A 41,639-nucleotide genomic window follows, 5' to 3' on the forward strand; every position below is an offset into this window, starting at 1 on the left:
TGGTCAACGCGGCCAACATCCAGGCCCAGGGCAACAGCAGCGGGGTGCCGGTGACGGCGGCGGTCAACACCTCGGCGCTCAGCTCGGCCAGCGCGGCCTCGGGCGCGGCGGCGGCCTCGGCCGAGAGTGAGGCGAACCGCTCGCGCAATGCCGCGCGCCAGTCGCAGCCGTCGATCATCTCGGTGCAGATCCTGGGCTTCGGCAATGAGGGCGCCGAGGGCGCGACGCAGGCGCCCGCCGGCGGATCGGCTGGCGCGTCAGCCGCCTACGATCCGGCCAGCGCGGTCCGCGTCCTGGGGCTGGGCGAATTGCCCGCCCAGGCGCAGCGCCAGCTGACCGAACGCGAGCGCGGCAACCTGGGCGCGCTGTAGCGCGGACGGGCGCGGCGGTTTCGGCGCCGCGCCCATCCGTTCCTCTCTTCATCGCGGCGCGCGCGCATGGCGGCGCGCCGGTCAGGAAAGTACCTGGACATGATGCACTCCTTGTCTATCGCGGGCCGGCGGGCGGCCCCCGGCTTGCCGCCCGCCTGGCAGGGCTCGCGCGACTGGAATACCGGCTGGTCCGAGGCGGAGCAGGGCTGTCTGCGGGAACGCGCGGCCGGCGGCTACGCAGGGCTGTTGGGCGCGCAGCTCGCCCCGCCCGAAGCCGGCGCGCGCCTTGATGCGCCCGCCGGCACGGACACCGCCGCGCGCCTGCGCGCGCACCTGGCGAACCGCTACAGCGTCCTGCACGGCCGCCTAGCGCGGCGGCTGGGCTGTGCCGACCTGGCCAGCGACAGCCTGCACAACGCCTGGCTGCGCCTGGAACGGCCGGTGGCCGGAGACGTGATCAACGACGACGCCTATGTGTTCCGCATGGCCTGTCACCTGGCGGTGGACCAGCTGCGCGAGCAGGCGCCATGGCAATCATTGGATGATCCGCAAAGCGTGGGCGTGGAGTTGGCCGACGAGGCGCCGGGTCCGCAGCAAGTGGCCGAATCGCGTTCGGCGCTGGCCGCGCTGGCGCGCGCCATGGACGGCCTGTCGCGGCGCCAGTGCGCGGTGCTGGTGGCGTTGCGCGTGGAGGGCCGCAGCCGCGACGACGTGGCCGCGTGGCTCGGCCTGTCCACGCGCACGATCGACACGGCGTTGCGGCAGGCGCTCAGGCATTGCGAGCAGGGACTGGAACGGCGGGCCGGCGCCGCCCGCTAGGGGCGTGGGGGCGTGGACTTGCTACGATGAGCCCAGGGCCGGCCTGTTGCTGGCTATGGACTGGCAGGGGCAAGCGCATGGACGGCAAGGGCAGGCGAAAGGATTGGGTGACGCGCGCCCCGCAGACCGCCGGGCTGGAACGGATCGAGGCCTATTTCGGCGGCCGCGGCTACGAGATGCATCGGCACGACACCTATGCCATCGGCCGCACCTTGTCCGGCGTGCAGAGCTTTCACTACCGGCGCGGACTGCGCCACAGCCTGCCCGGCGGCACGCTGGTGCTGCATCCGGACGAGGCGCACGACGGCCAGGCTGGCACCGACGCGGGTTTTCGCTATCGCATGCTCTATATCGAACCCGCCTTGGTGCAGCGCATGCTGGGCGGGCGGCCCCTGCCTTTCGTGCAGGGCGGCCTGTCTGACGATCCGCGCCTGCGCGCCGCTGTCGAGCCGCTGCTGCGGGCGATGAGCCAGCCCCTGGATCCGCTGGAAGAGGCGGACGCGCTTTACGATCTGGCGCAAGCGCTGGCCGCCGTCGCCGGCCAGCGCGGCGGTCGCCGTGCGTTCGACTATGGCGCGGCCGAGCGGGCGCGCCAGCGCATCCATGATGGATTGGCCGGCCGGCTGACCTTGGCGGACCTGGAAGCGGCCAGCGGGCGCGACCGCTGGAGCCTGTCGCGCGATTTCCGCGCGCTGTACGGCGTCAGTCCCTATCGCTATGCCACGCTGCGTCGGCTGGATGCATGCCGCCGGCTGATGCTGGCGGGGCAGGGCCTGGCCGAGGCCGCGCTGGCCGCGGGATTCACCGACCAGAGCCACATGAGCCGTCATTTCTCGGCAGCCTACGGCATGCCGCCGGGGCGCTGGCTGGCGATGCTGAGGGCGGGCGCCTGAGACATGTAGCGGTCCGGGCAGGCGGCCGCCCAAGCTGCACGATCTTACAAGACCGCTATCCCGCCGACCGGTAGCCTGGAGTTTTCACATTCCAGGAGTTGCAGCATGTCCGCCGCCATCAATTTCGCCCGCAAGTTCGACCTCATCAAGGAGCAATGGACGCCCAAGGTCATCGCCGAGATGAACGACTACCAGTTCAAGCTCGTCAAGATCCAGGGCGAGTTCGTCTGGCACTCGCACGCCGATACCGACGAGACCTTCATCGTCATCGACGGCGAGCTGCGCATCGATCTGCGCGACGGCGCCGTGACGCTGGCGGCGGGGGAAATGGCGGTGGTGCCGCGCGGCGTCGAACACAAGCCCCATGCCGAGCGCGAAGCCTGTGTCCTGCTGATCGAGCCGCGCGGGGTGCGCAATACCGGCGACGAGGAAGGGGAGCGGACCGCGCCGAACGATGTGTGGATCTAGGCGGGAACGTCGTGCCGGCGGCGACGCCCTGGCGCGGCCGGGGCCGGACGGCGCTGGAAGTCCGCAGGCATGGTCCGGTCAGGGCCGGCGCGCTGTCCTGTCGGTGATGAAAGCGAGCTGGGATTAATACCATTGGTAGAACAGTTTGTTCCGGCCGGAACATGCCTTTCCGGTGGTTCATGTCATGTGCCCGACGGTAGAATTCGTCCACATCGAACTCTCTATCTACCAGTCGAAAGGCAATATTCTCATGAGCAACGCTTATATCGACGCGCTGAAGAAGCGCCGCACGCAGTACGCGCTGGGCCGCAACCTGTCCCTGTCCAAGGAAGAGCTGGTCGCCCTGGTCAAGGACGCGGTCAAGCACAGCCCCTCGTCGTTCAACTCGCAAAGCTCGCGCGCGCTGGTGCTGTTCGGCGCCGAAAGCGTGAAGCTCTGGGATCTGGCCATCGAAGCCGTGCGCAAGGTCGCCCCGGCCGAAGGCTTCGACAAGACCGAAGCCAAGCTCAAGAGCTTCGCCGCTGGCGCCGGCACCATCCTGTTCTTCGAAGACCAGGACGTGGTCCGCAGCCTGCAAGAGAAGTTCGCGCTGTACGCCGACAACTTCCCGGTCTGGTCGGAACAGGCCGGCGGCATGGCCCAGCTTTCCGTTTGGGCCGCGCTGGCCAACGCCGGCGTGGGCGCCAGCCTGCAGCACTACAACCCGCTGGTCGACGCCGACGTGGCGCGCGAGTGGAACATTCCCGCCAGCTGGAAGCTGCGCGCGCAGATGCCGTTCGGTTCGAACGAAGCCGGCTTTGGCGAAAAGGCCTTCATGGACGACGCCGAGCGCTTCCGCGTGGCCGGCTAGGCAAGCGGGGGCATGCTCCCCCGCTGGTCTTGCGCGAAACCCGCGTCCGTCTCCACAAAGACGGCGCGGGTTTTGTTTTGGGCGCGGTTCCTGGCGCTGCGGGCCGCGCGGCGCGTATCGGGAGCCGCAAGGCCGGCGCGTTCAGGACGACAGGTTGGCGAGATAGACCAGCCCGAACGCCAGCAGGCCCAGTCCCTGCGCGATCATCAGCCAGCGCGCGCCCGCCGGCCTGCCCGCCGTATGCCAGTACCCCGCCACGAAGGGCAGGCACAGTGCATTGGCCACGGTGGCGGCCAGCGCCGCCAGCCAGGGTGTCAGGCCCGGGAACATGCCGCCGCTCTGGGCCAGCATCCAGACCGTGACGACAACGCCGGCCGCGCCGATCAGGCCGGCCATGATGGCGAAGAAGCGGGACGCGGCGGCTTTCTCTTCGGCAAGCATCGGGCGGCTCAGGTCAGACGCGCGCCGTTCGGCACGTCCGCGTCCGGCGCGGCCAGCACGATGTCGCCAGCCGCGTCGGCGAAGCCCAGCACCAGCACCTCCGAGCGCACCGGGCCGATCTGGCGCGGCGGGAAATTCACCACGGCCATCACGCGCCGGCCCGGCAGTTCTTCCAGCGTGTAGTGCGTGGTGATCTGCGCCGAGCTTTTCTTCACGCCCACGCCCGGCCCGAAATCGATGGCCAGCTTGTAGGCGGGCTTGCGCGCTTCGGGAAAGGCCTCGGCGGTCTGGATCGTGCCGACGCGGATATCCACCTTCATGAAGTCGTCGAAACCGATGGCGTCGGCAGGCGGGGACGCGGGATCTTGCGTGTAATGCATGCGGATCTCTCTGTATGAATCGTGGGGAAACCTGCCCGCATTATCCCCCTTCGCTCCGCCGTGGCCTCAGACCGGCAGCAAGGGTTCGGCCTGGTGGGCGCGATGCAGCAGCGCCAGGAAGCCGGGCGCCGCCGGCACGTCGGTCGCGCCGATGCGCCGCACGGGCACGCCCGCCGTCCACGAGTTCATCACCACGGCGCCTTTCAGCTCGCGCAAGTCTTGGGCCTGCAGTTCCTGCTCGCGCTGCGGCGCGCCCAGCCGCTCCAGCTGCCGGCGCACGATGCCCATCGTGGTGCCGCCCAGCATCGCCGCCCGTGGCCACACCACGGATTCGCCATCCCAGAATGCCAGGTTCCAGATCGTGGCCTCGCTCAGCCGTCCGTGCCGATCGACAAAGGCGGCGTCGTCGTGGCCCTGGCCAGCGGCCTCGCGCAGCAGATAGGTCTTGGCGACTTCGCCCACATGCTTGACCCCGGGCAGCATGCGCTCGTGCTCGACCAGCGCCAGCGACAGCGGACCGGCAGGGCCCTTGGCGGGCGGCGCCGTATGGACCAGCAGGCGCGGGCGCGCGTCGGGGCCGGCAACGGTGAATTCGCCGGCGGGGGAGTACACCGTGGCCGTCAGCGACAGGTCCGGCGGCCCGGCCTGGATCGCGGCTCGCAAGCGGGCCAGGACTTCCTCGTCGGGCAGCGCCTGGCCGTACAGCGCCTGCGAAGCGGCCCGCAGCCGAGCCAGATGCAGGTCCAGGCCGCGCGCGCGGCCGTCGCGGATCTGCAGGGCGGTGAAGTGGGCATAGCCGGCGAAGGCCAGCGGCGCCAGCGCGGCGGCGTCGGCGTCCCGGCCGTCGACCTGGGATACGTAGCGGGTATTCGGGGAAAGCGGATCTGTCGTCATGGGATGTATGGACGGGATGGAATGACGTTCAATATCCCTTATTGATGCAGCCCTGGGAAACGAGTATTTTTCGAAGCATCATCAAGCAAAATTTGAAGATCATGAGCCGCGTCTTTCCCGCCGGTCGGGCCCTGCGCACCTTCGAGGCCGCCGCCCGCCACCTGAACTTCAGCCGCGCCGCCGACGAACTGGGCCTGACGCCCGCCGCCGTCAGCTACCAGATCAAGGACATCGAGGCGCAGCTCGGCCTGGCGCTGTTCGCGCGCACCAGCCGCAGCATCCGGCTGACGCCGGCGGGCGAGGCGCTGGCCGGCGCCGCCGCCGACGCGTTGGACGGCCTGCGCCGCGCCACCGCCCGGGCGCGGCGGCTGGCGCGCGGCCAGCAGACGCTGCGCCTGTCAGTGGGCGCGCGCTTCGCCACGAACTGGCTGCTGCCGCGCCTGCCGCGTTTTCGCGCCGCGCATCCGCAATGGGAGCTGAGCTTCGATATCAGCGATGCGCTGCGCGACTTCGACGCCCATGACCTGGACGCGGCCATCCGATATGGCGCGGGCCGCTATCCCGGCGTCGTGACGCACCGGCTGTTCAGCACGGTGGTGGTGCCGGTCTGCAGTCCGCGCCTGCTCGAAGCCGGCCCGGCGCCGCGCCTGCCGCGCGACCTGGCCGCGCATACGCTGTGCTACGTGGATTGCCGGCCCGGCGGCGTGGTCTGGCCCAACTGGGCGTTGTGGATGGCCGCCGCCGGCGTGCCGGATTTCGACGACAGCGGCTGCGTCGCCTTCACGGAATCCAGCCATGTGGCGCAGGCGGTCATGGACGGCGGCGCGGTTGGCCTGGTGGAGCGGGAGCTGGTCGCACGCGAGCTGGCCGAGGGCCGGCTGGTCCAGCTGTTCGATGTGGGCGTGACGGCGGGCGGCGACCATGCCTATCACCTGGCCTATCCCGAATCCGGCGCCAACGCGCCGGGCGTGGCGGCGCTGCGCGACTGGATGATGGCGGAATTGGGGCGTTCCGATGCCTGAAATCGCCGCGCGGCGCGCGCCGTCATCCGTGCATAATCACGCATGGCCGGCCCGCGCACGCGGCAGATGGCCGTCGCGCCCCAGCTTCTCGCAAAGGAACCGCCGTGGACCGGATACTCTCGGAATTGTCGACGACCCTGCCCAACGCCAAGAGCGTCGAGGAACTGGCGCGGCCGTTGCTGGACATGCTCGGGGCCATCACCGGGCTGGAGTCCACCTACCTCACCTCGATCGACCTGCAGGCCGGCGTCCAGCACGTGCGCTATGCGCGCAATGAAGGCGGCATGCAGATCCCCGAAGGCATGGACGTGCCCTGGGCCGACACGCTGTGCAAGCGCGCGCTGGACGAAGGGCGCACCAGCACCAGCGATGTCGCGAGCTGCTGGCCGGACTCCGAGGCCGCGCGCAAGCTCGGCATCCAGACTTACGTCAGCGCGCCGGTGCGCGCTGGTGACGGCACGCTGCTGGGCACGCTGTGCGGCGCCAGCGCCAGCCAGCAGGCCGTCGCGCCGCAGGCCGAGGCCGTGCTCAAGCTGTTCTCCGCCATGCTCGCCAATTTCATGGAACGCGAGCTGCTGGTCGAGCAGCTACGCTCGGCCAATGTGCGGCTGCTGTCGTATGCGCTGAGCGATCCGCTCACAGGCTTGCCCAATCGCCGCGCCATCTACGAAGAGCTGGAGCGCCTGCAGGGCCGCGCGCTGCGCGAGGGCGGCAGCATCCTGGTCGGCGTGATCGACCTGGACGGATTCAAGTCCATCAACGATGCCCACGGGCATCAGAACGGCGACATCTTCCTGCAGGAAATGGGACGCCGGCTGGCCGCGTCGCTGCGCGCTTCCGACATGCTCGGCCGGCTGGGCGGCGACGAATTCGTGCTGATCGGCCCGGGGCCGGCCGTGGCGCGCGGCGACACGGGGCCGATGGGTCACGAGATCCTGCGCGGCGACGCCGAAGAGGCCGCGCGCGCGCTGGAGGACCGCACGGCGGTGGCCACGCTCGGCAACTTCCAGCTGGGCGAGATCACGCTGCCCTACGACGGCGCCAGCGTCGGCGTGGTGGCGCTGGATCCGCGCGGCCTGACGGCCGAGGAAGCGGTCAGGCTGGCCGATACGCGCATGTATGTGGTCAAGCGGGCGCGCAAGGGCGCGCGCGTGATGCATTGAAAGCACGGCGGGCGGCGTCCGGCGCCGCTCGTGCGCGTTCCGCGCCCTGTGTCCCGAGCCGCGACTATTCGTATCTGCCGGCAGCCGCCGACCACTTCAACGTCTGCTTCCAGACACCCTTCTGCTGGCGCAGCTGGATGTCGAAGTAGCCATCGGTCTTGCCGGGCAGCAGGGACAGCGTGTTGCTCGCGTCCGATTCGATATGCTCGCGCGTGCCGTCGGGGTTCCAGTCGCCGGCCAGCATCTTGTAGAACGCCATCGGCTGGGCGAACACCACGCGCAGCGCGCGGCCCTCGATGCGGAACAGGTACAGCGCCTCGAAATCGGCGCCGCCGCCGGAATAGCCCTCGCTCCAGCCGGCGCGCACGCCGAAGGCGGTTTCGTCCGGGCGGATCTGGTAGCGTGCCAGGTCGAAGCGCTTCCAGCTTTGCGGCGCGGCCAGCATGGGCTTGCCCGCGTCCTGCATCGCCAGGTCGATGGGCGGATCGATGTTGGAGCCATCCCAGTCCGTTTGCGCGGAGACCGGACCCTCGGTGCGCGCGACCAGCGCCGGCGCGCCGTCCGCCCCGGTTTCGAACACGCCGAACCACACGGACTTCTGATCGCCCTCGCTGCCGGACAAGGCCACGCATTCGTTGCGCGAGTACTTGGCCGACTGCGCCGCCGCCTCGGCCGAGGCCGCCAGGCAGACCATGCCGACGTAGGCGCGCGCGCGCTGCGGCCAGGGCTTGGCGCCGGCCAGCACCAGCCGGTCCGCCGGCTGGCCGGGAGCCAGCTGCCGCAGCAGGAAGTCCGCCGTGAAGCCCGCCGGCAGCGCCGTGCCGAAACCGTCCGGCGCGGGCTTGCCCGACATCTGCTGGTCGAACATCTGCCTGGCCGCGTCGGTCTGGATGACGTCGCGCACCTGGTCCAGCGATTTGACCGTGGTCTGGGCCTGGGCGCAGGACAGGGCGAGGACCAGCGACAGGGGCAACAGGGCGGCGGGGCGCAGGCGCATGATGAGAGGATCCGAAGCAAAGGCAGGCCGTGGGGATGGCAGATTGTAGAGGCGGCCGGCGGGCCGCCGCGCGCGGCCCGTTCCTTCACGATATGGCGCTATATTCGGTAGCGCCGATTTTCCGCCGGCGAGTCCGTCGGCGCATCATCCGTCCCGGCGCCTTGATCTGTTTGTCATGCCCCACGCCTCGAACACCGTTTATCGCCGTCCTTCCCCCTGGCTGCGCCTGCTGGCCGGCGTCTGCCTGCTGCCGCTGGCCGCCTGGGGCGCCGGCGCGCTGTGGTTCCAGTTTCCCGGCGGCGCGGCGGCGCGCGGCGTGGCCGTGGCGGCCTGGACCGCGCTGCATCTCTGGCTGCTGTGCCTGCTGATCGCCGGCCGACCCTGGCGCGCCGGCCGCCGCTGGTGGGCCGGCTGGGCGCTGGTCGTGATCGCGCTGCTGGTCTGGTGGCACACGCTGCGGCCGTCCAACGACCGCGACTGGGCCGACGAGGTGAGCCGCATGCCGCGGGGCACGGTGCAGGGCGACCACGTGCGCCTGCAAGACGTGCGCAACTTCGACTGGCGCGGCGACGCCGACTACGACGCCCGCTGGGACACCCGCGACTACGACCTGAGCCGGCTGCGCAGCGTGGACATGATCCTGTCCACCTGGGGCATGCCGGCCATCGCCCACACCCTGGTGTCCTTCGGTTTCGACGATGGCCAGCGCGTGGTGTTCTCGGTCGAGATCCGCAAGGAGCGCGGCGAGCAGTTCTCCGAGCTGGGCGGCTTCTTCAAGCAGTTCGAACTGAGCGTGATCGCCGCCGACGAGCGCGACATCGTGCGGGTGCGCACCGCCGTGCGCGGCGAAACGGTGTCGATCTACCCCATCCGCATGCCGCCCGAGGCCATGCGCGCGCTGTTCCTGTCTTATGTGGACACGGCCAATGCGCTGCGCGCCGAACCGCGCTTCTATCACACGGTCACCGCCAACTGCACCACCATCATCTACCAGATGGTGCGCGCCATCGTGCCCGGCCTGCCGGTCGACTACCGCCTCCTGCTGTCCGGCTACCTGCCCGAATACCTGTATGAACACGGCGGCCTGGACGCCAGCCGCCCGCTGGACGCGATCCGGCGCGATGCCGACATCACTGCGCGCGCGGCCCGGGCCGGCAACACGCCGGCGTTCTCGCAAGCCATACGCGAACCTTTCCTGTCCCCCCGACCATGAAGCATTCCCTCGGGCTCGTCGCGCGCTGCGCCGCGCTGCTGCTGATCCTGGCGACCGCCGGCTGCGCCGGCGTCAAGGTCGCGTCCGTCAGCACGCAGGACTACATCGCCCAGCGGCGCGGCGACGTGCTCACCACCGGCAAGCTCAGCGCTGCCGCCAGCGAGGCGCTGGCCGTGCTGGGCCTGGACGCCGACAAATGCCGCGCGTCCGCGCTCAACTGCACCAGCGCGCTGCGCGGCAGCGACGGCCTGGACACCGAGCGCCAGCTGTCCACGCTGTCCGAGGTCTGGCTGCTGCACGCGGTGGAGCTGGAACGCCAGCGCCCCGTCGCCGCGACCGACCGCGACGAGCTGCTGGACGCCTACCTGCAAAGCGCGCGCTACGCCTACGCCTACCTGTTCCACTCGCCGCGCCCGCCGGCCGAGCGCGCCTTCGAGGACCGCCAGACCCAGGTGCGCGACTACTACAACTACGCGGTGCAGCAGTCCGTCACGCGTCTGTTCTCGCACTACCGCGACGCGCCCAAGGCCGATGCCGCGCGCGGCGGCGAGAGCGGCCGCATCGGCGACTGGGACATCCACTTCCTGCTGGACGAGGTGCGCCTGCCCGGCGGCAAGACCACGCCCTACGAGCTGATCCCGGCGTCCACGCTGACCTTCAGCGGCCTGCGCAGCATGTACCGGCGCGACGGCTTCGGCGCCGAGCTGGTCGCCGTCATGGCGCGCAGCGTCAACGACAAGGACACCTTCGAGAAACCCTATAGCGAAACCCCGTTCCCGGCGCTGTCGGTGATCCTGTCCTTCAAGGGCCGCACGCTGGCCCAGATCCTGGAGACGCACGACGCCGCCTTCACGGTCTCGGATCCGTATCGGCGCTACTACGTATCGCTGGGCGGCATCTCGGTGCCGCTTGCCGCCAACTTCACGTCGGGCTACGGCCTGTGGCTGGCGCGCTCGGGCTTCGCCACGCAGGCGCTGCGCAACACCATCGGCACGTCCGACGGGCTGGCCGAGCCGCATATCTACCTGCTGCAGCCCTACGACCCCGACCGCCGCATCATCGTCATGCTGCACGGCCTGGCCAGCAGCCCCGAGGCCTGGATCAACACGGCCAACGAAGTGCTGGGTGATGAGGTGCTGCGGCGCGGCTACCAGATCTGGCAGGTCTACTACCCGACCAACGCGCCCTTGCCCTACAACAACGCCGAGATCCGCAAGGCGCTGCGGCGCACGCTGGAACACTTCGACCCAATGGGCACGGCGCGCGCCTCGCGCGACATGGTCGTCATCGGTCACAGCATGGGCGGCATCCTGAGCCGTCTGATGGTGTCCTCGTCGGGCGACGTGCTGTGGAAGGCATTGCAGGAATACCGCTCGTTCACGCCCGAGGAAATGGCCGAGGCCGAAGCCGAGTTCGGCGACATGATGCGCTTCGAGCCTTTCCACGGCATCACCCGCGCCGTCTTCATCGCCACGCCGCATCGCGGCACCGACTTCGCCGAGCACCGGCTGGCGCGCTGGGCCTCGAACCTGATCACGCTGCCGGCCACCGTGCTGCGCAAGTTCGCCCGCATGAGCCAGCGCGCCGAAGGCGGTGAAATGCCCGGCGGCGAGCCCTACTACATCCCCAACGGCGTGGACAGCCTGAGTCCCAAGGACCCGTTCATCCAGCTGCTGCCGCAGATGCCGATCTCGCCCGACGTGACGTTCCACAGCATTGTCGCCACCGACAAGCCGGACGCGCCGCTGGAGGAATCCACCGACGGCTTCGTCACGTATCACAGCGCGCACCTGGACGGCGCGGCGTCGGAAGCGGTGATTCCGTACACGCACAGCGTGCAGGAAGCGCCGGAGGCCATCCTGGAGATCCGGCGGGTGCTGCGCGAGCATCTGGGGGCGGCGAAGTAGGGCGACCGGTCAGCGCCGGCGCCGGTCCGGCGTTCAGCTCATATCCATGGGTTCGTCCGGGAAGGGACCGATTTCCATGGGTTCCGCCCTGGTACCCGCCCTCCGAGGGCTGAACGTGGCGCGATCTCCTTCGATGTTCAGGTTCCGGAGCGTGGGCCGGTCGTGCCAGATCCCGGAAGGCAGGGACGCGTCGACCAGCACGTTGTGCATTCTGCTGTCCATCCTGACCGGCCCGTGATAGGCCTCCACGTCCCTGCGCAGCAGGTTCGCCAGTCCTTGCCCAAGCGTGGCGCCGCTCTCGGTCGGCGTGGCGGAGCTGCAGGCGATCACGCGCACACTGTCGTACTCGGCCAGGTCGGGGACGCTGCGCTCTAACAGACTGACCAGCGAGGGGGCGGTCAGGCTCGTCCATGTGCGGTTGGCGGTCTGCACCCGCAGCATGCCCGGGATGCCGTGCGAGACCACGTTCAGGCGCCTGCCCTGGGTCCTGCCTATGGTGGGGGAATCCTCGAACAGGCCGATACCGCCGGTGCCGGCCTCGTTATAGTGCCGGAAATTCCTGGCTTCGCCGCCCAGCGTCACCAGATGGTCGGTTTCGGTCTGCACGCCGTGGACCACGCGGGCGGTTTCCCCGGCGGCCTCGCCCGCGGCCGGCAGCAGGCGGCCCGCCGCCCGGACCAGGCCGGCCGCGCCCGTGATCATGCCGGGCAGGCCGAAGGCCAGCGAGCTCCAGCCCAGGATGGCCGAGGCTGTCGGGCTGGCCGATTCCAGCGCGCCGCCGACGATGGCGGTCACGTCGGCCGCCAGCCCCAGTCCGCCGACCACGCCGACCGCCGATATGCCGGCGGTGGCCGCCGCCACCACGCCTTCGGTCGCCAGCAAGGGCGCCGCCGCCACGCCGAAGGTGGCGACCGTGGCGACGATGCCGACGATGCCCAGGCCGATGCCCAGCCAGGCCTGCCAGCTGAGATGGCCGCTGGGATCGCCGCGGTTGATTGGGTCGCCCACGCAATAGGCATAGGGATTGATGCCGCCGGCGCCGAAGGGGCTGAGGCTGTCCGGCGCGTTGAAGCGCATCAGCACGGGGTTGTAGGCGCGGTAGCCGTTGCCCAGGTGATAGGCGCCGCTGACCGGATCCACGCGCTCGCCGTTGTAGCCCAGCGCGGACAGCGCATCGTCGCTGGCGGGCCGGTGGCCGTAGGGCGAGTAGGCGCAGGCGCGGGTGGCGCCGCCCTGCTGCGCCAGGATCACGCTGCGCTGCGCATCGGTGCCCAGCAGGGTGGTGCCCGCGCCGGCGCCCGTGCCGTCGCGGCGCTGCGCCACGCAGCTGGCGCCCGCGCGGATGTAGCGGGTCTTGTGCCCGCTTTCCCGGCGGATCTCGTTGGCCAGGCTGCCATCGCGGTAATAGAGATCGCGCGTGTCGTCCGGCCCGGCCAGCTGGGCCACCAGCTGGTTCAGCGCGTTGTAGCGGTAGCTGGCGCCGCGGACGCCGCCACCCTCCACGCTGGCCAGCCGCCCCAATGGGTCATAGCCCAGCTTGCGTCCCGCCTCGTCGCGTATCAGGCGGCCGCAATGGTCATAGTCCAGCTTGATGCTGGGGGGATAGGCCGGATGGCTGTGCCGGACCTCGGCAAGCTGATTGGTATCGGTGGAGTCGTACAGGAACAGGGCGGTATCGCTGCCGCCGTCGAATTCGGTCCTGCATTCGACGATGTTGTCCACCGCGTCATAGCGGAATGTCTGCTGCGATATCGGCTTGCCGTAGGGATCGCGCGGCAGATGGCTGGCGTCGCCGATGCACTGGTAGCGTTGCAGGCGGTTGCGCGCGTCGTACTCGTACTGCTCGCGGCGCGCCAGGCTGGACCCGCGCCAGGTTTCGCGCTCGCGCAGCTGGCCGTTGGCATGGTAGCGGCGGTGGATCTTCCAGGTTTCCCCGCCGGATTTCAGCTCGCGTCCTGATTCGCGGTTGAATTCGTCGTAGTCCAGCGTCAGCGCCAGCGCGGCGCCCGTCTGACGGTCCGTGACGTCGCGCTGGTGGACGCGGCCAAGCGCGTCGTAGCGCAGGGCGATGTCGACATGGCTGTTGCGCAGCCGCGCGGGCCGGCCCATGTCGTCGTAGTCCCATGATTCGGCCCCCTCGGATACGTCGACATACGACAGCGGCAGGCCATTGGCCGTGTAGTCGCCGCTGGCGACGCGCACGCTGGCATTGCCGCCGCTGAACGTTTCCTCGCACAGCAGACCCAGGGTGTCGTGGCGCGCGGCGTAGCCGCTTCGATAGCCCGCGCCTGACTCATCGGCGCCGGTCAGCCAGCCCATGGCCGGGTCATAGTCGAAGGTCTGCACGCAGTCGCCGACGCTGACGCGCCCGACCGCGTTGTCCAGGGCGGCGATGTAGTCGTACCGGATCACCGCGCCGTCCGGGCCCGTGACGCGCGATGGCGCGGGGTCGCAGTCCCGGTCATAGTCATAGGCATACTGGCGCTGGCCGTTGCTGCTGCTCCGGCGCCGGCCCAGGCCGTCGAAGCGCTGCGTGCCCTGGCTGGCGCCGTTCACCTCGATCGAGGCAATCGCGTCCGCGCTGGTGGCGTCGGGCGCATAGCGCCTGGCCACCTTGGCGCCGTCCGGCAGGGTGACGAGGATCGGGCGACCCCAGTCGTCGTACTTGTAGCGGGTTTCGCGGCCCAGCTCGTCGCGGTTGCGGATGAGCCAGCCCAGGCCGTTGTAGTCGTTGACGATGACGCCGTCCACCGCGCCGGCAGCGTCCAGGCGCTCGACGCGCACCGGCTTGCCCTGGGCGTTGTAGCGGGTCCGGCGCGAGCCTTGTCCTTCGCCGTCCAGCCGGGTCTCGGCGCTGCGCGCCACCGGGTCGTAGCGGGTCAGCAGGCGGTAGCCATTGCTGTGGGCGATGCTCTCGACCTGGCCCCAGCCGTCGTAGGTCCGGGTCTGCGTGGCCTGTAGCGAGCGCGGCGCGCCGCCATCCCTGGGCACCGCGTCCCAGGCCGTCGTGACGCTCAGGCGGCCCCTGTCGTCATAGCCTTGCGTGGAGACCGGCGTCCATGCCTGCGCGTCGCGGGCCTTCTGCTCTTGCCGGATCTGCCGGCCCAGGCCGTCGAACAGCGTGCGCGTCTGGTTACCGGCCGGGTCGATCGCCAGCGTCACGGGCAGCCCGTCCTCGTCTTCGAGGTAGCGGTAGGCGTTGATGCTCTCGTAGGGCGTGCCGGGATTGCGCAGGCTGCGCGTCAGGCGGCCCAGCCTGTCGTACTTGTATTGCGCGACGTTGCCCTGCGCGTCGGTGGCCGACCAGACCCGTCCGGTCCAGCGTGATTGGACCTGTCCGCTGCGGGTGACCAGGCCGTCGTGCGTGCGGTAGTCCACCGTCTGGATGGACTGGTCGCCGTCGAACACGAAGCTGAATTCATGGGTGTTGACGTAAGGGCCGTCCCGGGCAGGCAGGCTGTCCTGGATCCGCAGGATGCGGCCCAGTTCCTGCGAGGCGGTGTCGGCCTGGTACGCGGTGGTCCGGCTGGCCAGCAGCCGGCCGTCGGCCAGCGTGTCCTCGCGCACCTGGACGGCGGCCGGAAAGGCCACGTCGCCGTGGCTGCGCGGCGTCGTGGCGATGGCGGCATAGCGGTACTGCGTGGCGCGCAGCGGCGTCGGACCCAGGTCCTGCGGCGGCAGCACCGATTGTTGCTTGAGCAGCCGCACCAGGCCGTTCGGTTCGGCCGGCGCCATGCCGGCCTCGCCCGCGTCGGGATAGTATTCCCACTGCGTGAGCGTGCCGTCGGGCGTCAGGCGGCGGGTGGGATTGCCATGCGCGTCGAATTCGGTGAGCGTTTCCTCGGTGCGCGTCTGGTACTCGTCGTTGCGATAGGTGGTCTGCACGCGCTTGGGCAGCTGGAACTGTCTGGGCTGCTGCTCGAACGGCGTGCCTTTTTCGGCGTAGTACTGCGTTTCGGCGAGGGTTTCGCAGCCGTCCTCCTGAGTCTCCACCCGAACCAGCAGATGGAAGCTGTTGTAGTGCTGTGTCACGCGCCTGTCGCCGGTGGTGGCGCGGCACCAGTATTCATAGCCGGTCAGCACGCCGTACAGATAATCCGAGTCCGATTTCCACGCGCCGCCCTGGCCGCCGTAGCCCAGGTAGTTGTAGGAGGAATAGGCGTAGTCGGTGACGAGGTCCGGCTGCCCGGCGCCCGGTTGCTGGATATATCGCTTGACGGCGGGCAGCGCGGTCTTGAGCGTCGAGGCGGACGGAAAGCGCTGTGCGTCGCGCTGATACAGCGCGCGCTGCACCATGCCGGTGGGCGCGGTGATCTTCGTGATCAGGTTGCGGCCGCCCACGCTCTCGTAGTCGAAGGTCCAGTCCAGCGCCGGTTCGGCGCCGCCGTGTCGCAGCTGCTTCAGGTAGCCGTTCTGGAACGACAGCGTGATCTCGTAGGCCTCGACGGTGTCGGGCCAGACCTGCAAGGTGGTCTGGCTGCGGGTGCCGCCGTCGGGATAGGCGATCCGCAGGAACACATGCTGGCGCTCGTCCCGCACCGACAGCAGCCGTGGCGGCGCCTGGGTCAGATCCCATTCCAGCTCCAGCTGGTGGCCCAGCGGGGAATACAGCTTGAGCGGCACCTTGATGTCGTTGGCCAGGTCCGGGCCGCTGAGGATTTCGACTTCGCCGGTCTTGCGCAGCACGCGGTAGCCGTCGCCGCGCTTTTCGAAGCGCAGGCTGTCCAGTTTCTGCTGACGCAGGCTTACCGAGTCCGGCGACTCCTGCACCATGTACTGCTCGCCGCTGGACAGCGACAGCCGCTTCGCCTTGCGGTCATAGCGGCTCAGGCCCAGCGTCCAGCCGATGCCCAGGCCCGCGTCGACCGCGTTCAGCGGCGTATAGCTCAGCGCCAGCGGCAGGGTGGGGCCGAGGTTGTCGTTGCCGTGTATCTGCAAGAGCGGGATGCTGATGTTGAACAGGCCCGTGCGCATATCCACGCCGCCCTGCACCGCGGTCGCGAAGTTGAAGGCCTGGGAATAGAAGTCGTCCATGGAAATGCTCCGGGCAAGATCAGGCGGACCGATCCACGTAGCTGGTGATCGGCGGACGGTCGGTTTCGACGGCGGAGGCGAAGGCCTGGAAGATCAGCCAGCGCACCGTGCCGTAGATGTCCGTCACCTTCACGCTGTGCGCTTCCGTCCGGTTGAAGTTGGACGCGTCGCCGTCGATGTAGGAGTAGTTGCCGGTGATGAAGCGGGTGAGCTTGATGGCGTTGTTGGGCGTGGATACCGTGAAGGGGCGGTCGACCTCGCCGCTATAGAGGTAGCAGGACATCAGGTATCCCATGGTGTTGCCGTTGTAGTCGCCGTACTGGTTGCTGGGCCGGTGGATGCGGCCGCCGGCCATCCACAGATAGCCCTTCTTGGGATTGCCGCACTGGAAATACGTGTTGGCCGACCAGTTTTCGCCGCTGGCCCAGTCCACGCTGTGGATGGGAAAGTCGGGCGGCGTGGTCCACTGGTATTCGAAGAGCCAGTTCTTTGAATTCTTGTGGTTGCTGGGCGCGTCGCCGTCCACGATGATGCGGGTCTGCACGTAGGCCAGCTCCGAGGACGAGAAATTGCGCGGCTCGGCCGCCCTGAGCGTGACCGTGCTGCGGGCGATGCCGCTGGTCTTGCCCGCGCAATCGATGTTCTGGCGCCCTCCATAGCCGTCCGGCACGTTCCTGACCTGCGCGGCGATGCCGATGCTGGTCAGCGATTCGTTGTACGGGCACATGACGTAGAACTGGTAGGAAATGGTGCCGTCATCGCCGATGGTGTAGCGCGAGCGGTGCTGCGTCAGCACATAGGCACCCGACCCGCTGGACGGCGTGGTCAGGAAATCGTTGCGGGCGTCGGTATAGATCCAGTTGTTGCTCTGGCTGCTTTTCCAGTTCAGCGCCGCCAGGCTGCTCCAGTCCACCAGGTACAGCGAATTGAAAATCTGCTGCGTCAGGTCGGCGTCGGGCATGATCCAGTCGCCGCTTCGGTCCACCGCGCGCAGCTCCACGGTCACCCCGACCTGGTTGCGGCCGTTGCGGTACAGGTTGGCGCCGGTGGCGTGGGGGTCGTCGGTGAACTGGACGGACAGCTTGTCCAGGCCTGCCCAGTTGGCCACGGCCGAGGAAATCAGGGTATAGCCTTGGGGAATCGCTTCTTTCGACACGAAATCTTGCATGGTCTTCTCCGTATTCTGGGTAATGCCATTCAGGAACTGCGCCGGGTCGTGCGAAGGGAAATCAGGACCTGCCGGGCTTCACCTTGAAATCGTCCAGCAGGCCGGCCGTCTCCGGCGTGAAGTCGCCGGCATTGCCGTACTGGTCCCAGGCGGTGAAATACACGCCGCTCTTGCCGCCGTTGGCCGGCGTCGCGTCGTTGACCGGCGAACCGGGATAGCCGAAGCCACGGCCTTGTCCCAGCGTGGCGTCGTACTCGGCCACGGTGAAGTACATGGAATCGCTTTCCTGGTTGACGCTGACCGGCCACCAGCGCTGCGCGCCGCTGGCCTGCTCGCGCATGCCGAACACCTGTTCCTGCGCCGGGCTGGCGCTGCTCCAGGCATAGGCGAGGTTGAACTTGCGGTAGCGCTTGAACGATTCCCCGGACTGCTGGTACGCGCTTTTCTCGTCGAAGGCATGCCAATACAAGCCCACGCTGGCGGGGGCGATGTCGAAGCGGATGAATTCGTGGCCCGGCTCGCGGCTGGCGAACACATAATTGCGGGCCACCATCTTCCGGTTCACGCCGTTGTCGGGATCCTGATAGGCCTGGAACGGCGTCAGCGCGGTGTTGGCGTCCGTGTAGCGCATGGGCGGAACGGCCGTGATGGACACGAGCTGCTTGGGAAAATCGTTGGGCTGCGCGCCGCGCGTGGTCACCGGATAGCTGCCGTCGCCATTCGCGTTCGGCACATTCACCAGCGCCGCGATCGCGATGGTCGCCGCGTGCTCGGCCGGCGGGCACATCACATACAGCAGGAATTGCAGCGCGTCGTCGTCCTGCGCCTTGCGGCTGTAGAGCATTACGTTCATCGCGCTGCCGGTGGTGAAGCCATTGGGCTTGTCGGTGTAGCACCAGTGCGAGCCCATGACGCCGGGCGCGACGGCCTGAAGCGGGCTGGCGTCGGCGTAGCTCACCAGGCCGAGGGCGGCGCGCACCTGCGCGGTGATGCCTGGGGAATTCTGCTCGGTGAGCGGATGGTTGGCGGCATCCAGCGGCTTGACCGTCAGCAGCACCACGATCTGTTGGTAGCCGTTTTTGTAGATCCGGCCGCCGCCGGGATTGCCATCGTCAGCGAACTCGATGTCGAGCGTATCGAGTTTGGTCCATGGGCCGAGCTTCGCGGCGCTGCCGCCGTGATCCAACACTGTCTCCTTCATGGGAACTCCTTTGCGTAATAACGCTTTAGCGGATTCCGGAGCACTTAAATTGCCGGGTTTTTATTTTCCGGCAGGGCTTACCGGTGCAGTGCTTATAGCATTCACGCGCGGCGTCGGGCTATGGATTTATTATTGAAGAATCTGGTTTGGATAACTGCGATTTTTAAAGCAATCAAAAAAGGCGGGCGTCGCGGATCGGGCAGCGGCGTGGGCGGGATGGGCAATGCGCATCGTTGCGATCTTCGGGATTTCATTAAAGTTGCTGAAGAGCCGCGCCATTGCTGGGTTGTGCGGAGGACGGATTTGCGGGGAGGATGCCGCGAATCACGCGCGCGGCATGGCCCTGCCATCGATGAATAATGAAATGGCTGATATGCGGCCTTGTTTCGCCGCGCCGGTATTCTGTGGGCGTGGGCGGCTGTCGATGGGTGAAAAATAAATCACGGCATCGCGGTTTGATTTATTTCAATAATAATTCGAGTCTTATGTGAAAGCCGGCTGATTATTGGGCGGTGCATGCAAGGCCGACCTGAATCACGACGAAATCCCGTGGCCGCGCGTGGCATGCCGCGCGAGACCCGCGCCGTCGCCGGCGATGGATGCAAGGAGTTGAGAACATGCGATGCAAACGTTGCATAAGGTGTCTGGCGCATGCGCCGCCCAAGGCCCGCTGCGCCGCCTCGATGGCGTCCGCATGCCCCCGTAGCGGCGTCCTGTGGCAAGCTTCACGCAGGCTCGCGCTGCGTTCGGCGTTTGCAAGATCCTGAAACGACCTGACGGTCCGCCAGCCCGATTCGTCCACCACGCGTACGTAGAATGCCGTCTCCATCAATAACCCCCGGCTGAATAAGAGCGAACCATGAAAAAAACCATTCTTCTCGCTTCCGTCTGCGCCGCCTTGCTCCAGGCCTGCGCCCCGGCGTCCAACTCCACTCGCGAAGGAGCGTCCCCCATGTCCGCCACCGCCCCGTCCGCCGCCTCCCAGGCCACGCTGTCCGCCTACTACTGGCACCTGGCCTCGGCCGTCGACGCCTCGGGCAAGCCCATCGCCGCGCTGCAAAAGGGCATCGACAATCGCCTGCGCCTGTCCTTCACCGAGCAGGGCCTGAGCATCACCGGCGGCTGCAACACGCAGTTCGGCGGCTACCGCTATGACAAGGGCGTGCTGCAGGTGGCGCAGCTGGCCGCCACCATGAAGGCCTGCGAACCCAGCCTGATGGCGCTGGACACCGAAGTCGGCCAGCGCATCAAGGGCGACCTGCGCGCCTCGGTCGCCACCGACGCGCCCGAACCCGTGCTGCAACTGGTCGCCCAGGACGGCGCCGTGCTCAAGTTCACCGGCGAGCCCACGCCCGAGACCCGCTACGGCAGCAAGGGCGAGACCATGTTCCTGGAAGTGGCCGCCAAGCGCGTCAAGTGCAGCCACCCGCTGATCCCCAACTACCAATGCCTGCAAGTGCGCGAGCGCCGCTACAGCGAGTCCGGCGTGCAGCAGCCGACGACCGACAAGTGGCATCCGCTGTACCAGTCGATCGACGGCTACGAGCACCGCGACGGCGTGCGCACCGTGCTGCGCGTGAAGCAATACGACTGGAAGAACCCGCCCGCCGACGCACCGTCCAAGGTCTATGTGCTGGACATGGTGGTGGAGCAGGACATGTCGGGCAAGAAACCGAAGTAAACTCGCCGCCGGCCGCAATGCGGCCCGTCAAAGGCCGGACGGAACCCCACGTCCGGCCTTTGACGTTTCCGGGCGCCTGCCCATCATGGTTTTCGGCAGCCGGCGTCGGGCGGCTTGATCTTCGTCATGTCCACGCATGGCGCGCGGGTGTCAGAATCAAATGACGCCATGAACGCCTATCCCCTGCTCCTCATCCTGCACCTGCTGGCCGCCTTTCTCTTTGTCGGCACGGTGACCTTCGAAGTGCTGTTCCTGGAACCGGTGCATAAGCGCCTGCCCGCCGACGTGCGCAAGGCGCTGGGCGGCCAGCTCGGGCCGCGCGTGCGGGCGGTGCTGCCCTGGTCGGTGGTCGTGCTGTACCTGGCGGGGCTGGGAATGGCCTGGCAGTATCGCGGCGCGCTGGCGGATCCGTTCGGCTCGCCCTTCGGCGTCCTGCTGTCGCTAAAGATCGCGCTGGCGCTGAGCGTGCTGGCGCATGTGATCACGGCGTTGACGCTGGCGCGGCGGCAACGCCTGAGCGGGGCGCTGAGCCGGCGCATGCATGTCAGCGTGTTCTGCCACATGGTGCTGATCGTGGTGCTGGCCAAGGCGATGTTTCATGCGGCGTGGTGAGCGCGCGCCCGCCTAGCGCGTCGGCTCGCCATCGGGCGCCGCCTTGCCGTCCTCTCGGCAAAACGTGATCTGAAAACTTCCCGGCAATTCGAACGCCACATGGTGCCTGACCTGCGGCTCGATCAGCACCTGCTGGCCCGCCGTCAGCACGGCCTCGGTGTGCGGCGCATCGTCCAGCGCATATCGCAGCACGCCCGCGTGGACCTTCAACAGCCCCCAGGCGCCGGCCTTGGTCGTATGCGCGCCGCGCAGCGCGGCTGGCAGGTTGTCGGGCGTGAAGACCGGGCTGTCGCGATAAGGCGTCACGCCGGCGGGCAGGACGGCGGACAGGCCGGGCGGCAGGCCATCCGTCATGCCCGGCGCGCCGGGCGCGGCCTGCCGCTGTTGCCACACATTCCATAGCTTGGCCGCGATGCGTTCGGCCGTGGCGTCGGCCTGGGCCTGCAGCGTCGGATGCGCCATGGCGGCGGTGACGTCGTGGAACAGGGCCAGCCAGCGCTGGAACAGCGGCCAGGACAGATCAGGCAGCCGCGCGTGCGCCGGAATCGGCGCGCCCTTGAAGCGCCGCGTGCCCAGCAGCAGCGCCGACCAGAAATCGCACAGCATGGCCAGATGATGATCCCAGTCCGCCACGCGGGCCTGGAAGATCGGTCCCAGCGTCGGATCCTGGCGGACCCGGTCGTAGAAGCGATGGACCAGCAGGCGGATGTCGTCTTCGGTGATGGGATGGTCGGGCGGCGGGGCGGAAGGGGGAGGGAGCATGAGGCGGCCGGGTTCGGTGTCGGCCCCCATTGTCCGGCGCCTTGTCGCTGCGCTCCGATGATCCAGGTCATTGGAGCGTGGCGGCGCATGCGCCGATGACCGCGGCGGCGCTGACGCCGCCCGCGGACGGCGCAACCGGCCGGCCAGGCTTCAGAACGGCCGCCGCGCCAGCGTCGCCAGCCTGGACAGATGCGCCGGATCGCGCAGCGCCCATTCGCGGCGCTTGCCGCTGATGTGGCCTTGCGCCTGCCAGTCATTGAGCAGCCGGCTCAGGGTTTCGGCGCGGATGCCCAGGTGCGCGGCCAGCTGGCGCTGGCTCAAGGGCAGCGTCACCGTGCCGCCCTGGCGCGCGTGCAGGTCCATCAGGTAGTGGGCGAGTCGCTCGGGCGCGGTGCTGGAGGTCATCCAGTCCACCTTGTTGACCTGGTCGTACAGGCTCTTGCTCAGACTGGCCAGCAAGGTCAGCGCCAGGTCGGGCCAGCGCCGGCAGGCCTCGTGCAGTTCCGCGCGGCCCAGTCGCCAGCCCAGGAAGCCGGCGCGCGCCCGCGCCTGCATGGGATAGCGGCCGTGCGGCATGAACATGGCGGCCTCGGCCATCAGCTGGCCCGGCTCGAAGACGCGGAACACGCGTTCATCGCCGTTGTAGCCGTAGCGCATGACCTCGGCCTGGCCGGCGGCGACCAGCAGGTAGTGGCGCGCCTCGTCGCCTTCGTCGAACAGGATCTGGCCGGACTCGGCGCGCAGCGGAGCCGCGCCGCGCAGCAGCTGCGCGGCCACGTCGCTTGGCGAGGGCAGGTCCCGCAGCAGGGGATGCCGCGCGAGCAGGTCCGTCGGTAGCGGCCCGGACGGATTGATATTTGTCATTCTGGGTCTTTCGGGGGGAATGGGAGAATCTTAAACGATAACAATTCCTATTTGTAATATTTAGATGAAAGACCTGAACACCCGCCGCCGGCTCTGCGCGGCGATGCTGGGCGCGACGCTGCTGCCCGGCCTGGCCACGGCCCGCGCCGCGTCCGGCCGCCGCGCCGTCCTGACCCTGGCCGGCCCGGGCGCCGTGGTCAGCTATCCGCTGATGCACATGGCCGCCACCGGCGCGCTGGCCGCGCATGCGGACCAGCTGCGCTTCCGCCTGTGGCAGACACCCGATCAATTGCGCACGCTGCTGGTCAATGGCGACGTGGATTTCAGCGCCGCGCCCGGCACCTTGCCGGCCTTGCTGCACAACCGGGGCATGCCGGTGCGGCTCTTGAACATCTCGGTCTGGGGCATTCTCTGGCTGGTCAGCCGCGATCCGGCCGTGCGGACGTTTGAAGACCTGGCCGGCCGCGAGCTGGCCGTGCCGTTCCAGCGCGACCTGCCGGCCGTGCTGCTGGACACCCTGCTCGACGCGCAGGCCGCGCGCGGCCTGGCGCCGGTCAAGCTGCGCCGCACCCGCGACGGCCAGGACGCGATCGCGCTGATGCTCAACGGCCAGGCCGAACAGGCGCTGCTGGTCGAACCCATGGCGTCGCTGCTGCTGTGGCGCGCCGGGCAGCAGGGCGGCGCGCCCACGCTGCATCGCGGACAGAGCCTGGAGCAGGCCTGGCGCGGCGCCTTTCCGGCGCAGCCCTCGCTGCCGCAGGCCGGCGTCATGGCCGCTGCCGGCGTGGCGGACGATAGCGCGCTGTGCGTGGCGGTCGATGCCGCCTATGCCGAGTCCGCGCGCTGGTGCGTGGAACATCCCGCCGACTGCGCGGCGCTGGCGCGCGAGCATCTGCCGCACATGCCGCAGGCCGCGCTCGAAGCCGCCGTGCGCGGCACCCGCCTGCAAAGCCGCAGCGCGCGCGAGGCCCGCCCCGAGCTGGAAGCGCTCTACCAGCTGCTGGCCGAGCGCTATCCGCAAGCCATTGGCGGCAAGCTGCCGCCCGCCGGCTTCTACGGTCCATGAGCGCGCCCCGATCCTACGGGCCGCCAGCGCTGCGCACCTCGCGCGTCTGGAGCGCGGCCGGCGTGCTGCTGCTGTTGCTGGCCTGGCACGTGGCCGCGCGCCAGCTCGGGCCGCTGCTGATGGCCACGCCCTGGGAAGCGTTCCGCGCCATCGGTCCGCTGCTGCGCAGCCCGCAGTTCTTTGCCAACGCCGGCGTCAGCCTGATGCGCATCGGCGCGGGCGTGCTGGCCGGCGCGTCGATCGGCTTCGCGCTGGGCGTGCTGGCCGGCCACAGCGCCCGCCTGCGCGGCCTGATCGAGCCGCTGCGCTGGCTGCTGATGGCCATGCCGCCGGTGGTCGTTGTGGTGCTGGCCATGCTGTGGTTCGGCCTGGGTTCGTCGATGGTGATCTTCATCACCACGCTGATGATGGCGCCCGGCATGTACGTCAACACGGTCAAGGGCATGCTGCACGTGGACCGCAAGCTGGTCGAGATGACACAGGCCTACCGCTACGGCCCCTGGCTGCGCCTGCGCCACCTGTACCTGCCCGCGCTCAGCGCGCCGCTGCTGGCCGCCTTGCTGATCGCCGCCTGCGGCGGCGTGCGGCTGGTGGTGATGGCCGAGGTGCTGGGCGCCGAGAACGGCGCGGGCTTCGCGCTGGCCAATGCCCGCAGCACCTTCGACACCGCCGAGCTGTACGCCTGGGTGCTGCTGATCCTGGGCCTGGTGGCCTTGCTGGAATTCGCTTTCCTGCAGCCGCTGCAGCGCCGGCTGGGCCGCTGGATGGAGCCCGGCCATGCTTGAGATGAATGCGGTGTGCCTGCGCCATGGCGCCAAGACCGTGCTGCGGGACGTGGACCTGCGCCTGCGCCCCGGCGAGCGGCTGGGCCTGATCGGCCCCAGCGGCGCGGGCAAGAGCAGCCTGCTGCGCCTGGCCGCCGGCCTGGCGCGCCCCAGCGGCGGCATCCTGGCCAATGGCTTTCGCCATCCGGTGCTGATGTTCCAGGAACCCCGGCTGCTGCCGTGGCGTCATGCGCTGGACAACGTGGCGCTGCCGTTGCGCGCCGCCGGCCACGCCCCGGCAGCGGCCCGCGCGCTGGCCGCGCAGTGGCTGGCCCGCGTCGGCCTGGACGCCGACCGGCATGCCTGGCCCGGCGAGCTGTCGGGCGGAATGGCGCAGCGCGTGGCCCTGGCGCGGGCGCTGGCGCTGTCGCCGGACCTGCTGATGCTGGACGAACCCTTCAGCGCGCTCGATCCCGCCCTGCGCCGTCAGCTCGCCGCCTGCTGCCGCGAGGAACTACGGCGCAGCGGCGCGGCGCTGCTGTGCATCAGCCACGATCCCGAGGAACTGCTGGGCCTGGTCGACCGTTGCCTCATGGTGAACCAGGGTCGCGTCTTGCCCATCGCGCTGGACGGTCCGGTGGACGCCGGGCGCCTGCGCGCCGCGTTGCTGGCCGCCGGCGGCCAGCGCTAGCGCGGTCCGCTTTTCTTTCATCTGGTCTTCCTGCCGAGCGCAAACATGAATACCTATCCCTTCCTGCTGGTCCTGCACCTGTTCGCCGCTTTTGTCTTCGTCGGCACCGTCACGTTCGAGGTGCTGTTCCTGGAACCCGTGCAGAAACGCCTGCCCGCGGATGTGCGCAAGGCGCTGGGCGGACAGCTCGGCCCGCGCGTGCGCGCCGTGGTGCCCTGGGCCGTGCTGGCGCTGTACCTGGCCGGCCTGGGCATGGCCTGGCAATACCGCGCGGCGCTGGCGCACCCATTCTCCTCGGCCTTCGGCACGCTGCTGGCCATCAAGCTCGCGCTTGCCGCCAGCGTGTTGGTCCATGTCGTCGTCGCCATGTCGCTGGCGCGCCGCCAGCGCCTGCGCAGCGCGGTGCGCAGGCGCGTGCACATCAGCGTGTTCTGTCACATGGTCGGCATCGTGCTGCTGGCCAAGACCATGTTCCATCTGTCCTGGTAGCGCCCGATGCGCGGCGTCCGACAGCCCATTTTCTTGCTCTACGTGGAAGCATCCCCATGAAGTCACTCGTCTTGCGCCACTTGGCGTCCAGCCTGGCCCTCGTCGCGCTGGGGCCATCCCTGGCCCATGCCCAGCAGGCGCCGGCCGCCGGCCGGGCCGTGCCCTCGCTGTCGCCCGTGCTCGTGTCGGGCCAGTCGCCGACGCAGGCGCTGGACCCCGGTCCCGAGCAGGCCCAGGCCGCGCTGCGCGCCGTGCCCGGCGGCACCAACCTGATCCAGCCGCAGCAAGAAGTGCGCCTGGTCACGCTGCGCGACGCGCTGGACTACCAGCCCGGCGTGGTGGTGCAAGAGTTTTTCGGCGGCCTGGATCAGCCGCGCCTGAACATCCGCGGCTCCGGCGTCCAGAGCAATCCGCTGAGTCGGGGCATCCTGCTGATGCAGGACGGCCTGCCGCTGAATGACGCCGATGGCTCCTTCATCATCAGCATGCTGGAGCCGCGCAACGCCGGCATGATCACCGTGCGGCGCGGCGCCAATGCGCTCTCGCCGGGCGCCAGCACGCTGGGCGGCGAAGTCGACTTCCTGTCGCTGACCGGCACGCAGAACGACATGATCCGCCTGGGCGGCGGCAGCTTCGGCAGCCGCAGCCTGACGCTGTCCAAGGGCTTCGAGGACGATCGCCTGGACGGCCGTTTCAGCTTCGGCTACGACAAGTCCGACGGCTACCGCCACCACTCGGCGTCGGAGCGCTCCAGCTTCCAGGGCAACCTGGGTTTTCGGCGCGATGGCTTCGAGAACCGCACCTATCTGTCCTATACCGATCTGAAATTCGATATCCCCCAGCCCGTGCCCAAGGCCCGCATGCATGACGATCCGCGCGCCGTGCTGGGCGACGGCAACTCGCCATTGGACCTGAGCAACAACGTCTACAAGCGCGATCCGCACCGCGACAGCAGCCAGTTCCGCATCGCCAACCGCAGCCATTGGGGCGACGAGGCGCTGAACCAGACCGTCGGCCTGTACTGGCAGCGCACCGACGACGACTTCACCAATCCGCAGGTCGCCAACGTCACCGACGGTGACACCTATGGCCTGACGTGGCGGCTGGCCGGCAAGGCCGGCAGCGTGGACTACCGCGTGGCGCTGGACTGGCAGCGCAGCGACATGGACCGCGATTTCTACGCCATCCGCCCGGCCGACGGCCGCCGCCTGCAACGCTTCGGCGCCTACGCGCTCAAGGCCGAGAACCGCAGCGCGCTGGTAGGCGCGGACTGGCGCCTGACCGAAGAGTTCAGCCTGGTCGGCGACCTGAAATACACGCAGGCCGTGCGTGACGCGCGCGAGCGCAACAGCGGCAAGACCCTGGACCAGGACTGGAACTACGCCACGCCGCGCCTGGGCCTGGTGTGGCAACCTGCCGCCACGCAACGCTGGTACGCCAACGTCAGCCGCAGCAACGAGGCGCCCACCTTCTGGGAAATCGTCAACGGTGAAGTGCCCGCGCCCATGAACCCGGCCAGCGCCGTCGCGTCCATGAGCAAGCTGGACCTGCAACGCGCGCTGACCTATGAGATCGGCGGCGATGGCACGCTGGACGTGGCCGGCCGCGATCTGCGCTGGAGCGTGTCGCTGTACCGCAGCCGCGTCGACGACGAGCTCATGTCCGTCAGCAACGCCAACGGCACGCCGGCCGGCACCTACAACTATCGCGGCCGCACCCGCCACCAGGGTATCGAGGCCGGCATCGGCGGCAGCCTGCCCGCGCCCGGCGACGGCCTGCTCGACTACCGCATCGCCTACACCTTCAGCGACTTCCGCTTCCGCGGCGGCGAGTTCGCGGGCAAGCGCATCGCCGGCGTGCCGCGCCATCTGCTCAGCGCCGAAATCATGTACCGCAAGGGCGGCTGGCGTGTCGGCCCCAACCTGCGCTGGCTGATGAGCGACACCGAGACCAACCACGCCAACGCACCCGGCACGCAGCAGCAGGCCTACGCGCTGCTGGGTTTCAAGGTGGCCTACGAGCATGACGCGCACTGGAGCGCCTACCTGCAGGCGGACAACCTGACCGACAAGACCTACGCCAGCAGCTACGCCATCCGCAACAGCGCGACGGCGGCCATGCCGATCTTCCTGCCCGGCAACGGCCGGGCGTTCAGCGCGGGGCTGACGTATCGGTTCTGAGGGGAGGGGCGCCTGGGGCGGCATCGCGGTCGGTTCGGAAGGATTGTTTGTCTTCATCAATAATGATTACAATTCCTATTCCCATGAATCTGGAAGCGGTACCGCAAGGCCATGTCGTCCACGGAATCCCTGGAGCACCGCGAGCTCGGCAGGCTGTATCGCGATCATCATGGCTGGCTGCGCGGCTGGCTGTTGCGGCGCCTGAGCGTGCCCGCCGAAGCGGCCGACCTGGCCCAGGACACGTTCCTGCGGCTGCTGGCCTCGCCGGCGTCCATGGCCCAGTTGCAGGGCTTGCGGCAGCCGCGCAGTTTCCTGGCGACCGTGGCGCAGCGCACGCTGGTGGACCATATCCGCCGCCAGGCGCTGGAACGCGCCTGGCTGGAAACCCTGGCGCGGCAGCCCGAGGCCGCCGCGATCTCTCCCGAGACGCGGGCTATCCTGCTCGAGACCATCCGCGAGATCGACGCCATGCTGCACGGCCTGGGCGACAAGCCCCGGCGCGCATTCCTGATGTCCCAGCTCGAAGGCGCCAGCTACGCCCAGATCGCGGCCACGCTGGGCGTCACCGTCAGCTCCGTCAAGAAATACATGGCGCGCGCCACCGAGCATTGCCTGGTGTACGCGCTGCAAGGGCAGTAGCCGGCCATGGCGGACAAGACCATCGCCGCCGCCGCGCAATGGTACGCGCGGCTGTGCGCCGACGATGTCAGCGCGGCCGACCTGGCCGCGCATGAGCGCTGGCTGGCGGCCGACCCCGAGCACGCGCGGGTCTGGCGGCAGGTTGAACGCCTGCGCGGCGCCCTGGGCGCGGCTCCGGCGCGGCTGGCGGCCGATACGCTCAAGCGGGCCGATCATCACTTTGCCCGGCGCGCGGCCCTGCGCAACGGCCTGGGCGCCGTGGCGCTGTTCGGCGCCGGCGGCTGGCTGGCGTGGCGCTCGCTGCCCATGGACAGGATGCTGGCCGACTACCGCATGGCGGCCGGCGAGCGCCGCGACCTGCGCCTGCCGGATGGCACCTTGCTGTGGCTGGACAGCGGCAGCGCGGTCGATGTGGCGTTCGACGCGCGCGGCCGCCGCATCGTCGTGCATGCGGGAGAGATCCTGATCGATACGGAACAGGCCGTGTCCGGCCTGGCGCCGTTGCGGGTGGTGACCGCGCATGGCACGGTGCGGCCATTGGGCACGCGCTTCATCGTCGACCGCCAGGATGCGCGCACGCGCGTCGCCGTGCTGCGTCATGCGGTGGCGCTGGAACCGGCCGCAGGCGGCGACGCGCTGATCCTGAAGGCGGGCGAACAGGGCGTCCTGGACGCGGCGGGGGCCAGCCATGCCGGCGCCGTGGCTGGCGAACCCGACGCCTGGACCCGTGGCCTGCTGGTGGTGGACAACTGGCGGCTGGGCGACTTCATCGACCAACTGGCGCGCTACCGGGCGGGCAGCCTGCACTGCGATGAGGACGTGGCCTCGCTGCGCCTGTCGGGCGCTTTTCCCATCGACGACACCGACCGCGCGCTGGCGGCGGTGGTGCGGGCGCTGCCCGTCCGGCTGTCGCGCTTCACCCGCTATTACGTGCGCGTGCTGGCGCGCGGCTGAAAAAATTTTCGCGAGGCATTGTCCCTTTCGCGCGCTCATCCGACTTAGCTGGGATCACGTCGGATCTGCCTCCCGGAACCCCAGCCATGCCCTTTTCTCTCTCCAGCCCCCGTCATTCCGCCGCGGCCGTCTTCGTCGCCGTGGCGGCCATCGGCGTGGCCTCGTCCGCCCTGGCCCAGGCCTCCGCCGGCGCCGAGGCGACCCGGCGCTACGACGTGCCGCCCGGCCCGCTGGGGCTGGCGCTGAGCCGGTTCGCGGCCCAGGCGGGCGTGGTGTTGTCGTTCGATGCGCAGCTGACGCAGGGCAAGCAGAGCGCTGGCCTGCAGGGGGACTATGGCTTGCAGGCCGGCCTGGCGGCCCTGCTATCGGGCAGCGGGCTGGAGGCGGTGCGGCAGGGCGGCAACAGCTATGGCCTGCGCGCCGCCGGCGCACAGACGCTGGCGCCCGTGGAAGTCCTGGGCGCGCGCGAAGCCGCGCCCAGCGAAGGCTCGGACTCGTACACCACCCGCTACGCCGCCTCCGCGACCCGCATGGACCTGTCCCTGCGCGAGACGCCGCAATCCATCAGCGTCGTGACGCGCCAGCAGATGGACGACCAGAACCTGGCCACGCTGGACGAGGCGCTGCGCCAGACGCCGGGCATCATCGCCGACCGGCTCGACGAACGCGTCAACTTCACCTCGCGCGGTTTCGCCCTGAACACCATGATCGACGGCGTGCCGACCTTCTCGTTCAAGACGCCCTCGGCCGAGATCGGCATGGTCAACATGGCGGCCTACGACCGCATCGAAGTGGTGCGCGGCGCGGCCGGCCTGCTCAACGGCGTGGGCGAGCCGGGCGGCTCGGTCAACCTGGTGCGCAAGCGGCCCACCACGGAATTCGCCGGCCATGCCACGGTGGGCGGCGGACGCTGGAACAACTACAACCTGGAACTGGACGCTGGCGGCCCGCTGAACAGCGCCGGCACCCTGCGCGCCCGAGCGGTCGCCGCGCGCACCGCCGGCGACAGTTTCATCGAACACAAGAAGCGCGCCGACGATCTCTTCTATGGCATTGTCGAGGCGGACATCAGCCCCGACACCACGTTGAGCCTGGGTTACGAACACCAGAAGACCGCCATCGACGGCGCCAACTTCGGCCAGGCGCCCCTGTTCTACCGCGACGGCACGCGCACCGATTTCTCACGCTCGTTCAACCCCGGCACGCCGTGGAGCCGGTGGAACATGTACAGCGACAAGATCTTCATCACGCTGGACCATCGCTTCGCCAATGGCTGGCGCGTCAAGCTGGACGCCAGCCGGCTGAAAAATGAAAGAAAGGCGCTGTGGGGCTATCTGTTCGAGTATTTCCCCGTCGACCGCAACGGCGACTCCACCATCGAAATACGCGACAACCCGGCCACGTCCACCAACAAGTCCTTCGACGTGTATGCCAGCGGCCCGTTCCAGGCTTTCGGCCGCGAGCACCAGGCCGCGCTGGGCCTGAGCATCAACGACTACACCAGCGAGCTGAACCTGAATTCCGCCAATCCCGCCGGCTGGGATCGCCGCCCGCTCAATTTCCACCGGCTGCAGGACTTTCCCAAGCCCACGCAGTTCCACACCTTCTACAACACGTTCCTGGACGCCAAGGAAACCGCCGTCTACGGCTCGGCCCGCCTGAAGGTCGCGGACCCGCTGGCGGTGGTGCTGGGCGGCCGCGCCACCTGGTACGAGGAAAAGTCCTCGTCCTACAACGGTCCCGCCAAGCTGTGGACCACCAATCCCGCCGCCAAGGTCGATGGCAAGTTCACGCCCTACGCCGGCGTGGTGCTGGACCTGAACGATTCATACTCGGCCTACGCGAGCTATACCCGCATCTTCATCCCGCGCAATGAGCGCGACGCCGGCAACGCGCTGCTGCCGCCGCAGACCGGCAAGAACTACGAGCTGGGCCTGAAAGGCGAGCACCTGGACGGCAGGCTCAACACCAGCTTTGCCGTATTTCGAACCCAGGAAGCCAATGTGCCGGTCGAAGACCCCAACGGCGCGCCGCTGCCGGACGGCAGCACGCCGTACCGCTCGGTCGCGGGCGCGCGCAGCAAGGGCTTTGAAGTCACCGTGGCCGGCGAAGTGGCGCGCGGCCTGCAGCTGATGGGCGGCTACACCTATTTCGCCAAGCGTGACAACGAAGGCGCCTTGCTGCTGCCGAACTACCCGCAGCGCCTGTTCCGGCTGGCCGCCAGCTACCGGCTGCCGGGCGAGTGGAACAAGCTGACCGTGGGCGGCAGCATCAACTACCAGAGCGGTATTCACTATGACGAATCCAGCGGCCTGGGACGCGCGTCGCAGGGCGGGGTGACCTTGCTGGGCTTGATGGCGCGGTATGAATTCAGCCGCCAGGTCGCGGCCTCGATCAATATCGAGAACCTGGCCGACAAGCGCTACTACAGCGGGCTGGGCGGGTACAACGGCTACAACTACGGGATGCCGAGGAATGTGTGGGTGAAACTGAGCTATAGGTTCTGACGTCGCGAGCCGGCGTTGCGCCGGCCCGTGACGCCGGGGCCATGCGTCAGGTGTTGTCCTTCACGGTGCCGGTGGGCCCGTTGGTCTTGACCGAGGCAATGCCATTGTCCCGCGCCGCCGCGCTCGAATACATCTCGCTGCGCCCGATGACCTGCCCATTGGTGGCCGTCAGCGTGAAATAGGGCGCGCCGTTGGTGGCGGTCTTGCGTTCGTAGCGGGCATCGGTCGGCGAGTTCTTGCGCACCGATTCGATGCCGGCCAGCGCATTGGCCTTGGTGGTGTAGCGCTCGCTAGTCAGAATGACTTCATGGTTGGCGGCTTTCAGATTGAACATGAACTGGTCGCCGCTGCGCTTCAAATCGTAGTAACCACTCATAGATAGCTCCGTTATGTTGGGGTGATCCAGGAATAGGCAGATACTGCGATGCGCACTGTGAGTGCCGGCCGATAGTAGGACATGCGCGGCGTTTTGAACATATCGGATGCCTGTTCGCCTGCGCGTGGACAAGGGGGCGGTGCGCGCTTGCCGGGAGGCAAATGGCTAGACGGGCAATTCCAGCGGTTCCCGCGTGCCGTAGCCTTCCTCGCCGTACACCAGCCCCGGCAACGGCGAACGGCCACGCCCGCAAGCGTCCCACAATTCCCCGACCCATTGCATGGCCGTGTCGACGATCACGTTCTGCACGTCGAAGCCGGCTTCGTCCGAGCCGAACAGGGGCACCTCGGGCTCGATGCCGTCTTCGGTATGGCGCACGTCGAACAGGTAGCGGTGGCCTTCGATGGCCTTGTTGAGCACGAACAGGTCCGGGCCTTCCAGGCTGGCCACGACCGAGAACGTGCCTTCGCCGTCCTGGTCGGGGAATACCACGATGTGGATTTCGCGCGCCTTGGGCGGCAGGGCGGCGATCAGCGCGGTCAGCGTGGCGCGGGCGGCGGCGTCGTGGGCGCGCAGGATGCGCAGCAGTTCGGCTTCGTAGTCGGATTGGGTCATGGGCGGGTCGTTCAGGGTGGGTGGGGCGGGTTCAGGCAGGCGCCGGGGCGGCGGCTGGTTGGATGGCCTGTTTTAACAGAAGCCGTCCAGATGCCCTGAACGCGACGCGGGGCCGCTACGGCCGCGCCCGGGACGCCGTCTCTTTCCTGTATTCCCGCACGTACTCCCCAAAGCGCAGCATCGGCACCTCGCCCCGCAAGGTCTGGGGCAGCAGCTTGCCGCAGAAGTACGCGCTGTCCGCCACCGGCCGTTGCGGGAAGTACTGGGACGCCAGCTGTTTGTGCGCCTGCATCCTGGCGTTGTCGATGAAGGCTTCGGCCTGTTCCGGCCCGATGGCCGCGACCAGCTGCGCGCGGATCAACGTCTGCAGTTCGGCCTGGTGGCGGCCGTGGTTCCGCTCCCAGTCCTGGTACAGCCCTTGCAGCATGGATTGCGTTGCGGGGTTGTCGCGCGCGCAGTGTTCCAGCGTGTTCGCGGCCAGTCCGCGCACGTCCATGAAGGCGGTATAGAGGAATTGCAGGCGGCCCGTGCTGTCGGCCGGCGCCGGCGACGGCAGGACGGCAAGGAGGCAGGCGGCGGCGCGAAGGAGTGTGCGGGGTGTCATGGTGGCCCTGGCAGGATCTGGAGAAAGGGCGCGCAGTGAAGCGCGCTCGAAGATCATGCGGGGGCCGCGCGGCGCGCGACACCAGAGGATTCTGAAACTGGCGGGGCGGGACGAGGGCGGGTGTCAGGACCGCTTGCAGAACGGGCAGTACAGCTCGTTGATGAAATCGTCCGTTTCGATGTTGTCGCTGGGAATCAGCACGGCCATCGCGCCGTGCGTCTTGCAGCGGATCTGTTGCCCCGCGCCTTTCGTCTCGACGCGGGATATGTCCAGGTCGTCCCAGCCGCACCACGGACATTGGCACACGGGATCGGTCGTGTTGGCCAAGATCGTCAGCGTCCAGCCGCATTCGCCGCATTCCAGATGATGCAGCGGCTGGACGGGGGAGGGATTGGAGGTGGGGGTGGTCATGGGGAGATTCCGTGGATGAGGGCTGCCCGCGCAGGATATCGCGCTCTGCGGCGTTGGCCTAGGCGGCTGGGGAGTCCGGGTTTTCGTCCTGGCCTTCGTCCTCGTCGGCCACGAGTAGCGCCTGTCTGCCCGCGGCGGCAAACAACGCCTCGATTCCCGTCCGGCGGCGCGCGCCGGTATCGATGAAACGGATATCGACGCGCCGCAACCCCGGCAGGGCGGGCAGGAAGGCAAACTGCTCGGCCCGGAGCTTGGTGTTGATTTCCTGGAGCGTCAGCGTCTCCAATGCCGGCAGCGTTTGCAAGGCCTCGGGATTGCTCCAGGTCTTCAGGCGATTCAAGGCCAGCGTGCGCAGCGCGCGCATGCCGGACATGTCGGGCAGCCGTTGCAGGTGCGCTGCGCCCTGCACATCCAGGGCTTGCAGATGCGAGAACGCCGCCAGCGCGTCCAGCCCGGAGAGCTTGGGAATCGAGCTCAGGCACAGGCTTTCCAGGCCAGGGCGGTTCAGCAGGGACAGGTCCTGCGGCGCAGGGCAGCCGTCCAGCGTCAGCGAGCGCACATCGGGCAGCGAGGCCAGCAAGGCGTCCGTATCCAGCCGCGAGCTGCCGGCGTAGAGGCTTTGCAGGGCATGGCAATCGGCCAGGGACTCCAGACCCTTAAACGCACCATGCAGTTCCAGCGCCCGCAGATTGCCCTGCGACGGCAGGAAGTCCAGGCCGTGGGACTTGCCGCCCTTGAGCGTCAGGCTTTCCAGCGTGTGCAGTGATGCAAGCGGCGTGAGCGGCTGCGCCTTGTCCAGGCTGATTTCCAGCTTGCGCACATGGTGCAGGGCAGCCAGCGCGCGCAGGTCTTCATCGGTAAATCGCCTGTCGTCGCCGACGCGCCAGACGCGCAATTGCAGATCGGGACGCCGCGAGAACACCTGCGCGTCGAGGTCGGCCAGATGGGCCGGCGCGTCCATGCCAAAGCCGAAGCCGATGCTGCCGCCGTGGCTGATCCGGGTAGCCGCGTCGGCGATCAGGGCATCCGTCCAGGGCAGGCCGTTCATGGCGAAAACGTGGGCGGCGGCGGTCACGGCTTGAGCGATCCTTGGCGAGGCGGCGGGAGGTCTGGGGATTATCTACTATTTCCAATGCGGGCTAAGGCTGGAAACCTGGTGGTTTTGGGAAACTGCACATGGAAGGAAAAGTGTTTAGTATCCGGCAGCCTGATCGTGCGAGCGATGGAACATCGATTCACGAGTTTTTGCAGACGGAGAAGTTGTGGCCAAGAAGAAATACGTTGTGGACATGAACATGCTGGAAGCGCCGGAGCTGGCGCAGCACATGCAGGAGAATGAGGCGGCTGAATATGTCATTCCCGATGTGGCGTTCGTGGAAATGTGCAAGCACACCGCCTTCCTGTCCACCATGAGACAGGCCTTGAGGGCTTTCGAGAACGATGCCGATCGGATTCGTTCCACGCATAGCGTGGGTGAGCTCCTTCGGGATGAAATGGCTGCCCTGAGTTTGGCTACTCGCCGAAATATCCTGTCGCTTGAACGTACTGAACGTGGCAGGAGAATTGTGCGTGATGTGCTTTCAGGCAGAGAGGACGCCGCCGCGGAAATCGAGGCGGAGTTCGGTCAGGCCAGGGAGAATTTACTGGCAGCGGACTTGCACGCAGGGGATGCGAAAGCGCGCACGGAGCAAGGTCTGGCTGTGCTTCAAGGCGGGCTGCCATTCGATCTGAAGCAAGCCGTCTGTTCCCGGCATCTCAGTCACGAGCGGTATATCGCATTTGTGTGGTGTGCTGCGCGCATTTTTACGATGAAGTGGCTTCGAAATAAGGGCGGTTGGTCAGCGGCGGGTGCCCGACGCTTCGTCAAGAAGAATCCGTTGGTGTTTCGGTTCCAGTTTCTTTCTGTGCGCCATACGCTTCAGGTTTTGCGAAACGGCGGTGATATCAGCAAAATGAAGCCCGAAAAAGAACTCAACAATCAGCTCGATTTCGACTACGTCCTCACGGCCTCGTACTTCGATGGCCTGCTGTCCAAGGACAAACGCGTGAAAGATGCGCACCTGGATCTGATGAATGTCCTGGGCACGCCTCCCGAAGCGATGCAGGCAACCGTCGATGCCTGGTTCAAGGAACTTGAGGCCCAGCATCGTCGTTGATGAAGGCGGGCGCTGCCGGGAATCCCGCCGGCAGTCCTAAGCGCCCGCCGCCGCACCCCCCATCAACGCCGCCCGTTGCCCATCAAACGCCCGGCACTCCGCCTTCAACCATTCCGAGAATATCCGCGTGCGCCGTTCCTCTGGCCGTCGCGACAGCAGCACGTACCGCGCCGGCGCCGCCACATGCTTGCCGAACACATCGACCAGCCGCCCGCTGCGGATCTCGTCATGGACCATCGCGCTGCGCCCGATCGCCACGCCCTGGTGATTCAGCGCCGCGCCGATGGCCAGGCTGGCCAGGTTGAACTGCGGGCCGTCCAGATGCTTGAGCCAGCGCGGCTGGTGCGCCTGCATCCAGGTGCGCCACTCGATGAACTCCGCCGCGCCGACCCAGGGCGAGGCGTCATGCAGGAACTCCACGCCGTCCAGCGGCTTGCCCGCCCGGAACTTCGGATGCGCGGCCAGGTATTCGGGCGTGGCCACCACCAGCAGGTATTCGTCCATCAGCGCGTCGGCCTGCAAGTGGCCGTAGTCGTCCGGGTCGTAGCGGATGGCGATGTCGATGTCCTCTTCGTCCATCAGCTTGCGATCCACCGGCTGGAATTCCGCTTTCAGCCGCACCGACACGTCCGGCTGCAGGCGATGGAATTCCGTCAGGCGCGGCATCAGCCATTGCAGCGCGAAAGAGGGTAGGCAATTGACCTGCAAGGCTGACGTGGGCAGGCCCAGACGCTCGATCTCTTGCTGGATGTCGCCCAGCGCGCGGCTGACGGTGGCGTGCAGCTGCTCGCCCTTGGGCGTGAACTTTAGCCCGCGCTGCTGCCGCACGAACAGCAGATAGCCCAGCCGGTCCTCCAGCTGGCGGATCTGCTGGCTGACCGCGCTTTGCGTCAGGCTCATGGCCGCTGCCGCCCGGGTGAAGCTGAGATGGCGGCCCGCCATGTCGAAGCAGCGCAGCGCGCCCAGCAGCGTGGAATCGAAATGGACAGGCATACAGGAGGCAGGAATAAGTCAGGCTAATGGCGGAATTAGAAATCATCGCTATTCTTGCACGCCGCCGGCTTCTACGATCTGCGCCTGTCCCTTTCCATGCCCGCGCCAGATGACCGTCAATCTCGATCCCCAGTTATTAGCCCAGCTTCAATCCCGCACGCCGCTGTTGTGGCTCAATCCGGCCCGGGGCGGCTCGCTGCCCGACGATGCGCCGTCCCTGGATCGGATCGACGACGCGCAGCGGCGCCTGGCGCGCTGCGCGCCGCTGCTGGCCGAGCTGTTTCCGGAGTTGGCGAATGCGGCTGGGCAGATCGAGTCCCGCCTGATGCCCGCGCAGGCCTTGCAGCAGCAACTGGGCGGCGCGTCGGCGTCCGGCAGCTGGTATCTCAAGCGTGATGACGAATTGCCCGTGGCCGGCTCCATCAAGGCCCGTGGCGGTTTTCATGAAGTGCTGGCCATTGCCGAGGCCATCGCGCTGGAACAGGGCCTGCTGCCCCACGCCGACGCCGACCGCCGCCTGCTGGCGACGCCACAGGCCCGCGCGCTGTTCGGCCAGTATGCCGTGACCGTGGGCAGCACCGGCAACCTGGGCATGAGCATCGGCGTCATGGCGGCCGCGCTGGGTTTCGACGCCGTGGTGCACATGTCCGCCGATGCCAAGGAATGGAAGAAAGACCGCCTGCGCCAGCGCGGCGTGCGCGTCATCGAGCACGCCGGCGACTACGCCCAGGCCGTCGCCGCCGGCCGGGCGCAGGCGCTGGCCGCACCGCGCAGCCACTTCGTCGACGACGAGCAATCCGAGCTGCTGTTCTTCGGCTACGCGGCCGCCGCGCGCGGCCTGGCGCGGCAACTGGCCGAGGCGGGCCGCAAGGTCGACGCCGAACATCCGCTGTTCGTCTACATCCCCTGCGGCGTCGGCGGCGCGCCGGGCGGCATCACCCATGGACTCAAGGCGCTATACGGCGATCACGTGCATTGCTTCTTCGCCGAGCCGGTGGCCTCGCCCTGCATGCTGGTGCAGCTGGCCGCCGGCATGCAGGCTCCCACGTCCGTCTACGACCTGGGCCTGGACAACCGCACCGAGGCCGACGGCTTGGCGGTCGGGCAGGCGTCCGAGCTGGTGGCTTCGCTGATGACGCCGCAACTGGGCGGCGTCTTCACCGTGTCGGACGACGAGCTGTACCTGAACCTGCTGGCGCTGAAGGACAGTCTGGACGCCGAGGTCGAGCCCTCGGCTGCCGCCGCCGTCTCGGGGCCCGGCTGGTTGCAGGGCTCGGCCGCCGGCCGCGCCTATGCGCAGGGCCTGGCCATGGCCAACGCCACGCACGTCATCTGGGCCACCGGCGGATCGCTGGTGCCGCGCGATGCGCTGCGCGGCTTCCAGGACCACGCCAGGACGCTGCGCCCGCGCCGCGCGGCCTGAGCCGCCAGGTTCCGCTATCCCGCAGATCCCCGGTATCCAGCAGATTCCCGGCTGATCTCCGGCAGATTCCCGGCAGACCCCATACCAACAACGACATTCCAAGGAGACAACCCGTGAGCGCCAGCGCTTCCCTACCCGCCGGCCGGGCCGCCACCCCGGACCAGCAAGCCTTTGAAAACGCGACCTACAGAAAGGTCGCGCTGCGGTTCATTCCCTTCCTGATGCTTTGCTACGTGGTCGCGTACCTGGACCGTATCAACATCGGCATCGCCAAGCTCAACATGCTGGCGGACCTGCAATTCAGCGAAGCGGCCTATGGCCTGGGCGCCGGGCTGTTCTTCATCGGCTACATGGTGTTCGAGGTGCCCAGCAACCTCATCATGCACCGCGTCGGCGCGCGCCTGTGGATCGCGCGCATCATGATTTCCTGGGGCATCCTGTCGGGCGTCATGGCCTTCGTCACCACGCCCTGGCAGTTCTACGCCGTGCGCTTCCTGCTCGGCGTGGCCGAGGCCGGTTTCTATCCGGGTGTGATCCTCTATCTGACGTACTGGTTTCCGAACCGCCGCCGCGCCAAGATGACCGCCATCTTCCAGGCTGGCATCCCCGTGGCCGGCCTGATCGGCAACCCGCTGTCGGGCTGGATCATGGAGCGCTTCCATCTGGTCGGCGGCCATCCGGGCTGGCAATGGCTGTTCGTGCTGGAAGCGCTGCCGACCATTCCGCTGGCCATCGGCGTGCTGCTCATCCTGTCCAACCGCGTGCAGGACGCCACCTGGCTCACGCAGCAACAGCGCGACCTGATCACCCGCGACATCGCCGAAGACAATGCCGGCCGCGAGCACATGCCGCTGCTGCGGGCGCTGCGCGACGCGCGCATCTGGAAAATCATCGCCATGACCTTCCCGGCGATGATGGCGCTGTACACGCTGGGCTTCTACCTGCCCACGCTGATCAAGGACGCCGGCGCCGAAGGCGGCGTGCGTATCGGCCTCTTGAGCGCCATTCCGTACCTGGTTGCCATGGTGGCCATGGTGCTGGTCGGACGCAGCTCGGACCTGCGCCGCGAGCGCCGCTGGCACCTGGTCTTCATCCTGGTGCTGGGCGCCGTGGGCCTGGTCGCCAGCGTCTTCGCCGGCACCAACCTGACGCTGGCCGTGATCGCGCTGTCCGTCGCCGCCGCCGGCATCATCAGCTTCTCGCCCATCATGTGGACGCTGCCCACCGCCTTCCTGGGCGGCGCCACGGCGGCCGCGTCCATCGGCATCATCAATAGCCTGGCCAACCTGGGCGGCTTTGTCAGCCCCTACCTGATCGGCTGGATCCGTGACATCTATCACAGCACCGCGCCGGCCATCTACGTGATCGCGGGCGCGCTGCTGGTCAGCGCCCTGATCGCGCTGAGCTTCGACCCCAAGAAAGTCAATCGCTGAAGAGCCCGCACCATGGCAAGCACACCCGCAACACCGCTGCGTCTGGCCGTCGCCGGCCTGATCCACGAGACCAACACCTACGCCGCTGAATTCGCCGGCCAGACCCCGCTGCGCGCCTTCGAGCAATACAGCGGCCAGGACCAGATCCTGCAAGCCTTCGACAGATCCAACCACCAGGTCGGCGGCTTCATCGAGGGCGCGCGGCAGGCCGGCGCGGAACTGGTCTGCGCCTACGTCGGCCAGGCCACGCCGTCCGGCACCATCGAGGCCCAGGCCTACGCCCAGATGAAACGCCGCATCCTCGACAGCCTGCGCGCCGCGCTGCCAGTGGACGGCGTGCTGCTGGCGCTGCACGGCGCCGGCGTGGCCGACGGCGTCGAAGACATCGAGGGCGACCTGTGCGTGGCCGTGCGCGAACTGGTCGGTCCCGCCACGCCCATTGCCGCCGTCTACGACCTGCACGGCAATATGACCGAGGCCATGCGCGACAGCTGCGAACTGACCCTGCCTTGCAAGCTGTATCCGCACACGGATTTTCATGATCGGGGCGTGGAGGCGGTGGCGCTGCTGCGCGAGATCATCGCCGGCCGCTTGCGGCCGGTGACCGTCATGCGCCGCCTGCCCATGCTGCCCTACATCGTCACCACGCAGGAAGGCTTCATTCCCGCCGAGGTCAACGCCGTCTGCGCCGCACTGGCCCAGCGGCCCGGCGTCATAGACTGTTCATGGTTTCACGGCTTTCCCTACGCGGACATCGCCGCGCCGTGCCCCGCCGTGGTCTGCACCACCGCTGGCGACCTTGCGCTGGCCGAGCGCTGCGCCGACGAAGTCGCGCAATGGATCTGGACGCGCCGCGAGGACTTCCGCCCGTCCTTTCCCAGCCCGACCGAAGGCGTGGCGCAGGCCCTGGCCGCCGCGCACGGCCCGGTCGTCGTCAATGAATACGCCGACAACCCCGGCGGCGGCACGCCCGGCGATGGCACCCACCTGCTGCGCGCCGTCCTCGACGCCCAGCCCGCGCCCGGCACCTGCTGTTTCGCGTCCATCAACGACGCCGCCGTCGTCGAACAAGCCCGTCAGGCCGGCGTGGGCGCCAGCATCAGCGTGTCGCTGGGCGGCAAGCAGGGGCGTTTCCAGGGCGAACCGCTGCGCGTGAATGCCTACGTCAAGGCCATCACCGACGGCCGTTTCATCAACCGCGCCGGCTCCATGTTCGAAGGCGTGCGCTTCGACCTGGGCGCGATGTGCCGCTTGCTCATCCAGGGCGTGGACGTCATCGTCGCCTCGCGCGCCGAGCAGATCTACGACGAGGAACCGTTCTTCCTGCACGGCATCGACGTCACCGCGTACAAGCTCATCGCCATCAAGGGGGCCAATCACTTTCGGGCGGGGTATCGACGGCTGGCCGCGCAGATCATCTCGGTGGATAGCGTGGGGTTGAGTACTGCTGATATCACTTCGTTTCCGAGGGAGCGGCTGGTTGGCGAGTATTGGCCGCTGTCGGATCGCGCTGCGTTGGAGGACAGGCAAGGAGCCTGACGCCGAGCGGTACCGATATCCGCAGTCGATCGGCCACGGCTCGACTCGTGAGCGAGTCG

General features: G+C 68.2%; 38 protein-coding genes and 1 pseudogene. 24 read left to right on the forward strand and 15 right to left on the reverse strand.

Annotated elements, in window-relative coordinates:
• The 5 genes and pseudogenes from AC6LJ9_RS19900 to AC6LJ9_RS19920 form a co-directional block, all read left to right on the forward strand.
• Window positions 1–371, forward strand: a pseudogene (locus AC6LJ9_RS19900) (filamentous hemagglutinin family protein); the annotation flags it as partial.
• Window positions 372–470: 99 nt separating this feature from the next.
• Window positions 471–1,190 (forward strand): RNA polymerase sigma factor, encoded by a 720-nt coding sequence (locus AC6LJ9_RS19905; RefSeq protein WP_498148930.1) that lies wholly within the window; start codon window positions 471–473, stop codon window positions 1,188–1,190.
• 77 nt (window positions 1,191–1,267) lie between these two features.
• Entirely contained in the window at window positions 1,268–2,083 is an 816-nt protein-coding gene (locus AC6LJ9_RS19910; RefSeq protein ID WP_498148931.1) for an AraC family transcriptional regulator, read from the forward strand.
• A 105-nt stretch (window positions 2,084–2,188) separates the two neighbouring features.
• Window positions 2,189–2,551 (forward strand): cupin domain-containing protein, encoded by a 363-nt coding sequence (locus AC6LJ9_RS19915; protein WP_498148932.1) that lies wholly within the window; start codon window positions 2,189–2,191, stop codon window positions 2,549–2,551.
• 250 nt (window positions 2,552–2,801) lie between these two features.
• Window positions 2,802–3,401, forward strand: a complete 600-nt coding sequence (locus AC6LJ9_RS19920) for a nitroreductase family protein (RefSeq protein WP_103272973.1) — start codon at window positions 2,802–2,804, stop codon at window positions 3,399–3,401.
• A gap of 141 nt (window positions 3,402–3,542) precedes the next feature.
• Here the strand turns inward: AC6LJ9_RS19920 and AC6LJ9_RS19925 are convergent, their stop codons facing one another.
• From AC6LJ9_RS19925 to AC6LJ9_RS19935, 3 genes are all read right to left on the reverse strand, one after another.
• A complete protein-coding gene (locus tag AC6LJ9_RS19925) occupies window positions 3,543–3,842 on the reverse strand; it encodes a hypothetical protein (RefSeq protein WP_498148933.1) in 300 nt (99 codons plus the stop codon).
• Window positions 3,843–3,850: 8 nt separating this feature from the next.
• Window positions 3,851–4,222 (reverse strand): tRNA-binding protein, encoded by a 372-nt coding sequence (locus AC6LJ9_RS19930; protein ID WP_212317974.1) that lies wholly within the window; start codon window positions 4,220–4,222, stop codon window positions 3,851–3,853.
• Between the two features lie 66 nt (window positions 4,223–4,288).
• Window positions 4,289–5,116, reverse strand: a complete 828-nt coding sequence (locus AC6LJ9_RS19935; protein ID WP_498148934.1) for an aminotransferase class IV family protein — start codon at window positions 5,114–5,116, stop codon at window positions 4,289–4,291.
• 101 nt (window positions 5,117–5,217) lie between these two features.
• On the opposite strand from AC6LJ9_RS19935, the gene AC6LJ9_RS19940 reads away from it, so the two are divergent.
• Window positions 5,218–6,138, forward strand: a complete 921-nt coding sequence (locus tag AC6LJ9_RS19940; protein ID WP_498148935.1) for a LysR substrate-binding domain-containing protein — start codon at window positions 5,218–5,220, stop codon at window positions 6,136–6,138.
• 104 nt (window positions 6,139–6,242) lie between these two features.
• Entirely contained in the window at window positions 6,243–7,301 is a 1,059-nt protein-coding gene (locus AC6LJ9_RS19945) for a GGDEF domain-containing protein (protein ID WP_498148936.1), read from the forward strand.
• A gap of 64 nt (window positions 7,302–7,365) precedes the next feature.
• On the opposite strand, the gene AC6LJ9_RS19950 is transcribed toward AC6LJ9_RS19945, so the two are convergent.
• Window positions 7,366–8,298: a hypothetical protein gene (locus tag AC6LJ9_RS19950; protein WP_498148937.1), complete on the reverse strand. Its 933-nt coding sequence runs from the start codon at window positions 8,296–8,298 to the stop codon at window positions 7,366–7,368.
• 175 nt (window positions 8,299–8,473) lie between these two features.
• On the opposite strand from AC6LJ9_RS19950, the gene AC6LJ9_RS19955 reads away from it, so the two are divergent.
• On the forward strand, window positions 8,474–9,511 hold the full coding sequence (locus AC6LJ9_RS19955) for an Lnb N-terminal periplasmic domain-containing protein (RefSeq protein ID WP_498148938.1): 1,038 nt from the start codon (window positions 8,474–8,476) through the stop codon (window positions 9,509–9,511).
• On the forward strand, window positions 9,508–11,418 hold the full coding sequence (locus AC6LJ9_RS19960; protein ID WP_498148939.1) for an esterase/lipase family protein: 1,911 nt from the start codon (window positions 9,508–9,510) through the stop codon (window positions 11,416–11,418). The genes AC6LJ9_RS19955 and AC6LJ9_RS19960 overlap by 4 nt, the downstream gene beginning before the upstream one ends.
• Before the next feature lie 33 nt (window positions 11,419–11,451).
• Here the strand turns inward: AC6LJ9_RS19960 and AC6LJ9_RS19965 are convergent, their stop codons facing one another.
• The 3 genes from AC6LJ9_RS19965 to AC6LJ9_RS19975 form a co-directional block, all read right to left on the reverse strand.
• A complete protein-coding gene (locus tag AC6LJ9_RS19965; RefSeq protein WP_498148940.1) occupies window positions 11,452–16,452 on the reverse strand; it encodes an RHS repeat-associated core domain-containing protein in 5,001 nt (1,666 codons plus the stop codon).
• A 19-nt stretch (window positions 16,453–16,471) separates the two neighbouring features.
• The gene (locus AC6LJ9_RS19970) at window positions 16,472–17,620 is read right to left on the reverse strand and encodes a hypothetical protein (protein WP_498148941.1); all 1,149 of its coding nucleotides are present in this window, start codon (window positions 17,618–17,620) and stop codon (window positions 16,472–16,474) included.
• A gap of 61 nt (window positions 17,621–17,681) precedes the next feature.
• Window positions 17,682–18,821 carry a hypothetical protein gene (locus AC6LJ9_RS19975; RefSeq protein WP_498148942.1) on the reverse strand — a complete coding sequence of 380 codons (1,140 nt, stop codon included), beginning with the start codon at window positions 18,819–18,821 and terminating at the stop codon, window positions 17,682–17,684.
• Window positions 18,822–19,044: 223 nt separating this feature from the next.
• On the opposite strand from AC6LJ9_RS19975, the gene AC6LJ9_RS19980 reads away from it, so the two are divergent.
• The 3 genes from AC6LJ9_RS19980 to AC6LJ9_RS19990 all read left to right on the forward strand — a co-directional run bounded on the left by AC6LJ9_RS19980 (window position 19,045) and on the right by AC6LJ9_RS19990 (window position 21,114).
• The gene (locus AC6LJ9_RS19980; protein WP_498148943.1) at window positions 19,045–19,260 is read left to right on the forward strand and encodes a hypothetical protein; all 216 of its coding nucleotides are present in this window, start codon (window positions 19,045–19,047) and stop codon (window positions 19,258–19,260) included.
• A 420-nt stretch (window positions 19,261–19,680) separates the two neighbouring features.
• Window positions 19,681–20,502, forward strand: coding sequence for a DUF4377 domain-containing protein (locus tag AC6LJ9_RS19985; protein WP_498148944.1), 822 nt, complete (start codon window positions 19,681–19,683; stop codon window positions 20,500–20,502).
• Between the two features lie 168 nt (window positions 20,503–20,670).
• On the forward strand, window positions 20,671–21,114 hold the full coding sequence (locus AC6LJ9_RS19990) for a CopD family copper resistance protein (protein WP_498148945.1): 444 nt from the start codon (window positions 20,671–20,673) through the stop codon (window positions 21,112–21,114).
• A gap of 12 nt (window positions 21,115–21,126) precedes the next feature.
• On the opposite strand, the gene AC6LJ9_RS19995 is transcribed toward AC6LJ9_RS19990, so the two are convergent.
• Window positions 21,127–21,876 (reverse strand): TehB-like domain-containing protein, encoded by a 750-nt coding sequence (locus AC6LJ9_RS19995; RefSeq protein WP_498148946.1) that lies wholly within the window; start codon window positions 21,874–21,876, stop codon window positions 21,127–21,129.
• A 150-nt stretch (window positions 21,877–22,026) separates the two neighbouring features.
• The gene (locus tag AC6LJ9_RS20000; protein ID WP_498148947.1) at window positions 22,027–22,740 is read right to left on the reverse strand and encodes a Crp/Fnr family transcriptional regulator; all 714 of its coding nucleotides are present in this window, start codon (window positions 22,738–22,740) and stop codon (window positions 22,027–22,029) included.
• A gap of 64 nt (window positions 22,741–22,804) precedes the next feature.
• Between AC6LJ9_RS20000 and AC6LJ9_RS20005 the strand changes: the two genes are divergently transcribed.
• The 8 genes from AC6LJ9_RS20005 to AC6LJ9_RS20040 all read left to right on the forward strand — a co-directional run bounded on the left by AC6LJ9_RS20005 (window position 22,805) and on the right by AC6LJ9_RS20040 (window position 32,030).
• A complete protein-coding gene (locus AC6LJ9_RS20005; RefSeq protein ID WP_498148948.1) occupies window positions 22,805–23,806 on the forward strand; it encodes a substrate-binding domain-containing protein in 1,002 nt (333 codons plus the stop codon).
• Window positions 23,803–24,591, forward strand: a complete 789-nt coding sequence (locus AC6LJ9_RS20010) for an ABC transporter permease (protein WP_498148949.1) — start codon at window positions 23,803–23,805, stop codon at window positions 24,589–24,591. Before AC6LJ9_RS20005 ends, AC6LJ9_RS20010 begins: the two co-directional genes overlap by 4 nt.
• Window positions 24,584–25,261, forward strand: coding sequence for an ABC transporter ATP-binding protein (locus AC6LJ9_RS20015; RefSeq protein WP_498148950.1), 678 nt, complete (start codon window positions 24,584–24,586; stop codon window positions 25,259–25,261). Before AC6LJ9_RS20010 ends, AC6LJ9_RS20015 begins: the two co-directional genes overlap by 8 nt.
• Before the next feature lie 45 nt (window positions 25,262–25,306).
• Window positions 25,307–25,750: a CopD family copper resistance protein gene (locus tag AC6LJ9_RS20020; RefSeq protein ID WP_498148951.1), complete on the forward strand. Its 444-nt coding sequence runs from the start codon at window positions 25,307–25,309 to the stop codon at window positions 25,748–25,750.
• A 56-nt stretch (window positions 25,751–25,806) separates the two neighbouring features.
• The gene (locus tag AC6LJ9_RS20025) at window positions 25,807–27,930 is read left to right on the forward strand and encodes a TonB-dependent receptor family protein (RefSeq protein ID WP_498148952.1); all 2,124 of its coding nucleotides are present in this window, start codon (window positions 25,807–25,809) and stop codon (window positions 27,928–27,930) included.
• A 111-nt stretch (window positions 27,931–28,041) separates the two neighbouring features.
• The gene (locus tag AC6LJ9_RS20030; RefSeq protein WP_498148953.1) at window positions 28,042–28,569 is read left to right on the forward strand and encodes a sigma-70 family RNA polymerase sigma factor; all 528 of its coding nucleotides are present in this window, start codon (window positions 28,042–28,044) and stop codon (window positions 28,567–28,569) included.
• Window positions 28,570–28,575: 6 nt separating this feature from the next.
• On the forward strand, window positions 28,576–29,523 hold the full coding sequence (locus tag AC6LJ9_RS20035) for a FecR domain-containing protein (RefSeq protein ID WP_498148954.1): 948 nt from the start codon (window positions 28,576–28,578) through the stop codon (window positions 29,521–29,523).
• Window positions 29,524–29,609: 86 nt separating this feature from the next.
• Window positions 29,610–32,030, forward strand: coding sequence for a TonB-dependent siderophore receptor (locus AC6LJ9_RS20040; protein ID WP_498148955.1), 2,421 nt, complete (start codon window positions 29,610–29,612; stop codon window positions 32,028–32,030).
• Window positions 32,031–32,076: 46 nt separating this feature from the next.
• On the opposite strand, the gene AC6LJ9_RS20045 is transcribed toward AC6LJ9_RS20040, so the two are convergent.
• The 5 genes from AC6LJ9_RS20045 to AC6LJ9_RS20065 form a co-directional block, all read right to left on the reverse strand.
• The gene (locus AC6LJ9_RS20045; protein ID WP_498148956.1) at window positions 32,077–32,406 is read right to left on the reverse strand and encodes a YegP family protein; all 330 of its coding nucleotides are present in this window, start codon (window positions 32,404–32,406) and stop codon (window positions 32,077–32,079) included.
• Between the two features lie 165 nt (window positions 32,407–32,571).
• The gene (locus tag AC6LJ9_RS20050; RefSeq protein ID WP_498148957.1) at window positions 32,572–33,021 is read right to left on the reverse strand and encodes a DUF6389 family protein; all 450 of its coding nucleotides are present in this window, start codon (window positions 33,019–33,021) and stop codon (window positions 32,572–32,574) included.
• Window positions 33,022–33,136: 115 nt separating this feature from the next.
• On the reverse strand, window positions 33,137–33,682 hold the full coding sequence (locus tag AC6LJ9_RS20055) for a hypothetical protein (RefSeq protein ID WP_498148958.1): 546 nt from the start codon (window positions 33,680–33,682) through the stop codon (window positions 33,137–33,139).
• Between the two features lie 66 nt (window positions 33,683–33,748).
• Window positions 33,749–34,036: a hypothetical protein gene (locus AC6LJ9_RS20060; RefSeq protein WP_498148959.1), complete on the reverse strand. Its 288-nt coding sequence runs from the start codon at window positions 34,034–34,036 to the stop codon at window positions 33,749–33,751.
• Window positions 34,037–34,094: 58 nt separating this feature from the next.
• A complete protein-coding gene (locus tag AC6LJ9_RS20065; RefSeq protein ID WP_498148960.1) occupies window positions 34,095–35,111 on the reverse strand; it encodes a leucine-rich repeat domain-containing protein in 1,017 nt (338 codons plus the stop codon).
• 187 nt (window positions 35,112–35,298) lie between these two features.
• Between AC6LJ9_RS20065 and AC6LJ9_RS20070 the strand changes: the two genes are divergently transcribed.
• Entirely contained in the window at window positions 35,299–36,192 is an 894-nt protein-coding gene (locus AC6LJ9_RS20070; protein WP_498148961.1) for a hypothetical protein, read from the forward strand.
• Between the two features lie 36 nt (window positions 36,193–36,228).
• Here the strand turns inward: AC6LJ9_RS20070 and AC6LJ9_RS20075 are convergent, their stop codons facing one another.
• Window positions 36,229–37,185, reverse strand: coding sequence for a LysR substrate-binding domain-containing protein (locus AC6LJ9_RS20075; RefSeq protein WP_498148962.1), 957 nt, complete (start codon window positions 37,183–37,185; stop codon window positions 36,229–36,231).
• Between the two features lie 109 nt (window positions 37,186–37,294).
• On the opposite strand from AC6LJ9_RS20075, the gene dsdA reads away from it, so the two are divergent.
• From dsdA to AC6LJ9_RS20090, 3 genes are all read left to right on the forward strand, one after another.
• The gene (dsdA, locus tag AC6LJ9_RS20080) at window positions 37,295–38,608 is read left to right on the forward strand and encodes a D-serine ammonia-lyase (RefSeq protein WP_498148963.1); all 1,314 of its coding nucleotides are present in this window, start codon (window positions 37,295–37,297) and stop codon (window positions 38,606–38,608) included.
• Between the two features lie 113 nt (window positions 38,609–38,721).
• A complete protein-coding gene (locus AC6LJ9_RS20085; RefSeq protein ID WP_498148964.1) occupies window positions 38,722–40,041 on the forward strand; it encodes an MFS transporter in 1,320 nt (439 codons plus the stop codon).
• Window positions 40,042–40,053: 12 nt separating this feature from the next.
• A complete protein-coding gene (locus tag AC6LJ9_RS20090; RefSeq protein WP_498148965.1) occupies window positions 40,054–41,580 on the forward strand; it encodes a M81 family metallopeptidase in 1,527 nt (508 codons plus the stop codon).
• The last annotated feature ends 59 nt before the right edge of the window (window positions 41,581–41,639 follow it).

The organism is Achromobacter sp. 1011811831 (assembly GCF_059760905.1).

Bases quoted from the DNA above. Each gene is read 5' to 3' on its own strand.
- AC6LJ9_RS19905 (WP_498148930.1), top strand. From the start codon at position 471: ATGATGCACTCCTTGTCTATCGCGGGCCGGCGGGCGGCCCCCGGCTTG.
- AC6LJ9_RS19910 (WP_498148931.1), top strand. From the start codon at position 1,268: ATGGACGGCAAGGGCAGGCGAAAGGATTGGGTGACGCGCGCCCCGCAG.
- AC6LJ9_RS19915 (WP_498148932.1), top strand. From the start codon at position 2,189: ATGTCCGCCGCCATCAATTTCGCCCGCAAGTTCGACCTCATCAAGGAG.
- AC6LJ9_RS19920 (WP_103272973.1), top strand. From the start codon at position 2,802: ATGAGCAACGCTTATATCGACGCGCTGAAGAAGCGCCGCACGCAGTAC.
- AC6LJ9_RS19925 (WP_498148933.1), bottom strand. From the start codon at position 3,842: ATGCTTGCCGAAGAGAAAGCCGCCGCGTCCCGCTTCTTCGCCATCATG.
- AC6LJ9_RS19930 (WP_212317974.1), bottom strand. From the start codon at position 4,222: ATGCATTACACGCAAGATCCCGCGTCCCCGCCTGCCGACGCCATCGGT.
- AC6LJ9_RS19935 (WP_498148934.1), bottom strand. From the start codon at position 5,116: ATGACGACAGATCCGCTTTCCCCGAATACCCGCTACGTATCCCAGGTC.
- AC6LJ9_RS19940 (WP_498148935.1), top strand. From the start codon at position 5,218: ATGAGCCGCGTCTTTCCCGCCGGTCGGGCCCTGCGCACCTTCGAGGCC.
- AC6LJ9_RS19950 (WP_498148937.1), bottom strand. From the start codon at position 8,298: ATGCGCCTGCGCCCCGCCGCCCTGTTGCCCCTGTCGCTGGTCCTCGCC.
- AC6LJ9_RS19955 (WP_498148938.1), top strand. From the start codon at position 8,474: ATGCCCCACGCCTCGAACACCGTTTATCGCCGTCCTTCCCCCTGGCTG.
- AC6LJ9_RS19960 (WP_498148939.1), top strand. From the start codon at position 9,508: ATGAAGCATTCCCTCGGGCTCGTCGCGCGCTGCGCCGCGCTGCTGCTG.
- AC6LJ9_RS19965 (WP_498148940.1), bottom strand. From the start codon at position 16,452: ATGGACGACTTCTATTCCCAGGCCTTCAACTTCGCGACCGCGGTGCAG.
- AC6LJ9_RS19970 (WP_498148941.1), bottom strand. From the start codon at position 17,620: ATGCAAGATTTCGTGTCGAAAGAAGCGATTCCCCAAGGCTATACCCTG.
- AC6LJ9_RS19975 (WP_498148942.1), bottom strand. From the start codon at position 18,821: ATGAAGGAGACAGTGTTGGATCACGGCGGCAGCGCCGCGAAGCTCGGC.
- AC6LJ9_RS19980 (WP_498148943.1), top strand. From the start codon at position 19,045: ATGCGCATCGTTGCGATCTTCGGGATTTCATTAAAGTTGCTGAAGAGC.
- AC6LJ9_RS19985 (WP_498148944.1), top strand. From the start codon at position 19,681: ATGAAAAAAACCATTCTTCTCGCTTCCGTCTGCGCCGCCTTGCTCCAG.
- AC6LJ9_RS19990 (WP_498148945.1), top strand. From the start codon at position 20,671: ATGAACGCCTATCCCCTGCTCCTCATCCTGCACCTGCTGGCCGCCTTT.
- AC6LJ9_RS19995 (WP_498148946.1), bottom strand. From the start codon at position 21,876: ATGCTCCCTCCCCCTTCCGCCCCGCCGCCCGACCATCCCATCACCGAA.
- AC6LJ9_RS20000 (WP_498148947.1), bottom strand. From the start codon at position 22,740: ATGACAAATATCAATCCGTCCGGGCCGCTACCGACGGACCTGCTCGCG.
- AC6LJ9_RS20005 (WP_498148948.1), top strand. From the start codon at position 22,805: ATGAAAGACCTGAACACCCGCCGCCGGCTCTGCGCGGCGATGCTGGGC.
- AC6LJ9_RS20010 (WP_498148949.1), top strand. From the start codon at position 23,803: ATGAGCGCGCCCCGATCCTACGGGCCGCCAGCGCTGCGCACCTCGCGC.
- AC6LJ9_RS20015 (WP_498148950.1), top strand. From the start codon at position 24,584: ATGCTTGAGATGAATGCGGTGTGCCTGCGCCATGGCGCCAAGACCGTG.
- AC6LJ9_RS20020 (WP_498148951.1), top strand. From the start codon at position 25,307: ATGAATACCTATCCCTTCCTGCTGGTCCTGCACCTGTTCGCCGCTTTT.
- AC6LJ9_RS20025 (WP_498148952.1), top strand. From the start codon at position 25,807: ATGAAGTCACTCGTCTTGCGCCACTTGGCGTCCAGCCTGGCCCTCGTC.
- AC6LJ9_RS20030 (WP_498148953.1), top strand. From the start codon at position 28,042: ATGTCGTCCACGGAATCCCTGGAGCACCGCGAGCTCGGCAGGCTGTAT.
- AC6LJ9_RS20035 (WP_498148954.1), top strand. From the start codon at position 28,576: ATGGCGGACAAGACCATCGCCGCCGCCGCGCAATGGTACGCGCGGCTG.
- AC6LJ9_RS20040 (WP_498148955.1), top strand. From the start codon at position 29,610: ATGCCCTTTTCTCTCTCCAGCCCCCGTCATTCCGCCGCGGCCGTCTTC.
- AC6LJ9_RS20045 (WP_498148956.1), bottom strand. From the start codon at position 32,406: ATGAGTGGTTACTACGATTTGAAGCGCAGCGGCGACCAGTTCATGTTC.
- AC6LJ9_RS20050 (WP_498148957.1), bottom strand. From the start codon at position 33,021: ATGACCCAATCCGACTACGAAGCCGAACTGCTGCGCATCCTGCGCGCC.
- AC6LJ9_RS20055 (WP_498148958.1), bottom strand. From the start codon at position 33,682: ATGATCTTCGAGCGCGCTTCACTGCGCGCCCTTTCTCCAGATCCTGCC.
- AC6LJ9_RS20060 (WP_498148959.1), bottom strand. From the start codon at position 34,036: ATGACCACCCCCACCTCCAATCCCTCCCCCGTCCAGCCGCTGCATCAT.
- AC6LJ9_RS20075 (WP_498148962.1), bottom strand. From the start codon at position 37,185: ATGCCTGTCCATTTCGATTCCACGCTGCTGGGCGCGCTGCGCTGCTTC.
- dsdA (WP_498148963.1), top strand. From the start codon at position 37,295: ATGACCGTCAATCTCGATCCCCAGTTATTAGCCCAGCTTCAATCCCGC.
- AC6LJ9_RS20090 (WP_498148965.1), top strand. From the start codon at position 40,054: ATGGCAAGCACACCCGCAACACCGCTGCGTCTGGCCGTCGCCGGCCTG.